Source organism: Paraburkholderia metrosideri (assembly GCF_904848625.1).
Taxonomy (GTDB): Bacteria; Pseudomonadota; Gammaproteobacteria; order Burkholderiales; family Burkholderiaceae; genus Paraburkholderia; species Paraburkholderia metrosideri.
Genome location: NZ_CAJHCP010000019.1, coordinates 1 through 55,455 on the forward strand (window position 1 = coordinate 1; position 55,455 = coordinate 55,455).

Consider the following 55,455-nt stretch of genomic DNA (forward strand, 5'->3'; position numbering starts at 1 on the left):
ACAATCACCACCGCATCAAGCTCAAGCTGAAAGGGCTGAGTCCTGTGATGTACAGAACCCAGCCCTCACGGCATTAGCCAACAACTGTCCAACTTTGCGGGGTCGGTTCAGCTGAGCGCAAACTCAGGCGGGCTTTTTTCAATACGCCGGACCCAACCAGGATCCGGCTATCAGCATTCAGCACAGCACGTTAATGTGCGCCCATGCCTTCGAGCACTTCGTCGTGCGTCTGGCGTTCTTCCAGGTAGTCCGAGCGATAACCGCTGCTCACGCCCCAGTAGTAGAACACCAGCGCGAACGCGATCACCACCAGCATGTCCCAGCCGTACGGCAGGATGCCGAAACCGCCAAACTCCTTGCTGCCGATCAGCGACAGCACCGCCATCACCGGCAGATACGCGACCAGCCACCATGCGGCCTTCAGATCGCGGCCCCAGCCGGCAAAACCCGACTTCGCCTGAAAGTAGAAGTACACCGGCAATGCGACGACCATCAGCAGAATGATTTCGCCGGTGAGCGGCCACTTTGCCCAGTACAGGATCAGCGACGCGCAAGTGAACGCGAACGGTGCAATCACCTTCATGCCGACGATATGCAGCGGACGCTCAAGGTCCGTCGCCGCGCGGCGCAGCGCCATCAAGCTGATCGGACCCGTCAGGTACGAGATCACGGTCGCCACCGAAATCACCGCCGCGAGCGAGCTCCAGCCGCGGAAGAAGAACAGGAAAATGAACGACACCAGCAGGTTGAACCACATCGCCTGACGCGGCACGCCGTAGAACGGGTGCACGTTGCCGAACATCTTCGGCATCGTGTTGTTGCGCTCCATCGCGTAGATCATGCGGGTCGTGGTCGCCATGTACGTCGTACCCGTACCGCTCGGGCTGACGAATGCGTCGACGTACAGCAGGATCGCGAGCCAGTTCAGGTTCAGCGCGATCGCGAGTTCCGCGAACGGCGAAGCGAAGTTGAAGTGGCTCCAGCCCTTCATCACGTCGGTCGGGTTCACCGCGCCGATATACGCGATCTGCAGCAGCACGTAGATCACGAGAGCCAGCAGGATCGAGCCGATCACCGCGAACGGCACGCTCTTGGCCGGATTACGCGCTTCACCCGCGAGGTTGATCGGGCTCTGAAAGCCGTTGAATGCGAACACGATGCCGCTGGTCGCAACCGCAGTGAATACCGACGACCAGCCATACGGCGCGAAACTGCTCGCTTCACCGAAGTTTTCCTTGTGGAAACCCGTCAGCATCAAGCCGAGGATCGTCGCGCCGGGAATCAGGAACTTGAAGATCGTGATCGCCGAATTGGCGCGCGCAAACAACTTCACGCCCCAGTAGTTCAGCAGGAAGTAAATGATCACAAGACCCGCGGAGAGTAATAACCCGTTAGTCGTTAATGATCCATTCACGAATAGCGCATGAGCCCATGGATATGGCCAGGTACTCATATATTGAATGGATGCTTCAGCCTCGATTGGAATCACCGAGACAATGGCAATCCAGTTGGCCCACGCGCTGATGAAACCCACCAGCGCACCATGCGAATAGCGCGCGTAACGCACCATGCCGCCTGATTCCGGGAACATCGCGCCGAGTTCGGCATAGGTCAACGCAATCGCGAGAATCACGACCGCACCGATAATCCACGCACAAATGGAAGCAGGACCTGCAATTTTTGCGGCCTTCCACGCGCCGAACAGCCAGCCCGACCCAATGATGGAGCCGAGGCCGGTCAGCATCAGCGCGAATGGCCCGATGTTCCGTTGTATAGAACTTTTCACGTATTCTCCTGTTTCAGAACCATGTCGGCACCGCGTGGCATCGCTTGTGGCGCTGGAGACGGGGTGACGCGCATGCATGCGCGACGGGTTCCATTCTAATCAGGTGCAACCGACGCGCGGCGCGTAGTTTAACGGTTGCACCGTCTCGTTGCAGCGAAACCAAGGGTTCTCCCTGAGAAAATTCTGGAGAGGCAGCAAGATTTGTAAGCAACTTTCGCGCCATTCGTCAAATATTCGTAAAGATCTCGGGAGACTGTTGACCTTCTCTCAAAATGGCCGTATAACGTCCGGGCAGGATTTCAAGCGGCGAGTGAATTGGTCTTTCGTAGGTCGCCCATCAACGGTACTCCGGTTGTCCCATTACCCCCTTCCTTGATTTTCATGCACTTTCTGGGCTTCGGCCTTATTTACCATCTTTAGGAACAAGTAATATGGAAACCGGTACCGTCAAGTGGTTCAATGACGCAAAGGGCTTTGGCTTCATCACGCCGGACGGCGGTGGCGAAGATCTGTTTGCGCATTTCTCGGAAATCCGCACGGAAGGCTTCAAGACGCTGCAAGAAAACCAAAAGGTTACGTTTGAAGTCAAGACGGGCCCGAAGGGCAAGCAAGCTGCTAACATCAAGCCGGCGTAAGCAGGCAAGCTTCCTTCTGGACGCAAAAAACCCCGCCAAGGCGGGGTTTTTTTATATCCATTGCAATTGAATCGATTTGAATGCGGTGATTATCTTCGCGATATGCGATTGATTAGTTTCGGGTTTATCCGAAGATACGGCGTGCGTGAATACCAAGTCCTGTTGCAACGCTGGCGAGTCGATCGCCGAATACCGCTTTCGCATCCGGGAACGCCGCCGCCAATGCGCCCGACAAAAACGCGAGGCCGGTTGAGCCGCCGGTGAAGTAAATAGCGTCGACGTCGCGGGCCGCGACGCCCGCTGCCTGAACCGTATCGCGCGCCGCCTGTACGATGCGCAGCGTTTCGTCCTGACCGGCCTTGATCAGTTGTGCTTCGTCGAATGCGAGGCGCAGGTCGTCTTCCACTTCGTCGAGATCGATCAAGGTCTCGCCGCCCGCCGCCACACCGATCTTCGCTTCTTCCGCATGCGCCGCCAAAGCGTGCCCAAGACGGCGCTCCACGACGCGCATCAGACGGTCGTGATGCCGGGTCTCAGTGAACAGATGACGCATTAGCGTGAGTTCGCTGACGCGCTTCGGCGCGTAGACCGTGTTGATCAGGTGCCAGGTGGCCAGATCGAAGTAAATCCGGTTCGGGATTTCGCGCCCTTCCGAATCCAGCGTTTGATAGCCGAGTTCGCGCAGGATCGTCGCCAGTTCGACGCGGCGGTCGAAGTCCGTGCCGGCAACGTGCACGCCGTGGTGCGCCAGCACGTCTTCCTTGCGCTCAACGCGCTTCATCCGCTCGGGCCCCACGCGCACCAGCGAAAAGTCCGACGTACCGCCGCCGATGTCGGCCACCAGCACGAGCCCTTCTTCCGTCAGATGCGATTCGTAATCGAACGCGGCTGCGATCGGCTCATACTGAAAGTGGATTTCCCGCAAACCGGTCGCGCGCGCAGCGGCCTCAAGCTGCTGCTGCGCCATCAGATCGGCGCGCGGGTCGTCGTCGACGAAAAACACCGGGCGGCCCAGCACCGCGCGATTGATCGCGCCGCCGGCACTCTTTTCGGCGGAGCGCTTCAGATGATCGACGAAGATCGCGATGATATCTGTGTACTTGATCGCAGTACCGTCACCGAGATCGGTGGAATTCTCGGCGAGCGGCGAGCCGAGAATGCTTTTCATCGAACGCATCAGACGGCCGTCGAAACCGTCGATGTACGCCGCCAGCGCCGCGCGCCCGAACTCGCGGGTGTCTTCGTCGGTATTGAAGAAGACGGAGGTGGGCAGCGTCGTATAGGCGCCTTCGACCGGCGCGAGCTTGAGTTGCGCGCCGTCAGGCACGGCTACGGCCGAGTTGGAAGTACCGAAGTCAATCGCGCAATAGTTCATGGCAGGAATCGCCGCTCACGGCTGGCGCGGACAGAAAGGGGAGCGGCTTTGTAACACGAAAGCTCGATCAGCATCAACCAACGCCTCCGAATAGCCGCGATAAACGCAAAAGGATCGCTCAACGGAACGAATATTGCTCTTTTGGACAGGATACGCCGCCAAATTTCTTGATTGAGGAGACTTCCAGCAATGAGCGCGCCGCCTACCGCCGTTGTCCACGAAAAAAGTGCTGCCCTGATTGAAACGGATCTGCCGTCGCGCCTCGACCGCTTGCCCTGGGGCCGCTTTCACTCGCTGATCGTCGTGGCGCTGGGCGTGACGTGGCTGCTGGACGGATTGGAGGTGACGCTGGCCGGTGCGGTGGCGAGCGCGTTGAAATCGAGCCCGGCGTTGCGCTTTACCAACGCTGACGTGGGTCTGGCGGGCAGCGCGTACATCGCGGGGGCGGTGCTCGGCGCGCTCGGTTTTGGTTGGCTGACCGACCGGTTGGGTCGGAGGAAACTCTTTTTCATCACGCTCGCGCTTTATCTGGCCGCCACGGCGGCCACCGCTTTTTCATGGAATCTGGCGAGCTTTCTGCTGTTCCGCTTTCTGACCGGTGCGGGCATCGGCGGCGAATACACGGCGATCAACTCGACCATTCAGGAGTTCACGCCAGCCCGCGTGCGCGGCTGGACCGACCTTGGGATCAACGGCACGTTCTGGGTCGGCGCGGGGCTCGGCGCAGCGGGCTCGCTGATCCTGCTCGATCCTCATTTGCTGCCTTCCGACTGGGGCTGGCGGGCATGCTTCTTCATCGGAGCAATACTGGCCCTGGCAATTCTGCCGATGCGCATCTGGGTCCCGGAGAGCCCACGCTGGCTTCTGACGCACGGCGACGAGCGCGATGCGCGTTCCATCGTCGAAGGCATTGAAGCGCGGTTTCGCGCCGAGGGCCACACGCTTTCTGACCAGCATCTCACCCGCCTGCGTTTGCGGGCTCGCGGCCACACACCGTTGAAAGAAGTTTTCCACACCCTCTTCAACGTCCACCGCCGGCGCGCGTTAGTCGGCCTGAGCCTGATGACCGCGCAGGCGTTCTTCTACAACGCGATCTTTTTCACCTACGCGCTGGTGCTCACCGATTTCTATCACGTGCCGGGCGACCACATCGGCTGGTATCTGCTGCCGTTCGCGCTCGGCAATTTCCTCGGCCCCTTGCTGCTCGGCCGCCTTTTCGATGTGATCGGACGACGCAAGATGATCGCCACGACCTACGGGCTGTCCGCGATCCTGCTGACGCTGAGCGGCTATCTGTTCGAGCAGAACCTGCTCACCGTGGTGACGCAGACCATCGCGTGGATGGTGATTTTCTTCTTCGCGTCGGCTGCGGCGAGTTCGGCGTATCTGACGGTCAGCGAATCGTTTCCGCTCGAAATCCGCGCGTTGGCGATCGCGGTGTTCTACGCGTTCGGAACGGCGCTCGGCGGTATCGTCGGACCGGCATTTTTTGGCCGCTTGATCGATACGCATCAACGCAGTGCGGTGTTTTCAGGCTATCTGGTCGGCTCGGCGCTGATGCTGGCGGCGGCGATCATCGCGGCAATCTGGGGGGTGGATGCGGAACGGAAGTCGCTGGAGAGCGTGGCGGCACCGCTATCGAGCGTCGCGGATACCGTAGACGGCGCGGAATAAAAAACGCGCGGTCGGCGCCGCGCATTTTGCCTGTTTCCAATCAGCCTTCGAAACGGCCGCTCAAAGCGCCTTCTTCCAGCCACCGCCATAAGCAATATCAGCCAGCGGCAAACGCTGACGCACCGACTTCTCACGCTCTCGCAGCACCGGATCGAGCTTGTCGACATCGCCGTAATGGCCGAGCGCGATCATTGCGATCACTTCGACGTCGCTCGGCAGATTGAAGGCCGTGCGGAACGCGTTGGGATCGAAGCCGCTCATCTGATGCGCGGCAAGACCGAGCGCGTGCGCCTGCAACACCAGCGCCATAGCCGCCGCGCCTGCGTCGTAAGGCGCGCAGCGATTCACTTCACCTTTGTTGGTGAGCGTATGCGTAGTCACGGCAATCAGCACCGGCGCGGGTGCATTCCAGCCCTGGTTGAACGGCACCAGCGTGGCGAAGGCCTGCTTGAACGAGACTTCATCGACGCTACGGTCGAATACGAGAAAACGCCACGGTTGCGCGTTATACGAAGACGGCGCCCAGCGAGCCGCTTCGAGCACGGCACGCAGATTCTCGCGGCTCACCGGCTCGCTCGAATACGCGCGCGGGCTCCAGCGGCCCGCGATCAGCTCGTGGATGGCAACTGTGGTAGGGGCGGGTTTGTTGGTCATGCGCTTCTCTCGGGTCGAAATTCATGAACACCGGGCGGCTGCCCGGGGCCACATAGCATAACCGGGCTTCGGCGCTCGTGCTCCAACTGGCGGGTAGTTTGTCGTGACACGGAGTGGAAAAGAAAACGGCCCCGTATGGGGGCCGTTGATCGTTCAAGCCGTTTAACACCGCCACGGAGCGCTCGCGGCCCGTCGTGTCACACGGCTTGCGTCTCCGGCACCTTGGCCGGCTTGTTGATCTGCAACACGATCACCGCTGCGACCAGACACAAGCCCCCCGAAATCATCGACGCCACCGTGTAAGTACCGAGGCTCGCGCGCAACATGCCGGCACCGAGCGCCGCGAACGCCGCGCCGAGCTGATGGCCCGCCACGATCCAGCCGAATACAACAGGAGCCGACTCCTTGCCGTAGACATCCGTCGCGAGACGCACGGTCGGCGGAACGGTGGCGATCCAGTCAAGACCGTAGAACACGGCAAATAGCGGCAAACCAAAGAAGTCGATACCAAAAGCGTGCGGCAGATACATCAGCGACAAACCGCGCAGCCCGTAGTACCAGAACAGCAGCACGCGGCTATTGAAGCGGTCCGACAGCCAGCCCGACAGCGTCGTGCCGAACAGATCGAAGATACCCATCGCGGCCAGCAGCGACGCGCCCTGCACTTCCGTCATCCCGTAGTCGCCGCACATCGCGATCAGATGGGTGCCGACGTAACCATTGGTGCTCGCGCCGCAGATAAAGAAACTGAAGAACAGCAGCCAGAAGTCACGCGTTTTGCTCGCCATGGCAAGCGTACCGAAGGCGATGGCAAGCGGATTCTGTTTGTTGACGGCACTGGCTTGCGGCGCATCGTGCGGCTCGCCATACGGGCGCAGTTTCATATCTGCCGGACGTTCGGGCAGCAGAAACGCGACTAGCGGAATCACCACCGCCGCCGCGAGCGCGACGACCCACACGACCTGCCGCCAGCCGTAATGCTCGGCGATGGCAGCCAGCATCGGCAGAAATACGAGTTGGCCGGTGGCTGAACTGGCCGTGAGAATGCCCATGACGAGGCCGCGTCGCGTAGTGAACCAGCGCGTCACCACGGTCGCCGACAGCGACAGCGCTGCCACCCCCGTCGAGCCGCCGACCATCACGCCCCAGATCAGCACCATCTGCCACGGATGCGTCATCAGTGACGACAGCGCGACGCCCGCCGCCATCGTGCCGAGCGCGGCCAGCAGCGTCGGACGGATACCAAAGCGCTGCATCGCCGCCGCCGCGAACGGCCCCATCAGCCCATAAAGCGCGATGTTCACGGAGATCGCGAGCGAGATCGTCGCGCGGCTCCAGCCAAACTGATGCTCGAGCGGCACCATCATCACGCTCGGCGTGGCGCGCGTGCCGGCCGCGGCCAGCAACACCAGAAACACCACCGCAACGGTCAACCACCCGTAGTGGAAACGCCCGCCAATCAGTCTCGCTGCCCAGTTCATTGATTCTCCCGTCGACGCCTGTCCCGAGGCTGCGTCGCTTGCATTATTACGGCTTTCGTAAATGACTTGTGACAGATCAGTCACAATTGTGGTTGCGATGTTAGTTACTGGTCGGTAACATGTCAAGGCGTCAATTCAATTTTCCATTCAGGTGGCCCCATGTCCGATAGCAAAACCCTCAAGCCGACCCACCCAAGACGGGTGCGTGGTGCGCAGACTGCCGGGCCCCAGGCGCAGCAGAATCTGCTGCGGGCGGCGAGCGAATTGTTCTATCGCGAAGGGGTGCGCACGGTCGGCGTCGATGCGGTGGTCGAGCGGGCCGGCGTGAACAAAATGAGTTTGTACCGCCAGTTTTCATCGAAAGACGAATTGGTGATGGCGTATCTGGAGCAAAAGGACGAGCAGTTCTTCGGTTACGTCGAGAAGAGTTTCGCCCAACACCCGGGCGACCCCGCCAGGCAGCTTCAGCAGTACTTCGACGACCTCGCGAGGCGTGCGTCGGTTGAGGATTATCGCGGCTGTCCGTTTGTGAACGTGGCGGTGGAGTTTTCCGATCCTGAACATCCGGCGCGGCAGTTCGTGTTTCGCAACAAGCAGCGCCTGATGGCGCGGCTATTCGAGTTGACGACCGCCGCGGGCGCGGACGATCCGCAAGCGCTGGCTGATGCGCTGGGGTTGATGATCGAAGGGGTGTACGCGGCCAGTCAGACCTATGGGCCCGGATGCGGTCCGATTCAGATCGCGCCGAAAGTCGCGGCGCAATTGATCGCAGCGGCCTGTGGCGAAACGCGTGGTGGAACGCGGGCAGCGGGAGTTACGTCGGTAAAATGACGTTTTTTCCCGAAGCGCTGCCCCTGCCATGCCGTTGCCTTCTGAATCCCACGATGCCGTTATCGCCGCCACCCGTCACTGGCTGACCGAGGCCGTGATCGGACTGAATCTGTGTCCGTTTGCAAAGGCCGTGCATGTGAAGGGCCAGATTCGCTACGCCGTCAGCGACGCAGTAGACATGGAAGGCGTGTTGACCGATCTCGAAGCCGAGCTTCAGACGCTGGTCGCTGCCGATCCGGACGCCGTCGACACCACGCTGTTAATCCTGCCGCGCACCCTCGGCGATTTCCTCGACTACAACGACTGTCTGTTTTTCGCCGATCGGATGATCAGGCAGCTTCGACTGGAAGGCGTCGTTCAGATCGCCAGCTTCCATCCGGCGTATCAATTCGAAGACGCCGAGCCGGACGACATTGAAAACTACACGAACCGCGCGCCCTATCCGATTCTGCATCTGCTGCGCGAAGACAGCATCGAGCGCGCGGTCGAGGCGTTCCCCGACGCGGAAGATATTTACGAACGCAATCAGGAAACGCTCCGGCGCATCGGCCTCGCCGGCTGGAACGAGTTGATGAAACGCTGACTCAGACGGCAGTCGCCTCGACAAAAAACCGCTCCCTCAACTCACCGATGCCGAGCGTCTCCATCACTTCATTGAGCCGTTCGGCCGGCCGGCGCCGCGGCAAATCCTTGTACTGCGCGATGATGAGTTCATTCTTCATCGAATGCTCCCAGCCCACCAGTTCAGTCACGCTGACCTGATACCCGTGCGCCTCGAGTTGCAAACAGCGCAGCACATTCGTGATCTGGCTACCAAACTCCCGCGTATGCAGCGGATGCCGCCAGATCTCGGTCAACGCGTTCGCCAGCGACTTCTGCTTGTTCTGCCGCAGCACGCCCGCCACTTCCGCCTGACAACAGGGCACGACCACGATGTACTTCGCCTTCTTTTCGAGCGCGAAGCGGATGGCGTCGTCGGTGGCCGTGTTGCACGCGTGCAATGCGGTCACGATGTCGATTTCCGCGGGCAAGCGAGTCGACGTGATCGACTCCGCCACCGACAGATTCAGAAACGACATCCCGCTGAATCCGAGCCGTGCGGCCAATTCTTCGGACTTCGTAACGAGGTCTTCGCGCGTTTCAATGCCGTAAATGTGCGAAGCCCCACCTGCAGCGTCCTGAAACTCCTTGAAGAAAAGATCGTAGAGGATAAAACCTAGGTATGACTTACCCGCGCCGTGATCGACGAGGGTCAGATTGCCCTGCTCGTCCTTGAGGTCTTTGAGCAACGGCTCGATGAACTGGAACAGGTGATAGACCTGTTTCAGCTTGCGGCGGCTGTCCTGGTTCATCTTGCCGTCGCGCGTGAGGATGTGGAGTTCCTTCAGGAGTTCGACGGACTGGTTTGGGCGGATTTCGTGGGTTTTGCTGGACATCATGGGGGACCGCCATCAATTGCAGTACGAACGTGCGACAGATGACGGATAAAGGGGAAAGTTGCTGTCAGTTTACCCAAAGTGCGGCGAGCTTACCGAATGAGCCGCGCAGATCATGCAAGAAATGCCGTCAACCTGGAACACTTCCTGCTCGATTGGCGATAGGCGGGCGTTTCGGGGGAGTAGCTGAAGATAGCTTGCGCAGCGGCGACGCCAGTTTGCGCAAGCCATGTCGCCGATAACAAAAGGCTAGCGGCCGTGACATGTTCACGCGAACCGGATGCATGTGGGGAGGGCGGTCCAGGAACACGGGCCGAACGTTACGTAACCAGCAGCGCGCCGAGACACCAACCGGACGCGCGCTCGGATGATAGAAGAGGCGGCAATGGATACGGTACCCAACGGAAACGTAGAACAGAAGTTTCAGGAAATGCTGGCGAAGCTCACGGCGACGCCTGCCTGGTCGGAGAAGCAGCAACTCGAACTGGAGATGGCGCGCGACATCTCCACTGAAATGCTCCGGCTGGCGGAAGTCATGCGCGATGGCAGCGTCGATATGGAAACCTGCCTGACCATGCTCAAGTACGCGAAAGTGCTCGATTTCGTCATGACGACGCTCGCATCCAGACGCGATATCAAGCCGCAAACGCTGCGGGTCATTTTCAAGCTGGCCGGGTTGAAGGTGGATGAGGCCTACCCCGGTTAGTAAGTGGCTAGCTGGCCGATGCGGATAAAGATAGAACGGCGATAACGCCGCGATTTGCAAAGGTGGCCAAGTGCCGCTGGCGTGGGTCGCGGCGTTGTCTTGTCTGGCGACCGGAGAGAGTCGGTGCCGTCTGGAGCACACGGCGTTCAGTGAAGGTCGCATCGCGTGCGCAGGTTGACGCGTTGTACTGGGCCACGGCAATCGCGGCGGAAGCCTCGGCACACGTCAAGTGACGGTTCTGCCTGCGCCGTGGGTGATGAAAGGGCGAGCCGCGCAGCCAGGCACGAATTCGAGGTCGACTCGTGGCAGCGCGCCGACCTCCCGCGGTGTTTGCCCTGCGCTGTCCGCAGTGTGAAAATAACGCCCTTCGCGCTGCCCGATCGTACGATCCCGCCAACGCGCCGCCTCTTCCGCTTACCTCGCAGGTCCGCATGTCATCCTCCTTAGATTCCGTCCGTGTCGCCGTGATAGGCGGCGGCCCCGCCGGCTTGATGGCAGCCGAGGCGCTGGCTCAACAACGCGTACAGGTCGACGTCTATGACGCGATGCCGTCTGTCGGCCGCAAATTTCTGATGGCGGGCAAAGGCGGGATGAACATCACGCATTCGGAACCGCTGGACCCTTTTCTCGGCCGCTATGGCGCGCGTCGGGCGCAGATCGCGCCGTTGCTGGACGCGTTCGGGCCGGACGCGTTGCGGGCCTGGTTGCAGGGGCTGGGCGTCGAGACGTTCGTCGGCAGCTCCGGGCGCGTTTTTCCCGCCGATATGAAGGCGGCACCGATGCTGCGGGCCTGGTTGCATCGGTTGAGAGAAACGGGGGTGCGGTTTCATATGCGGCACAAGTGGAGCGGCTGGGCGTCGCCCTCTTCCGGCGACGCCGCCACGCACGCCCTCACGTTCGAGACACCGGAAGGCGAACAAACCGTGACTTGCGATGCCGTGGTGTTCGCGCTTGGCGGTGCAAGCTGGCCGCGCCTCGGATCGGACGCCGCCTGGGTCCCGCTGATGGCCTCGCGCGACCTGCCGGTCACGCCGTTGCGCCCCGCGAACTGCGGCTTCGACGCGGACTGGAGCCCTTATCTGCGCGAGCGTTTCGCAGGCGAGCCGGTCAAGCCAGTGGCGATCACCGTCACCGACGTGGACAAAAAAGTCCACAATCGACAAGGTGAAATACTTTTGACCGAAACCGGCCTCGAAGGGAGCCTGATTTACGCGATGTCGGCGCTCATTCGGGAGCGAATTCTCGCCGACGGCGAGGTCACCATCGCGCTGGACCTGGCGCCAGGCTTGACGCTCGAGCGCGTGATCGCGGAAGTGACACGGCCACGCGGCTCACGTTCGATGTCGAGTCATCTGCACGGTCGAATCGGAATTGGCGGGGTAAAGCTGGCGTTGCTGCACGAGATTTTGTCGAAGGAGGCTTTCGCCGATGCGGACGGCCTAGCGCACGCGATCAAGGCGCTGCCGGTGAGGCTCGTGCGCGCGCGACCCATCGCCGAGGCAATCAGCACGGCGGGCGGTATTCCGTTTGAGGCGCTGGATAAAACATTGATGATCGAGCGTCTGCCCGGCGTGTTTTGCGCGGGAGAAATGCTCGATTGGGAAGCGCCAACTGGCGGCTATCTGTTGACGGCGTGTTTTGCCAGCGGGCTGGTGGCTGGAAGAGCGGCGGTCGATTATCTGACAGCGCGCGGCGCGTCGGTGTGATGCGACAGCGGGCAGCGTTGCAACGTGGCCGCGTGCTCGGCATCCGGCACACGTAAAGTGTAAAGCGACAGTTGCCGCTTCGCCACTGACTCGTCGCCTTGTCCGCGAACTCTTTTGGTCAGCTGCGCCACTTTTGCACGAAGCCGAAAACACGCGACGCTCCAATGCAAAAAGCCACCGACAAGCGCTGACGAATCAACGCCGCGCTCACCGTCGGTCGCTCACCGCATTAGCCCTTACCGCGGCTTCAACCGCCACAACGACGTCACTTCAGCCACCCGCGCTTTGTGCAGCGCATCGGTTTCATCGGTCGACTTTGGGTGTCGCGGACGAATGTCCTCACGTCCTACTACGGTAAGTCCGGCCTTCTCGATAGCGGCCAGCAACCACTCCCGTGTCCGCAAACCGAGATGCTCGGCGAAATCCGACAGGATCAGCCAGCCCTCGCCGCCTGGCGACAGATGCTCGGCGAGACCGTCCAGGAAGCCGAGCAACATGCGACTTTCCGGATCGTAGATCGCATATTCGACAGGCGACGCGGGGCGAGCCGGCACCCACGGCGGATTGCACACCACCAGCGGCGCACGCCCTTCCGGAAACAGATCCGCCTTCACGATCTCGACTTGCTGACCGTAGCCGAGACGTGTGAGGTTTTCGCGTGCGCAGGTAAGCGCTCGCGGATCCTGATCTGTCGCAACGATTTTCTTCACGCCGCGTTTGGCCAGCAGCGCCGCCAGCACGCCAGTGCCCGTGCCGATATCGAACGCCTTATTCAGCGATGGCAGCGGCGTGCGCGCGACCAGATCCACATACTCGCCCCGCACCGGCGAAAACACCCCGTAGTGCGGATGAATCCGCTCTTCAAGCGCGGGAATCTCGACGCCCTTCTTGCGCCACTCATGCGCGCCGATCAAGCCCAGCAGTTCACGCAGCGATACGACCGAGGCTTCGTCGCCGGACGGTCCATAGGTTTCGATACAGGCTTGAGCTACCTCCGGCGCACGACGCAGCGGAATGCCGTACGCGGCATCGAGCGGAATCAGGATCATGCCGAGCGTACGCGCGCGTTGCGACTGCGCCTGACGATGCAGGTTAAACGCGTCGATCGGCGTCTCGCCCAGCTTGCGTGGTTTGCGCTCCAGCCGGCGAGTGACCGCCTGCAACAGCTGACGGGCGTTCTGAAAATCGCCGTTCCACAGCAGCGCCGTGCCTTCGCAGGCGAGACGGTAGGCCGAGTCGGCCGTGGTCCGGTCATCGGCAACGATGACGCGCCTGGGCGGCGGCACGGCCGCTTCGGAACGCCAACGCGCGGAACGGGGGCCGTCGGCTTCGGGCCAGGTAATGAGTGCAGGGCTGGTCATGATGAGGTGGGATCGGTGTTGCGGAAGTGACGCAATGAGACGTTGCGTCGTCGGGGGCGTTGCCCGCCGGACGGAGTACTGGGTAGCAATGCTGACTGACGCCCGAATAGTACCTCTGTCGCGCGGATTCGCGGTGCGCTATTCGCCGCCCGGGGCGGCTAAAGGTAAGCATCAAAACACGTCGAATGTAGACAAAAAAATCCACAATCGACAAGGTGAATGAGATATGGTGATTTTCGGCCGTTATCCGGCTCACCGGTGAGTGCGAGGTTGGGCGCTTTTGCGCTGTCCTCGGGCGCGCTTTAGAAAGCCGGAAAGCGAAGCCCAGCAAGCCATACACGGGTTTCGGCGAGCGTCGCGGACGCATAAAAAAAGCGACGGGTCATCCCGCCAACGCAACATCGCGTCCAGCTCAATTCCGCCTCAGCCGACCTGAATGCCAACCCACGCGCCCAATAAAAAACGGGGTTTCTGAATGAACAGAAACCCCGTTTCGTACAACTGGTGCCGGCTGCAGGACTCGAACCCGCCACCTCATGATTACAAGTCAAGCGCTCTACCTGATGAGCTAAGCCGGCATGAGGCCGTGATTCTACTTCATTTCACGATCTTAAGGCGAGCCCTTCCGCCACCTTTTGTTCCATCGTCGTCAGGTTGCGGATTGTCGGTCGCGGATTCTGCCTTCGCAGCCGCCAGATCGGCCGACGGCGAAGTTTCGACCGCGCGCGGTGCAGCCGGTGCCGGAGCCTGATCGGCTTCGTCAGCGGGGACTGCGTCGGCGCCCGAATCCTGCGCCTCGCCGCCTGCCGACTCAACCGGGAACGCCATGCCCTGGCCGTTCTCGCGTGCGTAGATCGCGAGAATATTTGCGATCGGCACTTCGATCTTGTGCGACTTGCCGGAGAAGCGCGCGCTGAACTCGATCCACTCGTTGCCCATCTGCAACTGGCTGGTGGCCTCGAAGCTGATGTTCAACACGATTTCGTTGTCGCGCACGAACTGACGCGGTACGCGCGTCTGGTTGTCGACCCGAACGGCGATATGCGGCGTGTAGCCGTTATCCGTGCACCACTCGTAAAGCGCACGCAACAGATAAGGCTTGGTGGAAATCTCTTGCATCTACAGTCCTCTTACCGGGCGCGGGCCCGCGCAGTCCATGCGCGGCGCCCTCGCCCCAAGCCAAACTCAACGACGCATCACCTTTTCCGAAGGCGTCAGCGCTTCGATATAAGCCGGGCGGCTGAAAATGCGCTCGGCGTACTTCATCAGCGGGGCGGCGTTCTTCGACAGTTCGATGCCGTAGTGATCCAGACGCCACAGCAGCGGAGCGATCGCGACGTCGAGCATCGAGAACTCTTCGCCGAGCATGTACTTGTTCTTCAGGAAGATCGGCGCGAGCTGCGTCAGGCGATCGCGGATCGCGAGACGGGCTTTCTCGTGATTCTTCTCGGCAGCCTTGCCCTTTTCGTTTTCGAGCGTGCCGACGTGAACGAACAGTTCCTTTTCGAAGTTCAGCAGGAACAGGCGGGCGCGGGCGCGCTGAACCGGGTCGGCCGGCATCAGTTGCGGGTGCGGGAAGCGCTCGTCGATGTATTCGTTGATGATGTTCGATTCGTACAGAATCAGGTCCCGTTCGACGAGAATCGGCACCTGACCGTACGGATTCATCACAGCGATGTCTTCCGGCTTGTTAAACAGGTCGACGTCGCGGATCTCGAAGTCCATGCCCTTTTCGAACAACACCAGCCGGCAGCGCTGGGAGAACGGGCAAGTAGTGCCGGAATACAGAACCATCATATTTACGTTTCCTCAAAAAGCTGAAAGGCCAGCGCGCGGAAAAACCGTTCAGCAGGTTCTTCCTGGCGCCGGCCCCACGCCGGGTGACGGCGTGATTATTTGATATGTTTCCAGTACGCGGCGTTCAGTCGCCAGGCGAAAAAGCTCAGGATACCGAGGAACATCAGCACCCACACGCCAAGTTGCTTGCGGGTGTGCTGGGTCGGTTCGGACATCCATGACAGGTACGACACGAGGTCGGCCACAGCAGAATCATAATCTACCGGCGACATGGTCCCCGGAGTGAGCTGCTGGAAGCCGACGAATTTGTGTACCGTTTCGCCGGTTTTTTCATCGGTTTCATCGCCGAATTTCGCCGCGCGCTGCCCCTGAAGCTGCCACAACACGTGAGGCATGCTCACGTTCTCATACACAAGATTGTTCCAGCCGGTTGGCCGGGTATTGTCGCGATAAAAGCTGCGCAGATACGTGTACAGCCAGTCTTTGCCGCGCGCCCGCGCTTCCACCGACAAATCCGGCGGCGCTGCGCCGAACCACGCTTTAGCGTCTTCCGGGCGCATCGCGATCGTCATCGTGTTGCCGATCTTGTCGCTGGTGAACAGCAGGTTCGACTGAATTTCGGCCGGCGTAATGCCAAGGTCGGTCAGCCTGCTGTAGCGCATCAGGCTCGCGCTGTGACAATTCAGGCAGTAGTTTACAAACAATTGCGCGCCGTGCTGCAAAGAAGCGAAATTGTCCGCGTTATCCGGCGCGCGGTCGAGAGGGAAATTCTCGTCCGCGTAGGCCGGGGCAGCCAGCAACGCGAGCAGTGTCGCGCCTATCAGCGCGCACGTCGAAAGCAGTTTTTTCATTTCGTGTTCTCCTGGCTTGCGATTAGTGAGGCTTGAACCGCACCCGTTCGGGTGGCTGCTTGAACGTGCCAAGCCGCGTCCAGAACGGCATACCGAGGAAAAACGCGAAGTAGATCAGTGCGCAGATCTGCGCGATCAGCGTGGAAGCGGGCGACGGCGGTTTCGTGCCGAGGAAGCCCAGCGTCAGGAACGCGATCACGAAGATGCCGTAGAACACCTTATGAAAAAACGGCCGGTAGCGGATCGACTTCACCGGCGAGCGGTCGAGCCACGGCAGGAAGAACAGCGAAATCACCGCGCTGCCCATCACCACCACGCCCCAGAACTTCGACTCGGTGAACGCCATGGCCAGAATCACCAGCACGGCCAGCACCGGCAGGCCAAGCTTCCATTTGCCGCGCGCACGCACCAGCGCGAGCAGCCCAAGCAACGCAATCACAACCATCAACACGATCTTGAATGGGTCGGTGGTCGCGCGAAGCATCGCATAAAACGCCGTAAAGTACCAAACCGGCGCAATTTCTGGCGGCGTTTGCAGCGGATTCGCTGGAACGAAGTTATTCGATTCGAGGAAGTACCCGCCCATCTCCGGCGCAAAGAAAATGATCGCGGCGAAAATGAACAGGAACACCGTCACGCCCATGAAATCGTGCACCGAGTAGTACGGGTGGAACGGAATGCCGTCGAGCGGAATGCCGTCCGGGTCCTTCTTCGCCTTGATCTCGATGCCGTCCGGGTTGTTCGACCCCACTTCGTGCAGCGCGACCAGGTGAGCGACCACCAGCCCGACCAGCACCAGCGGAATCGCGATCACGTGAAACGCGAAGAAGCGGTTCAGCGTGACGTCCGAGACCACATAGTCGCCGCGAATCCACAGCGATAGATCCGGGCCGATGAACGGAATCGCCGAAAACAGGTTAACGATCACCTGCGCGCCCCAGAACGACATCTGCCCCCACGGCAGCAGATAGCCGAAGAACGCCTCGGCCATCAGGCTCAGAAAGATCAGGCAGCCGAAAATCCACACCAGTTCGCGCGGCTTGCGATACGAGCCGTACATCAGCCCGCGGAACATATGCAGATACACGACGACGAAAAACATCGACGCGCCGGTGGAGTGCATATAGCGGATCAGCCAGCCCCACGGCACCTCGCGCATGATGTACTCGACCGACGAGAACGCAAGCGTCGCGTCGGGCTTGTAGTTCATCGTGAGGAAGATGCCGGTGACGATCTGGTTGACCAGCACCAGCAACGCGAGCGAGCCGAAGAAGTACCAGAAGTTGAAGTTCTTCGGTGCGTAGTACTCGGAAACGTGTTTTTTCCACGTGGAGGTCAGCGGAAAGCGCCGGTCGATCCAGCCGACCAGCCCGGTCGTCTCTACATCGTGCTCGATCGCCATTACGCTTCTCCTTTCTCGTCCTTGCCGATCACGAGGCTGGTGGCCGACGTGAACATGAATCGCGGGATGTCGAGGTTCTGGGGCGCGGGTTTGTTCTTGAAGACGCGGCCGGCCATGTCGTAGGTCGAGCCATGGCAGGGGCATAGAAAGCCACCTGGCCAGTTGTCCGGAAGATTGGGCTGCGCACCCTCCTGGAAGCGTGGTGTCGGCGTGCAGCCCAGATGGGTGCACACAGCGACGGCGACTAGAAGATGTTTGTTCTCAGCGCGTGAACGGAACTCGTTGTTGCAGTAGTCCGGCAACGGCATCGAAAAAGGATTTTTTGTGTGGGGATCGGCTACATCGTTATCGGCTTTCTGTACATCGGCGAGCATTTGATCGGTGCGGTTGATGACCCACACCGGTTTGCCGCGCCAGGCGACGGTGACCATGTCGCCCGGCTTGAGATTACTGATATCAACTTCGACCGGGGCGCCTGCGGCCATGGCCTTTGCAGATGGTGCAAACGAACTAACAAAGGGTACGACAATGGCAACACCTCCTATGCCACTTGCTACGGTCGTCGCTACCAGCCAGTTCCGGCGGCTGCCGTCGACGCGTTCATCTTCTTTGTCTCGCATCACACGCCCCACTTCTGAGTTGGATTTTTCCTTCACGTCGCTTCTACCGCCGCTAGTTTGCGCGAATGGAGTCGCCATTTACAAGGGCCGATTGCCAAAAACCGTGCGAAGCCCTTGATAACTCAGGGTTTCTCCGTACGGAACGCAAACTTTTTTGCACCTCCTTTTAAGTGTTCTCTGCGTTATTCAGACCTTTTTGTTCTTTAATGCAATTCGCAAAACTTTCGATTCAAACGGGATTAGAGATATCGATAAAGAGGTGCTCAATATCGAACTCTTCGGACAGATGTTTGCCCACTGCCTGGACCCCGAGACGTTCGGTCGCGTGATGTCCGGCTGCCAGAAAAGCCACGCCGCTTTCCGCCGATGTGTGCATCACCGACTCCGACACTTCGCCGGTCAGATAGACGTCGGCGCCCGCATTGATTGCGGCGTCGAACATGTTTTGCGCGGCGCCGGTGCACCACCCCACCCGACGCAGTTCGCGATCTGGATCGCCGAATACGAGCGGCGTGCGGCCAAGCGTCTGTTCGATTTCCGCGGTGAAGTGCGCGAGCGTGATCGGCATCGGAAATGTGGCGAGCCAGCCGAGGTCGTTCTCGCCGAACCGTGCGTCACTGATCCAGCCCATCTTCTCGCCGATCTGCGCGTTGTTGCCGAACTCGGGATGGTCGTCGAGCGGCAGGTGATACGCGAACAGGCTCAGGTCGTTGGCGATCAGCAGTTTGAGACGCGCATGTTTGCGGCCGGTGATCTGCGGCGCTTCGTTGCGCCAGAAGTAACCATGGTGAACCAGCACGGCGTCCGCGCCCCAATCGAGCGCGGCTTCCAGGAAGGCCACTGACGCGGTCACGCCGGTCGCGAGCTTATTGATCCGGCGGCGCCCTTCGACCTGCAATCCATTGGGGCAATAGTCCTTGAAGCGCGCGGTTTCAAGAAGATTGTTCAAGTACAATTCAAGTTCGATCCGATCCATATAAACCTCTAGTCTTCAGATGCTTAGACGCTTTTGGCTGTTCTTTGCCCAAGCGGTGACTGTGCTGTTGGCGCTGATGTTCATCATTGCGACCCTCAAACCGCAGTGGCTCCAGCGTCAAGGGCAATTCGGCAAGCAACTCGCCGAACCCATCGTCGCCCTACGGGAAGTGGCGCCAGGCATCGGCAGCGGGCCAGCCCAGGCGTCCTATGCGGACGCCGCGCAAAAGGCGATGCCCGCGGTCGTCAATGTGTTCTCCAGCAAGGATGGCTCACTGCCGCCCGACCCTCGCGCGAAAGATCCTCTGTTCCGCTATTTCTTCGGCGACAAGAACAAGCGCAAGCAGGAGGAGCAACCCGCATCCAACCTCGGCTCCGGCGTAATAGTGAGTTCGGAAGGTTACATTCTAACGAACCAGCACGTCGTGGACGGCGCCGATCAGATCGAAATCGCGCTGGCCGATGGACGCACCACGAATGCCAAGGTAATCGGCATCGATCCGGAAACAGATCTGGCCGTGCTGAAGGTCAACATGACCAATCTGCCTACCATCACGCTCGGGCGCATGGATCAGACGCGGGTGGGCGACGTGGTGCTGGCTATCGGCAATCCGTTCGGCGTCGGGCAAACGGTGACCATGGGGATTGTCAGCGCACTCGGGCGCAATCACCTTGGCATCAACACGTTCGAGAACTTCATTCAGACTGACGCCGCGATCAACCCCGGCAATTCGGGGGGCGCGCTGGTCGATGTGAATGGCAATCTGCTCGGCATCAATACCGCCATCTATTCGCGCTCGGGCGGCTCGCTTGGGATTGGCTTTGCGATTCCCGTGTCGACCGCGCGGAGCGTGCTGGAGAGCATCATCACGACCGGTTCGGTCACGCGTGGCTGGATTGGTGTCGAACCGCAGGACGTGACGCCGGAGATCGCCGAGTCGTTCGGGCTGGAACAGAAGTCGGGCGCCATCGTCGCTGGCGTGCTGAAAGGCGGCCCCGCAGATCGCGCCGGCATCAAGCCGGGGGATATCCTGGTGAGCGTGAACGACCAGGAAATTACCGACACGACGCGCCTGCTGAACGTAATCGCTCAGATCAAGCCGGGTACGGCCGCGAAGGTGCATCTGGTGCGTAAAGGTCGCGGGATCGATCTGGACGTGACGATTGGCAAGCGCCCGCCCCCGCCGAAGCAGCCTTCCGACGACAACGGCGGCGGAGATCAACAGGATGATGACGGCGGTTGATGTGAGTGAGTTTGCGAGGCGGCTTTGCAGTTGCTGCTGAACGGGAGGCTTCCTTCTCGCATAACCAGGTCACGCAAGATGGAAACGACTTCGCGATTGCAGTCCGCGTAACCCTGGCAAGCGCCGCAACGCAAACCACCGACATAAGTCAAAGCAAAAAGGGCAGTCCATAACGGACTGCCCTTTTTGCTTTGTGCTTCTGGATCTAGCGCCCGGCAAAGCAGCGCTAGTCTAGTACCCCATTCAATTTGGCGGACTTGCCTCTTCAACCACCGCCGGCTGCTTGCCCACAATCAGACGGGCCGCGATGATGCCCGCTTCGTACAGCACGATCAACGGAATCGCCAGGATCAGTTGCGAGAAGACGTCTGGCGGCGTAACCACCGCAGAAATCACAAACGCGCCGACGATCACATAGGGACGAATTTCCTTCAGCTTCTTGATGGTCAGCAGATTCATGCGAACCAGCAGCACCACGACGATCGGCACCTCGAACGTCACGCCGAACGCGATGAACATGGTCAGCACGAAGCTCAGGTAATTGTCGATATCCGTCGTCATTTCCGCGCCGAGCGGCGCGTTGTAATGCGCCATCACGCGGAAGATGGTCGGGAACACCACGAAGTATGCGAACGCCATGCCGCACAGGAACAGCACGTAGCTGCTGCCCACCAGCGGCACGACCAGCTTCTTCTCATGCTGATACAGCCCCGGAGCGACGAACGCCCAGATCTGGTACAGCACGATGGGCAGTGCGATCACGAACGCGACCATCATGGTCACTTTCATCGGCACGAAGAACGAGCCGGTGACGTCGGTGACGATCATCTTGCCGTCCTTCGGCAAGTTCTGCATCAGCGGGCGCGCCAGCAACCGGAAGATATCCGGCGCCCAGTACACGAGTCCGATGAACACCACGATGACGGCAATGCCCGCGCGGATGATCCGGTCGCGCAATTCAACGAGGTGGGAGATGAAGGTCTCTTCAGTGCCTTCGGTCTGGGTCTGCTGGGGGTCGCTCACGCCGGCCCTCGGTTAGAGATTGTCGTTCTGATCATCAGAAAAACCGCGTCGGACGACGCATGGTGGCCGGCGTGTGCCGCGCAACGCGCGCAGCACCCGATTGCACGCGCGTGCGACGGGTGGTGGCTCGCTTGTACCACGTGGGCATGGCCGTCTGCTTGACGCGCCAGTTCTTGCGTTTGGGCGACGCGGCCGGCGTGCTGACAGGCCAGGACGAATTGCTCGACGAATTACCGACGTCTTCGAGCGCGCCGCCGGCAATGCTGGGCGACACCGACGAGCCGCTGTTCCACGCGTCGTTCAGTTCGGATTCGTGCTTGCGCAGATTGTCCTGAACGGAGGTATGCACATTGGTTGCAGCGGTTTCGAACTCGGTTTTCATTCGACGCAATTCGTCGAGTTCGATTTCACGCGTGACTTCAGACTTCACGTCGTTGATATACCGCTGCGCGCGGCCGAACAGCGCGCCCGCCGTGCGGGCCACGCGTGGCAGGCGCTCCGGCCCGAGAACGACCAGCGCGACGACGCCGATCAGCGCCATCTTGGTTAGACCGAGGTCCAGCATGAAGTGGAATGTCCGTCAGTAACGCGGGTAGGCCGCGGCTTAGCGGTAATCGCCGGAATTCGGCGTCTTTTCCTTCGCTTCCACGTCTACCGCGCCGTTGCGCGGCAGTTCGCGCTGTTGCGCTTCGCTTCCAGGCGTTTCAGCTTCCTTCATGCCTTCCTTGAAACCCTTGACCGCCCCGCCCAGGTCGGTACCGATATTGCGCAGCTTCTTCGTGCCGAACACGAGCGCTACGATCAACAACACGATCAGCCAATGCCAAATACTCAACGAACCCATGACTACTCTCCTTAACCCCGACACCGCATCGCGATGCGGTAAAAATCCGTGCGCCTTGCGGCGTGACCTGAAGCGCTGACGCTTCATCTATACGTTACCGCCGGCCCTTCCGATTCACTCGCCGACAACTTCAGTGATTGTGGCCGGGTGAACGCGTCGTCGTTATTACATTGCTGTAAAAACAACGGCGGCGCTATTGTCCTCGACCAGAATTCGCCGCGGGCACTTTGCCGACCGATTCGTCAGCCCATTCGCTGCCAGGGGCGCGGCCCCGCGAGAATGTGCGCGTGCAGGTGATACACCTCCTGACCGCCACCCGGGCCGGTATTGATTACCGTACGAAAGCCCGTTTCACCGCCGGTGTACGCCACGCCAAGCTGGTCGGCCAGACGCGCCGCCAAAACAAGCATTCTACCAAGCAGCGGAGCATCGCCTTCGGTGCAGTTGGACAGCGTGGCGATGTGTTGACGCGGAATCACCAGAACATGTGTTTCAGCAGCGGGACGGATGTCGCGGAAGGCAACGAACTCTTCGTCTTCGTGGACCTTGGTGGACGGAATCTCGCCAGCGGCGATCTTGCAGAAAAGGCAATTCGGATCGTGACTCATCGTATTCCTGACGCGGTATGACTGGAGCGAGAAACGCGGCGCCGCGGGCTAATGCACCAAGGTTAAGGCAGACCCCGATTAACAGCGATCAGGAGCGCCCAACCTTCAGATCCAGCCACGCGGATTCGCAAGCGGCTTGTTATCGTACAGATACAGCCAGCCTTTGATAATACGGTACAACATCCAGATGCTAACGGCCCACAGAACCGGTATACCGATCACGACGAACAACAGCACGCCGCCAATCGCATAACCGAGCAGGCATAGCCAGAAAGAGCGGATTTGCCACTGGAAGTGGGCTTCGTATGGCGTGCCGACCACATCGGGCCGCTTCACATAGTTGATGATGATCGCGATCAGAATCGTCAAACCGCCCGTCAGCCAATGAACCGCATACAGCGCGTACAGCACGTGGGTGAGCGTGCGCAGGCTGCGTTCACGCTCTGGCTCGATTGCGTTGCGATAGACCGGCGGCGGATAGCTCTCGTGCGACTGTTCCATGCTTGCGTCCTCCCGAAAATGCGATCAGATACGTTCAGAGCAATGTGGACGCCGGAGCGGCCAACTTCAAGCGGGGCGCGATCAATTGACCGGCAATTGACGCACACGCCCGCTCAATCAACGCCTGATCGATATTTAATCGCCGTTTTGCTCGCGTTCGAGGCTCTTGCGCAGCGCCTTCTCTTCGAGACCCGACAGTCCTTCGCGGCGCTCGAGTTCGGCGAGCACATCCGCCGGGCTCAGGTCGAAGTGCGACAGCATGACGAGACAATGGAACCACAGGTCCGCGACTTCGCCGACGAGTGCCTTCGGCGCCCCGCCGTGGCGCGTGTCCTTCGCGGCCAGCACGACCTCGGTGGCTTCTTCGCCGATCTTCTTCAGAATCGCGTCATCGCCCTTGTGAAACAGACGGGACACGTAGGAAACGTCCGGATCACCGCCCTTGCGGCTGTCGATAATCGCCGCGAGGCGCAGCAGCGTGTCGGCCGTGGAAGTTTGCGTGGATTGCGTCATTTGTAGATGTGTTCGGGGTCTTTCAGCACGGGATCGACGGCGACCCAGTCGCCATCATCCACCGAGCCTTCGAATTTCTGGAAAAAGCACGAGTGACGGCCTGTGTGGCATGCGATGCCCGACACCTGTTCGACCTTCAGCAGCACGACGTCTTCGTCGCAATCGAGCCGCACTTCATGCACATGCTGCACGTGGCCGGACTCTTCGCCCTTGAACCACAACCGCTGACGCGAGCGCGAGAAATACACCGCGCGGCCCAATTCAATGGTCTTGGCCAGCGCTTCGCGGTTCATCCACGCAAACATCAGCACGTCGTTCGTCGACGCTTCCTGCGCGATCACCGGCACGAGGCCGTTCGCGTCCCACTTGACCTTGTCGAGCCAATTGACTGCCGAGGGATTCACCACGTCACAACCTCACCGAAATGCCCTGATCGGCCATGAAGCGCTTGGCCTCGCCCACGGTGTGCTCGCCGTAGTGGAAGATGCTCGCGGCCAGCACGGCGTCCGCGTGACCGTTCTTGATGCCGTCGGCCAGATGCTGCAGGTTGCCGACGCCGCCCGATGCGATCACCGGAATCGGCACCGCGTCCGAGACCGCGCGCGTCAGCGCGAGGTCGAAGCCGCTCTTGGTGCCGTCGCGGTCCATGCTGGTCAGCAGGATTTCGCCCGCGCCGAGTTCGGCCATCTTGCGCGCCCACTCGACCGCTTCGAGGCCGGTAGCCTTGCGGCCGCCGTGCGTGAAGACTTCCCAGCGCGGCGGTTCGCCGTCGGCGGAAACGCGTTTTGCATCGATCGCGACGACGATGCATTGCGAGCCGTATTTGTCGGTGGCGTCTTTGACGAGCTGCGGATTCGCCACCGCCGACGAGTTCATGCTGATCTTGTCCGCGCCCGCGTTCAGCAGGCGCCGCACGTCTTCGACGGCGCGCACACCGCCGCCGACCGTCAGCGGAATGAACACTTGCGAGGCAACCGCTTCGATGATCGGCAGAATCAGATCGCGTTGATCCGAAGTCGCGGTGATGTCGAGGAAGGTGAGTTCGTCGGCGCCCTGATCGTCGTAACGGCGGGCAATTTCGACCGGGTCGCCTGCATCGCGCAGTTCGACGAAGTTGACGCCCTTGACCACGCGGCCAGCCGTGACGTCGAGACAGGGGATGATGCGTTTAGCTAGAGCCATGATCTTGCAATTCTGCCAATACCGCTGATGAGGCCGCTCGCCTGGAAGCAGGAAAGCGGCACGGTGCCGGCGCGATGAGTCGCGTCGCGCCGCGCGTGAGGTCATAACGCCCCGGCGCCGCGCCATGTCGGCACGCCGCGGCGCCGGTTCAGATCGACTGCGACGCTCGACGCGCTGAAAACGACCGGGCCGCTGCGCGGCTGCCAAGCGCAACCGCCGTCGCCAACGTGTTACGCGTCGTCCGATTCGCGCAGACGGTCGGCCAGCGTTTGCGCCGCCGTGAAGTCCAGGTCGCCCGAATAAATCGCGCGGCCACAGATCACGCCTTCAATGCCTTCGTCTTCGACTTCGCACAGCGACTCGATGTCGGTCAGATTCGACAGGCCGCCGCTTGCGATCACCGGAATCTTCACCGCACGCGCAAGACGCACCGTCGCTTCGATGTTGATGCCTTGCAGCATGCCATCGCGGCCGATGTCGGTGTAGATGATCGATTCGCAGCCGTAGTCCTCGAACTTGCGCGCGAGATCGGCGACTTCGTGGCCGGTCAGCTTGCTCCAGCCGTCGGTCGCGACCTTGCCGTCTTTCGCGTCCAGCCCGACGATGATATGGCCGCCGAACGCCGTGCAGGCGTCCTGCAGAAAGCCCGGATTCTTCACCGCTGCCGTGCCGATGATCACGTACGACAGACCGTCGTCCAGATAGCGCTCGATCGTGTTCAGGTCGCGGATTCCGCCGCCCAGTTGCACGGGGATCTCACCGCCCACTTCTTCGATGATCGCCCGGATCGCGTCTTCGTTCTTCGGCTTGCCGGCGAACGCGCCGTTCAGGTCGACGAGGTGCAAACGACGGGCGCCACGGTCGACCCAATGTCGGGCCATTGCCGCCGGTTCCTCGGAAAATATCGTCGCCTGGTCCATATCGCCTTGTTTGAGGCGGACACAGTGACCGTCTTTCAGGTCGATGGCGGGAATCAGCAGCATAGCAATCGGGTGTTGTCTGGGAATGGGTTGAAGGTCGGCGCCAGCGACTGGTGAGCCAGTCCGCCTGAACGCCGTTTCGCTAGTTTAGTACAACTCTTTCGACGCCCTTCCGGTGCGTCATTCGTGAGCATGTCGAGCGAAATCATGGTGCTACGGTTGTTGCGCATCGCAGGCGTCCCGCTTGTGGCGGGAGATTGCACGGCTACGGGATGGAGAAAGGCGCTCACGGGTTCCAGTGCACGAAGTTGCGATACACGCGCAGCCCCGCATCGGCGCTCTTTTCCGGATGGAATTGGGTGGCGAAGATGTTATCCCGCGCTACCGCCGAGGTAAAGGGCACACCGTACACCGTTTCGCCCGACGTGTGGGCCGCGTTGTCCGGCTGCACGTAATAACTGTGCACGAAATAGAAAAACGCGTTGTCGGCGACACCATCCCACAGCGGATGTGGCTGCGCCTGGCGCACGCGGTTCCAGCCCATTTGCGGGACCTTGAAGCGCGAGCCGTCGTCCTGAATCTGACCTTCCAGATCGAAGCGCAGCACCTTGCCGGGCAACAGGCCGAGACCCGGCGTATCGCCTTCGGCGCTCCAGTCGAACAGCATCTGCTCGCCAACGCAGACGCCCATCAGCGGCTTGCTGCGCGACGCTTCAATCACCGCTTCCTGCAAGCCGGATTCGGCGAGACTGCGCATGCAGTCGGGCATCGCGCCCTGCCCCGGCAACACCACGCGGTCAGCCGCGCGGATCGCTTCCGGGCGGTCGACGATTGCCACATCCGTTTCCGGCGCGGCTTTGCGCAATGCCTGAGCAACCGAACGCAGGTTGCCCATTCCGTAATCCACAATCGCTATCGAAGTTTTCATTTCAAGTTTGGCTGCAATGCCTTCAATCCATCGACGCTGAGTTTCGCTGCCAGCAACGCTGATGCCAGCCCTGGTTCAGGTCCGGCTGCGAGGCGCGAGTTTCGTGTCGAGCGACCCGTGCTGCATAGCTGCAACGATATGCATGGTCAATGCGTCGCTTAGAGGCTGCCCTTGGTCGACGGAATCTGACCTGCTGCGCGCTCGTCCATTTCGGTGGCCATGCGCAATGCACGCCCGAACGCCTTGAACACCGTTTCCAGCTGATGGTGAGCATTCAGGCCGCGCAGGTTATCGATATGCAGCGTCACGCCAGCGTGATTCACGAAGCCGCGGAAAAATTCGATGGACAGATCGACGTCGAACGTACCGATGCGTGCCCGCGTGAACGGCACATGGAATTCGAGGCCCGGACGGCCGGAGAAATCGATCACGACGCGCGACAGCGCTTCGTCGAGCGGCACGTACGAATGGCCGTAGCGGCGAATGCCCTTGCGATCGCCGATCGCTTTCGCGACGGCCATGCCCAGCGTGATGCCGGTATCTTCGACCGTATGGTGGTCGTCGATATGCAGGTCGCCATGCGCTTCGATGTCGAGGTCGAACAATCCATGCCGTGCAATCTGGTCGAGCATGTGATCCAGAAACGGCACACCGGTGGCCAGCTTCTGCTGACCGGTGCCGTCCAGATTGATCTTCACACGGATCTGCGTTTCGCTGGTGTTGCGAACGACTTCCGCAATGCGCATGGTAATTCCTCGAATCTAGCTAGAAAGCGATAGTAGTGTGGGATGGGAAAACGGCTGGCCGCGCGCACTGCCCTCCTTGGCGGAGAGCGCTGACGCGGCGGTTCGGCAAACCATTCAATGCAGCACGAGTTTCAGTCCGGCGAGCAATTGCGCATTTTCTTCGGGCGAGCCGACGGTCAAACGCACGCAATTGGCCAGCAATGGATGCATTTTACTCACGTTTTTGATTAGAACCCGTGCAGTTAGCAGGGTTTCGAACAGAACGGACGCGTCGGGCACTCGCACCAGCAGGAAGTTACCGGCACTCGGGAACACTTCGGCGCCCGGCAATCCGGCCACTGCATCCGCGAGTTTCGTGCGTTCTTCGCGCAATTGCGCGGCTTGAGCGTCGAGTACGTCGACGTGATCGAGCAGGAAATCGGCGGCGGCCTGAGTCAGCACGTTGATGTTGTACGGCGGCCGCACTTTGTCGAGTTCGGTGAGCCAGACGCGCCTGCCGACCAGATAACCCAGCCGGATACCGGCCAGGCCGAGCTTGGACACCGTGCGCATGACCACGACGTTGTCGAACTCGTCAGCGCGTGGCAGCCAGCTTTGCTGCGCGAACGGTTGATACGCCTCGTCGATCACCACCAGGCTCCCGCTCGCCGCAGCGATGATGCGCTCGATGTCGGCATCGTCGAACAGCGTGCCGGTCGGATTGTTCGGATACGCGAGGTAGATGAGCGCCGGCTCGTGTTCGGCGATGGCCGCGAGCATCGCATCGGTGTCGAGCGAAAAATCGGCTTTCAGCGGCACGCCGACGAATTCCAGGTTGGCCAGTTTCGCCGACATCTGGTACATCACGAATCCCGGCACCGGCGCAAGCACCTTGGCGCCCGGCTTCGCACACGCGACCGACAGCATGCTGATGATTTCATCCGAGCCGTTGCCGAGCAGCACGTCGCAGCCGGCCGGCACGCCCATCACGCGTTTGATCTTTTCGATCAGCGCCTCGGGACGCGGCGCGGGGTAACGGTTCAGCGCGACCCCGGCCAGATGCTCGCCGAGATGCGCGGCCAGCACAGGCGGCAGCGCAAACGGATTTTCCATCGCGTCGAGCTTGATGAAGCCCGTGGCGTCCGGAACGGGATAGCTCGTCATGGCGAGCACGTCGCCGCGGATGATGTCGTGTGGTGTCGTCATAGGTCTCTGGAACGGGGCGCGAAGAACGTGCCGCCCCGGCATCGGGACGACACACGGGCCGTTCCGGCTCGTCTGTATTGTCGTTATTGAACGGGCGGGTGCACGCAATCTGTCGCTGAAGTTCGCGGCGGACATTTTCTCGATGCCCAGCCGCCAGCCTTCTACGCCAGATTCGTCACGCCACGCCCGCTATTGGCATTAGCTGCGTTCGTTGTTGTTGTTCTGCCGCATCCGGTATTCAGCGCTGCGGGCATGCGCCGGCAAGCCTTCGCCGTAAGCGAGTTCGGCAGCGATCTCGCCGAGCGTCTGAGCGCCTTCCGCGCTGACTTCGATCACGCTGGAGCGCTTGAAGAAATCGTAGACGCCAAGCGGCGATGAAAACCGTGCGGTACGCGACGTAGGCAGCACATGATTCGGGCCTGCGCAATAGTCGCCGAGGCTCTCGCTGGTGTAGCGGCCGAGGAAGATCGCGCCGGCGTGGCGAATCAATTGCCCCCACTGATGCGGCTCCAGCGCGGAGATTTCGAGGTGTTCCGGTGCAATCTCGTTAGCAATCGCACAGGCTTCGGCCATGTCGCGCACCTTGATCAGCGCGCCCCGGTCTTCGAGCGACTGGCGGATCACGTCGCGGCGCGGCATGGTCGGCAGCAACTCGTTGATCGCGTCATGCACACGGGCGATGAACGCGTCGTCCGGACACAGCAGGATGGACTGCGCGAGTTCGTCGTGTTCGGCTTGCGAGAACAGGTCCATCGCGACCCAGCGCGGATCGGTCGTGCCGTCGCACAGCACCAGAATTTCCGACGGCCCGGCGATCATGTCGATACCGACCGTACCGAACACGCGACGCTTCGCCGACGCGACATACGCATTGCCAGGACCGCAGATCTTGTCGACCGCGGGCACGCTTTCGGTGCCGTAGGCCAGTGCCGCCACCGCCTGCGCGCCGCCGATCGTAAACACGCGATCCACGCCGCCCAGCAGCGCCGCAGCCAGCACCAGTGGATTCTTCACGCCGTCCGGCGTAGGCACGACCATGACGATTTCACGCACGCCCGCAACCCGCGCCGGAATCGCATTCATCAGCACCGACGACGGATACGCCGCCTTGCCACCCGGCACGTAAATGCCCGCACGATCGAGCGGCGTGACCTTCTGGCCGAGCACCGTGCCATCGGCCTCGGTGTACTGCCAGCTATGGCTGCCGCATTCGATCTTCTGCTTCTCGTGATAACCGCGCACCCGTGCCGCCGCCGCTTCGAGCGCCGCACGACGCTTCGGCTCCAGGCTTTCGAGCGCCGCTTCCAGTTCCGACATCGGCAATTCGAGCGCGCCGACGCTCTTCGCGTCGAGCCGGTCGAAGCGGTTCGTGTACTCGAGCACCGCCGCGTCGCCGCGCGCCTTCACGTCGGTCAGAATCTGCGCGACCGAGCGCTCAATTGCTTCGTCTTCGCTCGCCTCGAACGCGAGCACCGCGTGCAGCGACTTGTGAAAGTCGGGAGCGGTGGAATCGAGCTTGCGAATCTTGATAGACATACGTTATCCGTTTCGGTAAGGCGCGCGTGATAGCGAATAAAGGAGCAGCGTGATCACGAGTGGGCCGCGCTCACGCTATCAGCCCGCCGCTCAGCCAGCTTTCGACGCGCGTTCAAACGCGTCGAGAATCGGCCGCAATGCAGCGCGCTTGAGCTTCAGCGCGGCCTGGTTCACAACGAGGCGCGACGAAATCTGCATGATCTCCTCCACCTCGACAAGATTGTTGGCGCGCAAGGTATTGCCCGAGCTGACCAGGTCGACAATCGCGTCGGCGAGGCCGACCAGCGGCGCCAGTTCCATCGAACCGTACAGCTTGATCAGGTCGACGTGAACGCCCTTGGCGGCAAAATGCTCACGTGCGGTTTCAACGTACTTGGTTGCCACGCGCAGGCGCGCGCCCTGGCGCACCGCATTCGCGTAATCGAAACCCGCCGCGACCGCGACCGACATCCGGCAACGCGCGATATCCAGGTCGACCGGCTGATACAGGCCGCTACCGCCATGTTCGAGCAGCACGTCCTTGCCTGCCACGCCGAAGTCGGCGGCGCCGTATTCAACGTAGGTCGGCACGTCCGTCGCTCGCACGATGATCACGCGCACGTTGGCGTCGGTGGTCGGCAGAATCAGCTTGCGCGAGGTTTCCGGATCTTCGGTCACTTCGATACCGGCTGCGGCGAGCAGCGGCAACGTTTCTTCGAAGATACGCCCTTTCGACAAAGCCAGCGTGAGCGGTGCGTTCACCGCCGGCGACGACGACGTTTGCGGCATCGAACTCATGCCTGGCTCCCGGACACGCGGCGCACTTTCGCGCCGATGGCGTTGAGCTTGGTTTCCATCCGGTCGTAACCGCGATCCAGGTGATAGATGCGGTCGATCAGCGTCTCGCCTTCAGCCCGCAACGCGGCAATCACGAGACTCGCGGACGCGCGCAGGTCGGTCGCCATTACCTTCGCGCCCGACAGCTTCTCGACGCCGTTCACGAGCGCGGTGTTGCCGTCGATCGTGATGCTCGCGCCCAGGCGGTTCAATTCCTGCACGTGCATGAAGCGGTTTTCGAAGATCGTTTCGACGACCTGCGAGGTGCCATCCGCGATCGTGTTCAGCGCCATGAACTGCGCCTGCATGTCGGTCGGGAACGCTGGGTATTCGGACGTGCGGAACGTCACGGCGCTCGGCCGCTTGTCCATGCGCACACGCATCCAGTCGTCGCCTTCGTCGATCGTGACGCCGGCTTCGCGCAGCTTTTCGGTCACCGCTTCGAGAATCAGCGGACGTACCTTGCGCAACGTGACATCGCCACCGGCGGCGGCCACCGCGCACAGGAACGTGCCGGCCTCGATGCGATCCGGAATCACCGTGTGCTTCGCGCCGTGCAACTTGTCGACGCCCTGAATCACCAGGCGATCCGTGCCGATGCCTTCGATCTTCGCGCCCATCGACACCAGCAGATGCGCGAGGTCGCCGACTTCCGGCTCACGCGCCGCGTTCTCGATGACCGTCTCGCCGTCGGCGAGCACCGCTGCCATCAGCAGGTTTTCGGTACCTGTCACGGTGATCATGTCGGTGACGATGCGCGCGCCCTTCAAGCGCTTCGCGCGTGCTTCGATGAAGCCGTGCTCGATCGTGATCTCGGCGCCCATCGCCTGCAGGCCCTTGATGTGCTGATCCACCGGACGCGCGCCAATGGCGCAGCCGCCCGGCAGCGACACCCGCGCGTGACCGAAGCGCGCGACCAGCGGGCCGAGCACGAGGATCGACGCACGCATGGTCTTCACCATTTCGTACGGCGCGACGACGTTATCGACCTTCGACGCATCGAGTGCCACGCGCCCTTCGCCGCTCTCGATCCGCACGCCCATCTGGCCGAGCAGCTTGAGCATCGTGCGAACGTCCTGCAGGTCGGGCACGTTGTCCAGATGCACCGGCTCTGCGGACAGCAGACCCGCGCACAGGATCGGCAGCGCTGCGTTCTTCGCACCCGAGACGACGACTTCACCCGACAGCGGGTAGCCACCTTCAATGACGAGTTTATCCATGCCTGTCAGTTCCTGATCTGCCCGGCCATCAGCCTGGGCTGCATTGACTGTTGTGTTCGACGCGCCGCTACCGGCGTCGCGTCCTTCTTGAGTAATTCGCACTAAATATCCAGATTACGCGTTCTGCCATTCGGCGGGCGTCAGCGTCTTCATGCTGAGCGCGTGGATTTCTTCACGCATGCGGTCGCCGAGCGCCGCATACACGAGTTGATGACGCTGGATCGGACGCTTGCCTTCGAAGCTCGGCGACACGATGGTCGCGAAGAAATGCTGGCCATCGCCTTCAACCTGAAGATGCTCGCAAGCGAGCCCAGCGGCGATGTATTGCTTGACCTGTTCGGGAGTCGGCAACATGAGAGAAGCTCCTGATCAGTGGCGCAGTTTGTAGCCGGTCGCGAGCATGCGCATCGCGATGGCGGCCAGCACCACAAAGAAACCGGCGACGATCGCAAGGCTCACGAGCGGATTGATATCCGACATCCCGAAGAAACCGTAGCGAAAGCCATCGATCATGTAGAAAAAAGGATTCAGCCGCGACACTTCGCGCCAGACCGGCGGCAGTGTGTGCGTCGAGTAGAACACGCCCGACAGGAACGTGAGCGGCATGATCAGAAAGTTCTGAAACGCGGCAAGCTGATCGAACTTCTCGGCCCAGATGCCGGCGATCAAACCGAGCGTGCCGAGAATCGCCGCGCCGAAGATCGCAAACAGAATGATGTAGAGCGGCGCGGTGAAGCTAAGCGGCACGAACCAGATTGTCACGATGAACACGCCGAAACCGACCGCGAGACCCCGCGCCACCGCAGCGAGCACATAAGCGGCGAACATCTCGTAGTGCGACAGCGGCGGCAGCAGCACGAACACGAGATTGCCGGTGATCTTCGACTGGATCAGCGACGACGAACTATTGGCGAACGCGTTCTGCAACACGCTCATCATCACGAGACCAGGAATCAGGAAGCTCGTGTATTCGACGCCCGGGTAGACCTGCACATGACCGCGCAATGCGTGACCGAAGATGGTCAGATAGAGCAGCGCGGTGATGACCGGCGCGAGCACGGTCTGGAATGCCACCTTCCAGAAACGCAGGAGTTCCTTGTAAAACAGCGTACGGAAACCGCTCATGCAAGCCCCTCGATCACTTCCGGACCGTTCATCACCTGAACGAACACATCTTCGAGGTCGGCTTTGCGGACCTCGATTTCTTCGAATGTACAACCCGCTGCGCGGCACTGCGCGAGAATCGTTTCGACTTCGTCGTAGCTCGACAGACGCAGCAGATGCTGGCGGCCATTGCCGTTACCCGTGCCGCTTTCCACTTCGAGCGGACGCAGTTCGGCGGGCAACACGCCCTGCGCGAAACGCAGGAACAGTTGCATGCCCGCAAAGCGTTGCAGCAGCGTGCTGGTGCGCTCGAGCGCGACCACCTCACCGCGCCGCAGCATCGCAATGCGATCACACAGCGATTCGGCTTCTTCCAGATAGTGCGTGGTCAGCACGATAGTGTGACCTTCGCGATTCAGCCGCGAGATGAATTTCCACAGCGTTTGACGCAGTTCAACGTCGACACCGGCGGTCGGTTCGTCGAGCACGATCACCGGCGGCCGATGCACCAGCGCCTGCGCAACCAGCACGCGGCGCTTCATGCCGCCCGACAGCGCGCGCATGTTGGCGTCGGCTTTGTCGGTGAGATCGAGATTGGCCATGATCTCGTCGATCCACGCGTCGTTGTTGCGCAGCCCGTAGTAGCCGGACTGAATGCGCAACGTTTCGCGGACGGTAAAGAACGGATCGAACACGAGCTCCTGCGGCACCACGCCGAGCGAGCGGCGCGCGTCGCGGAAATCGGTCACCACGTCGTGGCCACGTACCGCGATGCTGCCTTCGTCGGCACGCGCGAGGCCGGCAAGGATGCTGATAAGCGTCGTCTTGCCCGCGCCGTTCGGACCGAGCAGTCCGAAGAACTCGCCTTCTTCGACCGTGAGGCTGACGCCCTTGAGCGCCTGCAAATCCTTGTAGCGCTTCTTGACGTTACGAATTTCTATGGCTGACATGACTATGGGCCGCGTGGGGCGCGGCGCCTAAAGGAGCCCTGAGGGGGCGCAAAAGTGCTGGGGGAAACGAAATTGGGGCCGGTTAGATGCCCCAAAAAACGTTTGATTATAGGGCAAAAATCAGTGGCCCCGCCCCGCTTGGGGGATTGGGCATGACGCTATGAGAGCGTCAATGTCGGGACGAGGAGAGAAGCGTATCGACGCCGTAAGCTTGCGCAAGACTGGCGAGACCAGCCGGCAGATTCACAATCTCAAACTTGATGCCGCGTGCCTGCGCGGCACGCTCCCACGCGAGAAGCACGGCCAGCGCGGACGAATCGAATTGCGCAAGCGGCGCGCAATCCACACCGTTCGCGCCTGCCGCGATACGTTGCAAACCCGCCGCGAGCGCGGCGTTCGCGCTCTCGTGGGTCAGCGTCGCGCCGCTTTCGAAGCGGTTCGCGACCGGGCTCAACACTTCGCTCACGACTGCTTGCCCGCGGCGAGTTGCTGGTTACGCTGCGTAAGGAACGCAATCAGCCCGTCCACGCCCTTCTGCTGGATCTGCTCGTTGAACTGTTGCTGATACGCCTGGATCAGCCACGCGCCGAGCACGTTGATGTCATACACGCGCCAGCCTTGCGGCGTCTTGTACAGACGGTAGTCGAGTTCGATCGGCGAGCCATTGTTCATCACGACCGAGCGCACCACCGTGTCGGTGTCGTCCGGATTCATGCGGAACGGTTTGTACTGGATCTCCTGGTCGCGCACCTGCGCGAGCGCGCCCGAGTACGTACGGATCAACAGCATCTTGAACTGCTCGACGACCTGGTCCTGCTGCTGGGGAGTGGCGGAGCGCCAGTTGCGACCCATTGCCAGTTGTGTGGTGCGGCGGAAGTCGGTGTACGGAAGGATCTTTTCGTTAACCAGCTTCGTGATGTGCGAGATATCGCCCTGCTGGATCGACTTGTCGCTGCGCACGGCGTCGATCACCTGCTGGGTGACCGTCTTGATCATGCCGTCGGGCGAATTGCTGTCGACAGTTTGCGCCGAAGCACCGGCACTGACGAACGAGAACAACGCAGCAAACAGCGGAATCAGGAAGAATTTTTTCATATCGAGCCTTGCCTTAAAAATAGTGCAACAGTTTGAGCCGACCTTACCACGCGAGTTCGACAGCAATCCATGCGCAAACTGCGAGAGTCGTATCGATCTGTTACGGCTGCACGTTCAATGCAATTTGAATGACGGAAAGTTGAAACGCGACGCGGGCGGGACCAGCTGGTTAGCCGGAATCTGCGTGGTTTCAGGACCGCCGTTCATGTCGAGCGGCGGCGTTTCCGCGCTGCCGGACGCGGCCTCAGGCGCTGCCGCATTGCTGCCTGGTCCAGCAGTAGCGGCCGCTCCCGACGCCGGGGCCGGCTTTGCAGCAGCACCCGCCGTGCCCGCCGCCGCAGCGGCCGGGGCGCCGGCCGCGCCGCCTTCTCCGTCGTCGTACTTCGGCAAAGGCGCTTCCTCGTCGTAGTTCGGCAGCGCCTGCGATTGCGAGTTCCGGCTGCCGTTAGCCAGCAGATATTGGCGGCGTTGCAGATACGCGTTGCGCACGAACGAATATTTGTCGAGCGCCGCGCCTTCGAGCACGTCGCTCGCGCTCAGCAGATTCGCGCGCGTGTTGACGATGTTCAGCCCGTAGAGCGCCCAGCTCAGCCCGTCCGGATGGATGTAGCTCAGCGGGTTCACATAGTAGTTGCCGATCGAACCCACGGCATCGCGCACGGTGCTCGGCCCGAACAGCGGCAGCACGAGGTACGGACCCGCCGGCACGCCGTAATGCCCGAGCGTCAGACCAAGGTCGTTGTCATGCTTGGGCAGTTTGGCGAGCGTCGCTACGTCGAACAGGCCGCCGACACCGAACACCGTGTTGATGACCACCCGCATGATGTCTTCCACCCCGTCGGTGATCTTCAACTGCAGCAGGTTGTTTGCTGCGATGTAGACGTCGCCGATGTTCGAGAAGAAGTTCGTCACGCTGTCGCGCACCGGCTGCGGCGTGATCCACACGTAGCCCTTGGCGACCGGCTTCAACGCGTATTGGTCGACCTTGTCGTTGACCGTAAAGATGGTGCGGTTAAAGCCTTCGAACGGATCACCCTTGGTCGGCGTCTGCACGGTGGCACAACCGGCCAGCAGCGTCGCCGCTACCGCTACCTTGCCCAGCCGAAAGGCGCGCGCGCCCCCGATACGTGTGGTCAGCATTCTTATTCTCCTTATTGGCCGGCAGCGCCGGAAGCAGGTAGGCCCGGCGCCGGCGCAGCCGGCGCGGGCGCCGACGCGCCCGGCTTCGACGCGCCTGAATCCGCAGCCTTGCTATACAGAAACTGTCCAATCAGATTTTCCAGCACGATGGCCGATTGCGTCATCGAGATCGTGTCGCCAGCCTTCAGCATTTCTGTGTCACCACCGGGTTCGAGGCCGATGTATTGCTCGCCGAGCAGACCCGAAGTCAGGATCTTCGCCGACGTGTCTTTCGGAAACTGATATTGCTTGTCGAGATCGATCGTGACAACTGCCTGATACGCATTGCTGTCAAAGCCGATCGACTCGACCCGGCCAACCGTCACGCCCGCACTCTTCACCGGCGCGCGCGCCTTGAGGCCGCCGATATTGTCGAACTTGAGTTTGACCGGATACGTTGCCTGGAAAGACAACGAGCTCATGTTGCCGGCCTTCAGCGCGAGAAACAGCAACGCCACGAAACCCAACACCACGAACAGGCCGACCCAGAAGTCGAGAGCAGTCTTTTTCATCGTCATCCCAAAGTGAATCCGCCACGCCGTCGACGCTTCCCGCCGCGCGGCCCGCAATCAGGCCGCCGGACGAAAAACGTGCAGCGCAGTCTTAGCTGAACATCAATGCGGTCAGCAGAAAATCGAGCCCGAGCACCGCGAGCGACGCATACACGACGGTTTTCGTCGTGGCACGCGACACGCCTTCCGGTGTCGGCCTGGCCTCGTAGCCTTGATACAGCGCGACGAACGTCACCGCGAGGCCGAACACCACGCTCTTGATGACCCCCGCGCCGACATCGCGCCAGACATCGACGCCGCCCTGCATTTGCGACCAGAACGCGCCTGCGTCCACGCCGATCAGCAGCACGCCCACCACATAACCGCCAAACACGCCGACCGCGCTGAAAATCGCGGCGAGGATCGGCATGGCGATAATGCCGGCCCACAGGCGCGGCGCGATCACGACCTTGACGGGGTCGACGGCCATCATTTCCATGGCCGTGAGTTGCTCGCCCGCCTTCATCAAGCCAATTTCCGCCGTCAGCGACGTGCCGGCGCGGCCGGCGAACAGCAACGCGGTCACGACCGGTCCGAGTTCACGCACCAGCGACAGCGCGACCAGCAGTCCCAGCGCCTGTTCGGAGCCGTAGCGGTTCAGCGTGTAATAGCCTTGCAAGCCGAGCACGAAGCCGACGAACAGCCCCGACACGGCGATGATCACCAGCGAATAATTACCGACGAAGTGGATCTGCTTCGTGACAAGACGCGGACGGCGCAGCAACGGGAAAAATTCCAGCACCAGCCGGAAGAAAAACCGCGTCGCGTAGCCGGCCGTGCCCAGCCCGCCGATCACCGAGCGACCGATCGCACTGATCATGGCTGACCTCCGCCGATGCCGAAGTCCGCCGCCAGCGGCGTCTTGCTCGGGTAGTGGAATTTGAACGGGCCGTCCGGCGCGCCGTCGATGAACTGTCGCACCGTTGGATCGGTGGACGCGCGCAGTTCGGCGGGGGTGCCCTCGGCGTGAACGCCGCCGTTGGCGAGAAAGTAGACGTAATCGGCGATCGCGAACGATTCTGGCACGTCGTGTGTGACGAGGATCGACGTGGCGCCAAGTGCCTGATTCAGCGCGCGAATCAGGTTCGCGGTAATACCGAGCGAGATAGGATCGAGACCGGCGAAGGGCTCGTCGTACATCATCAGCTCGGGGTCGAGCGCGATGGCTCGCGCCAGCGCGACCCGCCGCGCCATGCCGCCCGAAATTTCCGACGGCAACAGGTCACGCGCGCCGCGCAGACCGACCGCGTTGAGCTTCATCAACACGAGATCGCGCAGCAAATCTTCGGGAAGATCGGTGTGCTCGCGCAGTGCAAAGGCGACGTTTTCGAACACCGACATGTCGGTGAACAGCGCGCCAAACTGGAACAGCATGCCCATCTTGCGGCGCAGCGCGTACAGGCCGTCACGCGTTTGCTGGCCGATGTCCTGGCCCTGGAACAGGATCTGGCCGCGCTGTGCGCGCACCAGACCGCCGATCAGGCGCAGCACCGTGGTCTTGCCGCACCCCGAGCCGCCCATGACCGCGACGACCTGGCCGCGCTTGAAGCGCAAATTCAGGTTCGACAGGACGAGCCGGTCGCCGTAACCGAAGTCGACGTCACGCAGCTCGAGTAAGGTCTCGGGGGAGGAAGACACGAAACTGACAGTCCTTTTACACGGAAGGCCGAATTATAGGGCCATCATGCAAAAGCTGCCGTGAAGGGCCCTGTCCCTTTACGAAGTCTGACGATTATTGCGTAAACCCTTGTTGCAGTGCAGAAACCGCCGCGGCCGGATCGGCGGCTTCGGTTACGGCGCGCACCACTGCCGCGCAACCCACACCCGTGGCCAGCACTTCCGGCAACACCTGCAGGTCGATTCCTCCGATCGCCACCAGCGGAACGACGCCGTCGAGCAGGCGCACGTAACGAGCCAGCCGCCTGAGTCCCTGTGGCGCTGTCGGCATAACCTTTGTCGTGGTTGGGAAGACTGCGCCCAGCGCGATGTAGCTTGGCCGGAAGTGCAGCGCCTTCAGGATTTCGTAGAAACCGTGCGTCGACAGACCGAGCCGGATACCGGCGTCGGCCAGCGCCGACAGGTCGGCGGTATGCACGTCTTCCTGTCCCAGATGCACGCCATAGGCACGCGCTTCGAGCGCCGCCTGCCAGTGATCGTTGATGAAAACCTGCGCATCGTGCGCGCGGCCGGCAGCCACGGAGCGGGCGATTTCGCGCTTCAGTTCGTCAGCGGGTTCGGCGGCTTTATGGCGCAACTGCACCGTCTTCACCCCGAAGCCGACCACGCGCTCGACCCACTCGGCAGTCGGCAGTACCGGATACAAGCCGAGCCGGTCGGGACAGCGTGGGAATGCTTGCGCCGGCGCAGCCGGCAAGCCGGTAAGACGCGGAAAGCGCGCGAGATCGGTCGGGAACGCGTCGTCCGCACGGGTTTCATCGCCGTCGCGCCAGGCCAGCGCCAGAACCAGCGCGTCATGCGGATCGAAACCGCAGTCCAGAAACGCGGCCAGTGCAGGGATCCAGTCTTCCGCCAGATGGCCTTCGAGACGATACGTCTCGCCGCCCAGATGCAGCGCGGCGTTGCCCTGCGTGGCTTCAATCACGCCCGCGCCCTGCACCTGCCAGCGCGCGACCTGCTCGCCGTGCTGCTGCGCATCGGCGATCACGATCAGGTCACCGCCGTTCGGCGCCTCCGGCGCGCTCAGGCAGATGCGCCACGGCGCGTGGGTCGGCGGCCAGTCGCCCAGACGGGCGCGGATGCGCTCGGTGGCTTCAACGAGTTCGTCAGCGGGCGGCCAGAACAGGTCGCGATCTTTCAATGCCAGTGTTTGCGTCATGCGGCGCTCCCGTCTTGGTGCCAGAACGGCATGCCGACCACCGGCGTGCTCGCGTGCGCGCTTTCGCGCTCGGCCATCGGCCCCGCCAGATACGCCTGGCGGCCCGCCTCGACACCCAGCGCAAAGGCTCGCGCCATCGCATCGGGGTGGGTGGCCTGCGACACGGCCGTGTTCAGCAACACGCCGTCGAAGCCCCACTCCATCACCTGAGCCGCATGCGACGGCACGCCGAGTCCGGCGTCGACGATCAGCGGCACATCGGGCAAGCGTTCGCGCAACACGCGCAAGCCGTACGGATTGATCACGCCCTTGCCGGTGCCGATCGGTGCACCCCATGGCATCAGCGCCTCGCAGCCCGCATCTAGCAGACGGCGCCCGATCACCAGGTCTTCGGTGCAGTACGGCAGCACTTTGAAGCCGTCCTTGACCAGTTGCGCAGCCGCTTCGATCAGCCCGATCGGGTCGGGTTGCAACGTGTAGTCGTCGCCGATCAGTTCGAGCTTGATCCAGTCAGTTTCGAAGATTTCGCGCGCCATGTGCGCGGTCGTCACCGCTTCGCCGACGGTCAGACAGCCAGCGGTGTTCGGCAGTAGCGGCACGCCGTGGCGCTTGAGCAGGTCGAAGAAGCCGGCTTCGGCGCCGCCCTCGTTCATCTGCCGGCGCAGTGCGACGGTCACCATGCCGGGGCGCGCGGCGTCGATCGAATCGGACAGCGATTGCAGCGACGGATAGCGCGACGTACCGAGCAGCACACGGCTTTCAAAGGTCTGGCCGTAGAGCGTGAGCGCGTCGGCGGGCTGGGGGGAAGTCATTTGCATAGTCTTTGTCTCCGGCAAAACGTGGGCGCTCAACCGCCGGCCACGGGTTGCACGACATCGAGCCGGTCGCCCGGTTGCAGCGCGCGCGCCGCATGCTGGGTACGCGCGACGAAATCGCCATTCAGCGCGACCGCGAACGGCGGGCGCGCGCCGAACGCGGCGAGCGCATCGGCGACAGTCGCGCCCTCGGGCAGCGACAACGGCTTCTGATTGATATGAATGTCCATGGTGTTCGAATACGGTTCAATCGATGACGGAAGGGGCACGGTGCATTGCGCAGAACGTTAATGACGCGCAACGCTCATGCCGGCTCCCGCGTGGAATCCAGTTGAAAAAGTTCGCTCCAGCGCGCCGCGTGGCGCCAATCGGCGAACGCGTCGGCATCGCCAACGCGCCCGTCGAGCAAGGCCGACGCGAAACGGACAGCCTCGTCGGCGACTTCGGGCACGATCATGTAGCCGTGCCGGTACAGGCCGTTCACGCGCAGCGTCTGCGCGCCGTCCCACAGCAACGCCGGACGGTGGTCCGGCAAAGTCGGGCGGCACTGCGAATTCAATTCGAGAATGCGAGCCTCGCCAAAGCCCGGATGCACCGAAAACGCCGCGCTCAGCAGTTCGAGCGCCGAGCGTACGCTGACCGGCGACATATCTTCGCCTTCGACTTCGGTTGCGCCGATCACGTAGAGATCGTTCTCTTTCGGCGCGATATACAGCGGATAACGTGGATGCAGCAGCCGCACAGGCCGCGTCAGCTTGATGCCGGGTGCGTGCACACGCGCGACTTCGCCGCGAATGCCGCGCAGCGTGGGCAGCGCGGGTTTCGCGCCGAGACCCCGGCAGTCGACCGTGATGCGCGCGGGCGGCAGCGCGTTGTCGTCGACCGGGGTGTTCCAGTGGGTGTCGACTCCGCGCTGGGCGAGCCCCGCAGCCAAAGCGGCGAGCACCTGACGGTTGTCCAGTTGACCTTCGCGCGGCAGCAGCCAACCCTGATTGAAGCGGCCGGCCAGAGCGGGCTCCGCCGCGCCGACTTGCGCGCCCGCCAGCGTCACGAAACCGCCGTCGAGCAACTCGGCCGGCGCATTCGAGCGCACCCGGCGTTCGAACAACGGCGCTTCGGTGCGATCGGCGTGGTGCCAGACCACCAGCGTGCCGTTGCGCTGAAAGAACACCGGCTCGGGTAATTCGGCGAGCACTTGCGGCCAGGTATCGAGAGAACTCGCGCCCAACCGGGTGATCAGCAACTCGGCGCTGGCGGCTTCGGCGAGCGGCGCAAGCATCGCGGCGGCGACCCACGCGGCGGCCTGCGTACCGGCGGCGTCGCCACGCTCATACAGCGCCACGCGATGCCCCTGCCCCGCCAGTCGCCAGGCGACCAGCCGGCCGCAAAGGCCGCCGCCGAGCACGGCGAAATCGGGTTGAGTGGATGCAGGACGGTTCATCATGCGCGCTCCGTCCGGTTGCTGGCGGCAAGGCTGAAGCACGGCGCGTCAACGGCGACGCGGCGAAGAGCAAAACACATATCTGACGAGTAGGCGGTCATCGAGTCCTTTCCGTACGGCAAAAAACGCACGTACCCAGGACGAAACCGGCGGGTGAAGCCGGCCGGACAACACGCGCGCACTGTATGTACGGACGCCGCCCGGCGGGGAATGGAAGATTGGCTGCTTCCGGAAACTTCCCGCGCCGGTATTACCCGGATCGGGTGCAAAGGGTCTCTCTCAGCCTCGCCGCTACGGCATGAAAATCACGCCGCCTGGGGGCGAAGCACCCCTGTTTCGTCGAAGGTCATTAGACCATAAAACGCGCGGAGCCCGCAAACCAGCGGCTCGCCGCGTCGACCGGATTTGATCCGGCCCGCTATTTCTTTGCGTGAATGTGGCGAGGGGCGGCGCTCTGGCACAATGCGTGAACGCACGCCGTCGACACGCGGCGCGAACGGCCTGTCGAGCCGGTCACGCCAGGGCGGCATGAGGCGAAACCCTTAAGCGAAAATTAATTTTCGCTTAAGGGCTTCACGCCAGAATCGCACGCTCACCCGGACGCGCGTTCGTCGAGTACGACGCCCGGGCATGCACCGGGAACCCACCCCGAGCAGCCCCAGAACCGGGCCTGCTCGCAAGGGAAACCCCGGCGCGAGCCAACCATTCAGGTGAGCCCAACCGGGCCTGCCTGAATGGGCCAACCCAAATGGGCCAGCACTTCATCAGGACGCTCATGACACCGACCACCACTGCCAGCCCCGCGCTGCCGCCCGACGAAAAAGTCTCCGCCTGGAGCCTGATCAAACCTTACTGGGTCTCCGAAGAACGAAAAACGGCGTGGGGTTTGCTCATCGCGATCATCGTGATGAATCTGCTGGTCGTGTGGATCAACGTCCGGCTGAACCGCTGGAGCGCCGACTTCTACAACGCGCTGCAATCGAAGAACGTGCATGACTTCCCGCACCTGCTGCTGGTGTTCTCGGGACTCGCGTTCGGCTTCATCATTCTCGCGGTATATGGACGTTATCTGCGTCAGATGCTCGGCTTCCGCTGGCGTCAGTGGCTCACCACCCGTTACCTGAACGAGTGGCTGAAAGACAGCGCGTTCTACCGGATCGAACGCGACCGCCTCACCGACAACCCCGACCAGCGGATCAGCGACGACCTCCAGTCGTTCGCGACCAGCACGCTGTCGCTGACGCTCGATCTGCTGTCCACGGTCGTCACGCTGGTGTCGTTCATCACGATCCTGTGGTCGCTGGCGGGCGCGCTGTCCATCTCGCTCGGCGGCATGCCGCTGCAGATTCCCGGTTATATGGTGTGGGCCGCCGCGCTCTATGCGGTGGTCGGCTCGCTGATCATCCAGAAGGTCGGCCATCCGCTCGTGCCGATCAATTACCAGGCGCAGAAAGTCGAGGCCGACTTCCGTTTCGGCCTGATCCGGCTGCGCGAGAACGCCGAGCAGATCGCGTTCTACAACGGCATGGAGACCGAGAAGACGAACGCGCACACGCTGTTCGGCCGGATCCGCGACAACTGGTGGCAGGTGATGAAGTACACGAAGCGTCTCACCTTCGTGCTGAGCTTCTATGGCCAGATCGCGATCATCTTCCCGATCGTGGTCGCCGCGCCCCGCTACTTTGCCGGCGCCTTCTCGTTCGGCGTGCTGATGCAGATTTCCAGCGCGTTCGGCACCGTCAGCGATTCGTTTTCATGGTTCATCAACAGTTACGGCAGTTTGGTCGAATGGCGCGCTACCGTGAACCGGTTGCGCGAATTCAAGCGCGTCGTGCATGCGCCGCGTCTGAAGGAATCGGTGTCGCCGGCCACCGAGCATGGTGGCATCAACCTGCATTTCGTCGATGACGACGGGCTCTCCACCGACGGCCTCAAGCTCGCGCTGCCGAACGGCACCCCGCTGTCGCGAATCCGCGATATCGCGATCAAGCCGGGCTCGCGCTGGCTGGTGCGCGGTCCCTCCGGTGCGGGCAAGAGCACGTTGATGCGCGCGCTCGCCGGTTTGTGGCCGTTCGGCGACGGCGCGATCGACGCGCCGGTCAACGCCCGCATGATGTTCATCCCGCAGGTCAGCTACATGCCGATCGGCACACTGAAGGCGGCGCTGGCCTATCCGTCCGCGGCAGACACTTATACCGACGACGAATGCCGCGAAGCGCTCGTTACCTGCCATCTGTCGGAATACGCGGACCGCCTGCAGGAATCGGGGCACTGGACGCGCATTCTGTCGCCGGGCGAGCAACAACGTCTGGCCGGCGCGCGGGTGCTGCTGCACAAGCCCGACTATCTGTTCCTCGACGAAGCAACCAGCGCGCTCGACGCGGAAAACGAAGCGCGTCTTTATCGCCTGTTCACGGAGCGCTTGCCGAAGGCGGCAATTGTCAGCGTCGCGCATCGCGAGTCGCTGGCTGCATTCCACGAAGAAACGCTCGACGTCGAGCGCGCCGGCGAACCTGTCGCGGCATGAGCGACGCCGGCCGCGAGCGGGGCGATGTGGCCGGCGCGACAGCCGATCGCGTCGTGCTGATCACCGGCGCAGGGTCCGGGATTGGCGCGGCGCTGGCGCGTCGCATCGCGGCGCCGCGGCAGTCTTTGATGCTGCACTCGCGTGGGGCCGACGAGGCAGCCCGCAATCGTCTCACGCAGGTTGCCGCCGAATGCAGCGCTAGCGGTGCAACTTGCGCAACGGTGTTCGGCGATCTCGCCGAGCGGGGCGCGGCGCAACAGGTGGTCCATCAGACTTTGGTGAAGTTCGGCGCACTCGATCAACTGGTCGCCAACGCAGGGCATGCGCAGCGTCAGACACTCGATTCGCTCGATCCCGATTCATTGCGCGCCGCTTTCGACGCAATGCCCGCTGCGTTCGGCTCGCTCGTCAACCAGGCGACGCCCGCGCTAAAAGCGTCAAGGTGTGGCCGCGTGATCGCGCTGAGTTCGTTCGTCGCGCATCGCTATCGCGCCGACACCCCGTTCGCCGCGACGGCGGCGGCAAAAGCAGCCCTCGAATCGCTGGCTAAAACCGCAGCCGCAGAACTGGCGCCGCACGGCGTCACGGTCAATTGCGTTGCGCCCGGCTATACCCGTAAAGATCGCGGTCCAACTGCCGATAATGCTTCGGTATGGGATCGCGCCGCCGAAGCGACACCGCTCGGCCGTGTCGCAGAACCTGCCGATATCGCCGCGCTGATCGCGTTTCTTCTGTCGGACGAAGCTCGACACATCACGGGGCAGGTGATTCATATCGACGGCGGTCTCACGCTCGGCTAAGCGAATCCCGCTGGCTAGCTCTGGCGAACCGCCCGCTCTACCCGGCAAACCTCCATCACCTGGCTCGCCCGCGCATCCCCGCCGTCCTCCGGCAATATCCCGAAAGACCGCGAAATACCCCGAAATACCCCACAACAATTCGAAAGCATTTGCGAAGCGGGCGGGCTGTTCCGCGCTTTGAAAATGCCGTCCGGCAGCGACGATAGTCGTGCGGGCCGTCTCACGTCCGCCCACATGTCATTCACTGCTACAGGACTCTCTGCACATGTCATCCGATCGCCGCTCCTCTGCTTTGACCCAGCGCCTTGCGCTGGCTTTCGGCTCAGCCCTGCTGCTCACGTGTGCCGCGCACGCAGCGCAAGCCGCCCAAGCCACCGAGCCTGCCGATGTTTGTCCCGCGCTCAAACACATCGTCGACGCCACCGATTTCAAGCACTTGCAAACGCAACCGGACGCGCAATTGCCCGGCGTCGCGAGCGGCGATGACTGCAATTCCAGCAAGCACGCGTATGACTGCCACTGGCGCGCGCACTGGCAAGCCGACGGCGTGATCAACGATCCGCTCGAAGAAATCGGCGCCGACATCGCCGCGTGTTTCCCGAACGTCGTGCACGACATCAACACGCCGACGCGTCAGCATTTCATCGTGAAGACAGACGACCGCCGGGTCAGCGTCACGGCGAGCGTTCAAGGACAAAACGAATTGCGCCTGCGCGTGGTTCGCTAATACCGCCGCTGAAGCCGTCGCTAACCCAAGGGCCGAAACGCAGTCCTGAACGCTGCCACCCATTGTTGTCCGCTGCGATCCCGCCTCTCCTCTGACCGCCACCAGGCACCGCCTCATGACCTTCATGCCGAGCATGCACGCTTACGCTTTCACGCGAGCCCCACGGACTGCATGGGTCATGTTGCGGCGGCCCTGCGCATGGCTGGCCGTCGCCAGCACCTTGGCAGTCGGTCTGAACGGCTGCGCATGGACGCTGATCTCGGCGGCCGACGCAACCGGCTCGGTGATTCAGGCGGGCTACGCCATTGCGGCAAACTATTCGTCGCCGACTTTCGTCAACGGTCAGCCGGCCGATCTGCACCACGTGTGCATCGAAGTGAACCCGTCGGTGTCAGTCGGGGATTTCGTGCCGTCGCTGCAAATGGCGTTAGAACGTCGCGGGATTCATTCGGATGTCTACAACCCCGGCACCTCGCCGGCCGGCTGTGAGGCGCGTCTCGTCTACAACGCCGCGATCGACTACGGTCGCCGCTCGTTCAGCGACGAATCGATCCAGTATCTGTCGATCATCGACCTGACGCTGATTCAGGACGGTCGCATCCTGGTCACCGCGCGCTATCAGACCGGTGGCCTCAACACCGACCGCTTCTCGTCCGCCTCGACCAAACTTACCGGTCTGATCGACCGGATGGTGATCGACAAAAACGAACTCAAGCCAGCCCCCATGCAAACCATTCAGACGTCGCAGGTCAATTGAGCTTGCCGTTTTCTTGCTTTGTCTTACACGGGAAAGGATTCGAAAGCGTGATGCGCTTTGCGCCACGCGCGAGGATCACTAAGATGACCTGAATGAACCAATCCATCCTGGTCGTCGACGACGACCCCGTCGTACGTGAGCTCGTCAGCGAATATCTGCAGGGACGCGGCTTCAAGGTCACCACGCTCGAACACGGCGTGGCGCTTCAGCGCGCGTTGCAGGAAGAGCGTCCCGCGCTGATCGTGCTCGACATCATGATGCCGGAACTCGACGGCATCAGTGCGCTGCGCGCGTTGCGCGTCGCCGGCGACGATATTCCCGTGATTCTATTGACCGCGCGTGCCGATCCGATCGACCGCGTGATCGGCCTCGAACTCGGCGCCGACGATTATCTCGGCAAGCCGTTCGAACCGAGCGAACTGGTCGCGCGAATCCGCACCGTACTGCGCCGGCGCGGCACGATTGCGCCGAGCGCTCCGGAGCAACGGGCGCCCTATCGCTTCGGTCATTTCGAAGTGAATTTCCCGGCGCGCGAACTGCGTCGCGACGGCGAACGCATTTCGCTGCGGTCCAGCGAATTCGCCATGCTCAAAGTGTTCGTCACTCACGCGATGACCGTGCTCACACGCGCTCAGTTGCTGGAGAAATTGCACGGCAATAGCGAGGCGCATCGCAATCGCAGTCTGGATGTGTCGATCTGGCGTTTGCGTCGGCTGATCGAAGTGGACCCGTCCGAGCCGCGCTATGTGCAAACAGTGTGGGGACGCGGTTATGTGTTCGTGCCGGATGGCGAGATCGGTGCGGCAGAACGAAGTGGGACGTTAGGCTGAAACGTGTTTGGAGCCTGAGCGCACCTGGTGCGTTACATGGTGCCGGACGAAGCGCGAACCGCACCGTAAGCACAGCGCAGAGTACAACACGCACCGCCCCACCACAATTCGACGCGGGCATTGCTTCATTGACCGAAGCAACGCCCGCTTTTTCATGCGCGTCAGAAAGTCAGCACGCTCATGAACATTCTTTGCAGCCAGCCCATCGTGGTGGAGTCGGACACCATCCCCACACCGGCCTGTTCGATGCGCGCGTTCGCGACCTTGCTGGACTCGACGTAGTTGCCCGATTCGATATCCTTCGGATTGACGATCCCCGATAGCCGCAGACGGTCGCGGTTGCCGCTCTGCGAAATCACCTTCTCGCCCGACACCACCAGGTTGCCGGTCGGCATCGTGCCGATCACGGTCACAGCGAGGGTGCCGGTCATCGCATTGGTATCGGTGATGTTGCCCTGGCCTGCATACGTGGTCGCCGCCGAACCGATGTTGAACAGCTTCGCGAGCCGCGCGGCGGCATTGGTCGACTGATCGGCGGCAGCGGCGGTAATGCTGCTCGAACGGCTCGCCGCCGCCGTCGCACTGTTGTTGCCGTTATAGGATTCCGACAGCACGATCGTCAGCACGTCGCCGATACGTTGCGCGCGCGGCGTTTCGTAGAGCAGCAACGTCGAGCCGGCCTGATAGATCGCGCCTTGGGTGTTGACGTTCAGCGAGGTGGACGCGAGCGGCGGCGACATCGGCGTATCGACGATGGAATCCGAATGGCTCGCGCAGGCCGCGAGCCAAAACGTGGCGCCGAGCGCGACCGTAAGACGTAGCGCAGTCATACATGCTCCTTGGCCCGATAGGCCGGGTTCGTCCGGATAAGGTTCATCAACCGGCCTCGGCGCCGCTTGCCTGCCATTGCCGCACGACCGACTTCACCCAGGTATCCGAGCCTTTCAGCAGGTACGTGAGCGTGCCGTTGCGGCTGCCCGGCAGGAAGCACAATGTGATCGAGCTCATCGCGTTTTCCCAGATATAGGTCGGCAGCACACCGGTCGACGCGTTCTGCGTCGCGAGGCGTGGCGGCCCATATCGTTCCGCGAGCGCGTCGCGCAGATCTTCGGCGGTGATCTCGTCGATTAGAAAAGAAATCTCATACAGACGCAGCGCGCTTTGCCCGTCGATCCGCGCAAAGCGCAGCACGTGTTCAAGTGCAGGCGCACCGTCGACCACGGCCTGCGAGGCCGTCCAGCGATCTTCTGCCCGATGGGCCCAGCGGCACGCCACGGTCAGGCTGTCATGCGACTTCAGGCGCATGCCGAGCGCGCCCGCCTGCACATCCGTCTCGCACACGGGCACGCTGCCGGGTGGCGTCGCCCGCACCGTCGAGCCGGTGCGGAATTCGTCAAGCGTGATACCGAGCGCGACGCCGCGAAAATCGAACGGCACGTCTTTCGACATCCCGCCCGCCGCTTTGGCCTGACGCGCGACGGGTTGTGCCGGCGCGGCCGTCGAGAAGAGACCGGTAAGCAGCGCCAGCGCGCAGGCAGTCCGTATGAGAGTCATGGTTAGTCAATCGCAGACGCGCATGCGTTGAACGGCGTAGCCGCGGCGTGTCCCACGACCGGAATGATGTCCGCCGCGGCGGCGGTCAGCCGGCACGGCAGTGCAGCGACGCCGCAGCCGCCAAGCGGCAGCAGCGTCGCGCCGAGCGTCAACCACGCAACGACACGTATCAGGCGTTCAGGTGTTCTCGAGGTCGACACAGGGGCCTCGTTAGATCAGGCAGTCGTATTGACGTTATGCCCGACGAGCCCGGTGGGCAACGACGGTTGCGCCGGGGTCGCCGTTTGACCTGGCGTCGTGGCAACGGGGTTGTTCGACGCTGCCGGCCTGGTCGTCGGCTTCGGTGCCATGGAAGGAAGGGCAGTTGAATTGAGAGTGCTGCTAATGGTCATAAGGAACCTCGCATTGGCGCTGGATTTTGATTTCACGCCGCGTGCCGTCAACCCAGCCTGCCAGGCTGATCTTCGGCGTGCGGCGCAATGAACTGCACGACGAATCATCCCTCCGCGCCCTTGCAAGTCATGCACGAAGTAAAGCGCGCTTTCCGGTAGTTATTACGACGCATTGCCAGACATTGCTTCCGGTTCCAAAGTCACGCCAAATGTTTCATTGCAGGAAGGCGCAGCAGCGACGCGCAGTGGCGAGAGCATCCACGCGGCCCCGTGCGAGCGGCTTGAAATATGCGGCGAACCCCGCCACGGCGGGCCCCGCACGCCAGTGGGCGAGGCTCACGCGGGGCATCGTAAGCATTGGTAAGAAAACAGAGAGGCGCGTGTCACACCGACCAGTCTAGAATTTCGGGATGAATCCACAGGTCCTTATCGTCGACGACGATCCGGTCGTACGCGATCTGCTATGCAAGTTTTTGCAATCGAACGGCTTCGACGCGTCCGTGCTGCACGACGGCACTCATCTCCAGCGCCGGCTCGAGCGTGAACGGCCGTCGGTCGTCGTGCTCGACATCATGATGCCCAACACCGACGGCCTGCGCGCGCTTACCGCGCTGCGCGCCGCCGGCGACGACATCCCGGTCATTTTCGTCACCGCGCGCGGCACGGTAGCCGATCGCATCGTCGGGCTTTCGCTCGGTGCGGACGACTATCTGACCAAGCCGTTCGATCCGCGCGAACTGCTGGCGCGCATCCACACGGTGCTGCGCCGCCGGGGTCCGTCCACGACCAGCGCGCCGGAAGCCCGCAAGCGCTACAAGTTCGGCCCGTTCGAACTCGACTTCGCGACGCGCTCGCTCACACGCGACGACACCAAGCTGCCGTTGCGCGACAGTGAATTCGCGCTCCTGAAGATCTTCGTCAACAATCCGTACAAGGTGTTGTCGCGCGTGCTGATTCACGATCTTGTGCATCGCGATAACCTCGCCTTCCGCGACCGCAGCCTCGACGTGCCGATCTGGCGCCTGCGCCGCGTGATCGAAGACGATCCGTCCAACCCCTGCTACGTGCAGACGGTACGCGGCAAAGGCTATGTGTTCGTCCCCGACGCCGACGGCGCGCCTTTCGCCGACGAGGCCCCGCCCAGCGCATGAAAAACCCGCTGAACACGCTGTTCGGCAGAATGGCGTTGCTGTCGGCGGCGGTGTTGTTTGCGATTCAGGCCGGCTGGTTTGTGCTGGTGGTGATGCAGCCGCCGCGCCATGAAATCGACGGCTTCGCGCGCGGCATTCTGCTGGTGCTGCAAGCGATCAACGGCGAGCCGATGAAAGGCGCCGCGCTCGCGCCCGCCATGCGCGTGCATCTCGTGCCCACCTGGAACATGCCGGCGAGCGTGCATCTTCAAACGCCGACACAACGTCCGCTGATCGAACTGAGCCGGCATCTGCGCGAGAACCTGCCGATCGGCACGCAGATCGAAGTCGACGACGTGCGCCCGCCCCATCTCTGGGTGCTGTTCCCCGGTAAATCAAATTGGGTGGTCGTGCCGGTCGACGTGCCGCCGCGTCCGCGTTTTCTCGTCGAAGGCGCGTCGATGCTGCTTGCCGCGCTGATCCTGTCGCTCTTCGCGGTCTGGCAGATGCAACGTCCGCTCTCGCGGGTTGCCGATGCGGCCCGTGCGTTCGGCTCGGGCGGCCGTCCTGAGCCGGTGACGGTGCAAGGTCCGCGCGAATTGCGCGATCTGATCGGCTCGTTTAACGACATGATGCGTCGGCTGAACGAGGCCGGCGACGACCAGGCCGTGATGCTGGCGGGCGTCGCGCACGATCTGAAAGCACCGCTCACGCGCCTTAAATTGCGCGCGAGCGTGCTGGTGGCGGAGAACGAGCGAGCGGGTCTGATCCGCGACGTCGACTCGCTGACCAACATCGTCCAGCAGTTTCTCGAATTCGCCGGCCAATCCGCCGATGCAGGTCCGCCCGTCGAAGTCGACGAATTCCTGCGGGAACAGTTTTCGTCCGGCGATTCGTCCAGCGATTCTTCCAGTGAAGGCGGGGACGCCCCGCTATTCGCACTCGATCTGCGCGCCGGTCCTTCGTTCAAACTGCCGCGCACGCTGCTCGACCGCCTCATGACGAATCTCGTCGACAACGCGCTCGAACACGGCGCGCCGCCAGTGGATATCACCACCGCGCGCAGTGACCGGCATTGGGTAATCAGCGTGCGCGACCGCGGCCCCGGCATTCCCGACGACCGTATCGCCGCAGCGATGAAGCCGTTCGTGCGGCTCGACGCTGCGCGCGGCGGCGAAGGCCATTGTGGCCTCGGACTCGCGATCGTCGCGCGGCTCGCGCACGATCGCGGCGGGCGTTGTCATGTGCTCAACCATGCGCAAGGCGGCCTGGACGTACGGATCGAATTGCCGGTCACACCGGCGCAGGCATGACAGAAGAAAAGAAGGAAGCGACGGGAAACAAGGTCCGCTTACGTGACCTTACGGTTCGGTCCATGACGAGGGACACGGCCTTATAGTCAACACCGGCAACCTCGATGCCGCCCTTCTCAGTCCGCCCCGCTTTTCAGGGCGGACATTTTTTTGCACGGGTTCCAGGTATCCGGGTTCGGGCGTTCAGCCCTTGCTGTCACGCAGCCTCCCGCACGGCACCCGATGCCGCGCCTTACGCGCCCCCCTCTCACCACGCTTCAGGATTTTCAGCGTACGAGCCGGTTACGCAACGTATCGACCGTCATTTGAGACATGCCGAGACCCTGGGTCAGATAGTTCGCCATCGTGCCGTAGCTAGCCTGCACCTGATCGAACCCGGCCTGCAGATAACTCTCCTGAACATCCAGCAGCGGCGCCTCCACCGTGGCAATCGCGTCGCCATCCTGTGCGCGCAGCGTGGCGGTTTGCTGCTGGATCGACTGAGCCAGATAAACGTTACTCAGAAGATAGTCCTGCGTGATGACGTCGAGCGGCACGTTGGCAATGCTCAATAGCAGTGCCGCGACCCAGCCGGTGCGGTCCTTACCGGCGCTCGAATGAAAAAGTTGCGCACCGGGACCGTCGGCCAGACGTGTGAGAAGCGCGCCGTAGGCGGCACGCTGGGCGCCGCCGAGCACGTACGAGCGCGCCTGCATTTCCATGAACGCGCTGGCGGCGTCGGCCGTTGCAAAGGTCGGCTCGACGAAATCGCTGGTGCCCAACACGTTGTACGCCTGCGATGTCGCGCCGGACGGCAGCACATCGGCAGTGCGCGCGATTTCGCCCGGCGTACGCAGATCGTAGACCGACGCGACGCCGAGTTTGTCGAACGTGGCCAGATCGGTCGTGCTGAACGTCAACACGTTCGCGCGATAGAACGCACCACGACGCATCTGTTTGCCGTCGACCGTCAGATAGCCCACCGAAGCGCCGGCCAGATCGCGAAAATTACTCACCGACGCGAGGCGCGGCGTTTCCGGCTGATCGGTATCGAGATTGCCGCCGCCGCACGCAGACAGCATCGCGCTGCCGAGCCCGGAGAAGAGCAACGCACTGGCGGAGCCCTTGAGAAAGCTCCGGCGCGCTGGGGAGATGTCTTTCAGCGTACCCGGATTGGTCCGCAGACTCGTGCTCGCGGCACGGAGGGACAGCGAGCAGGTTTTCGCGGTTGCGGGCATTGGGCGTGGCTGACGCGGACAGAGGAATGGGATGGCCGCTTCGGGGCTGAGCGCGCAGTTTAACGGCGGATAAGCCCTTTTGCGTTACCTGGTAGTAGTTGGTAAGAAAACGTATGGGAGACTCGCGCGCGCCTGCGGCGGGTTGGTCCGTACGCATGCGTTGCTGGCCAGCCGTCGAGCCGGTTTCCACGGTATTTCCTTTACCTTATCTGCTATTACCGGCCCGTTACCGCCTGATAACCGTCTAACGAGTGCCCAGGTAACCACTGAGGCCGGCGCCATTTTTGACTTGACGCGCCTTACAACGCCGCATCCCCGTAAAATACAAATACCCTTCAATAAAGCCTTGGCACGCAAAAAAGACCTGGAGACCACAACAAAACATGCTCTCTCTCCAATGGTTCACCGAGCTGACCTCGCGCGAGCGCCGCACGCTTTACGCTGGCTTCGGCGGCTACGCGATCGACGCCTTCGACTTCATGATCTACTCGTTCCTCATTCCGACGCTGATCGCGACGTGGGGCATGACCAAAAGCGAGGCCGGCATGATCGCCACCAGTTCGCTGATTTCATCGGCAATTGGCGGCTGGCTTGCGGGCATTCTCGCGGACCGCTATGGCCGCATCCGCGTGCTTCAATGGACGATCGCCACCTTCGCGGTCTTCACCTTCCTGTCCGGCTTCACTCAGTCGTTCTGGCAACTGCTTGCCACGCGCACGCTGCAAGGCATCGGCTTTGGCGGCGAGTGGTCGGTGGTGACGATCATGATGGCCGAGACGATCCGCTCGCCGCAGCATCGCGCGAAAGCCGTGGGTACCGTGCAGAGTAGCTGGTCGTTTGGCTGGGCGGCGGCGGCGATCGTCTACTGGGCCTCGTTTGCGTTGCTGCCTGAACAGTACGCGTGGCGCGCGTGCTTCTGGATCGGCCTGCTGCCTGCGGCGTGGATCATCTACATTCGCCGCAACGTGAGCGATCCGGAAATCTTTCTTGAAACGCGCCGCGCCCGCGAAAACGGTTTCGACACGTCGCACTTCCTGCAGATCTTCTCAGGCGCCTACCTCAAAATTACGTTGCTCGGTAGCGCGTTATGTACCGGCATGCTCGGCGGCTATTACGCGATCACCACCTGGCTGCCCACTTACCTTAAAACCGTGCGCCATCTATCGGTGTTCAACACCAGTGGTTATCTGATCGTGCTGATCGTCGGCTCGTTCACCGGTTATATCGTCGGTGCGATTCTGTGCGACCAGATTGGCCGGCGCGCGTCGTTTGTGCTGTTTGCGATTGGCTCGTTCGTGCTCGGCATGGTCTACACGATGCTGCCCATTACCGACGGCATGATGCTCGCGCTCGGCTTCCCGCTCGGCATCGTCGTACAGGGGATTTTTGCAGGTGTCGGCGCATATCTGTCGGAGCTTTATCCGAATGCCATTCGCGGCTCGGGACAAGGCTTCTGCTACAACCTGGGGCGCGGACTCGGCTCGTTCTTTCCGATACTGGTCGGTACACTGTCGCAAACCATGACGCTCGTGAAGGCGATGGGCATCGTGGCCGGCTCGGGCTATCTGCTCGTGATCGTTGCCGCACTGTGCCTGCCGGAAACGAAGGGCAAAGTACTCGGTGCGACTGGCTCAGTCGCCTGAACTCGCAGCACTTATCCATGAAAACGATTGTTCTCGGC

General features: G+C 62.0%; 61 protein-coding genes, 1 tRNA gene and 1 riboswitch (1 of these 63 only partly in view). Of the genes, 17 read left to right on the top strand and 45 right to left on the bottom strand.

Going from position 1 to position 55,455, the window contains the following annotated elements:
• Positions 1-77 (top strand): IS3 family transposase (locus tag LMG28727_RS34875; protein WP_407945889.1); only part of this gene is annotated, 77 nt, incomplete at its 5' end.
• Positions 78-190: 113 nt separating this feature from the next.
• Here LMG28727_RS34875 and LMG28727_RS30625 read toward each other — a convergent pair.
• Positions 191-1,786 (bottom strand): APC family permease, encoded by a 1,596-nt coding sequence (locus LMG28727_RS30625; protein WP_201646082.1) that lies wholly within the window; start codon positions 1,784-1,786, stop codon positions 191-193.
• Between the two features lie 431 nt (positions 1,787-2,217).
• Here LMG28727_RS30625 and LMG28727_RS30630 point away from each other — a divergent pair, with 431 nt between their 5' ends.
• Positions 2,218-2,421 carry a cold-shock protein gene (locus tag LMG28727_RS30630; RefSeq protein WP_060858913.1) on the top strand — a complete coding sequence of 68 codons (204 nt, stop codon included), beginning with the start codon at positions 2,218-2,220 and terminating at the stop codon, positions 2,419-2,421.
• Between the two features lie 124 nt (positions 2,422-2,545).
• On the opposite strand, the gene LMG28727_RS30635 is transcribed toward LMG28727_RS30630, so the two are convergent.
• Positions 2,546-3,796, bottom strand: coding sequence for an Hsp70 family protein (locus tag LMG28727_RS30635; RefSeq protein ID WP_201646083.1), 1,251 nt, complete (start codon positions 3,794-3,796; stop codon positions 2,546-2,548).
• Between the two features lie 189 nt (positions 3,797-3,985).
• Between LMG28727_RS30635 and LMG28727_RS30640 the strand changes: the two genes are divergently transcribed.
• The gene (locus LMG28727_RS30640; protein WP_201646084.1) at positions 3,986-5,470 is read left to right on the top strand and encodes an MFS transporter; all 1,485 of its coding nucleotides are present in this window, start codon (positions 3,986-3,988) and stop codon (positions 5,468-5,470) included.
• Positions 5,471-5,530: 60 nt separating this feature from the next.
• Here the strand turns inward: LMG28727_RS30640 and LMG28727_RS30645 are convergent, their stop codons facing one another.
• Both LMG28727_RS30645 and LMG28727_RS30650 read right to left on the bottom strand, forming a co-directional pair.
• Positions 5,531-6,124 (bottom strand): nitroreductase family protein, encoded by a 594-nt coding sequence (locus LMG28727_RS30645; RefSeq protein ID WP_201646085.1) that lies wholly within the window; start codon positions 6,122-6,124, stop codon positions 5,531-5,533.
• A 197-nt stretch (positions 6,125-6,321) separates the two neighbouring features.
• A complete protein-coding gene (locus LMG28727_RS30650; protein WP_201646086.1) occupies positions 6,322-7,605 on the bottom strand; it encodes an MFS transporter in 1,284 nt (427 codons plus the stop codon).
• Positions 7,606-7,764: 159 nt separating this feature from the next.
• Between LMG28727_RS30650 and LMG28727_RS30655 the strand changes: the two genes are divergently transcribed.
• Both LMG28727_RS30655 and LMG28727_RS30660 read left to right on the top strand, forming a co-directional pair.
• A complete protein-coding gene (locus LMG28727_RS30655; protein WP_201646087.1) occupies positions 7,765-8,436 on the top strand; it encodes a TetR/AcrR family transcriptional regulator in 672 nt (223 codons plus the stop codon).
• Positions 8,437-8,464: 28 nt separating this feature from the next.
• The gene (locus LMG28727_RS30660) at positions 8,465-9,019 is read left to right on the top strand and encodes a DUF1415 domain-containing protein (RefSeq protein WP_201646088.1); all 555 of its coding nucleotides are present in this window, start codon (positions 8,465-8,467) and stop codon (positions 9,017-9,019) included.
• A 1-nt stretch (position 9,020) separates the two neighbouring features.
• Here the strand turns inward: LMG28727_RS30660 and LMG28727_RS30665 are convergent, their stop codons facing one another.
• On the bottom strand, positions 9,021-9,872 hold the full coding sequence (locus LMG28727_RS30665; protein ID WP_201646159.1) for a class I SAM-dependent methyltransferase: 852 nt from the start codon (positions 9,870-9,872) through the stop codon (positions 9,021-9,023).
• Positions 9,873-10,257: 385 nt separating this feature from the next.
• Here LMG28727_RS30665 and LMG28727_RS30670 point away from each other — a divergent pair, with 385 nt between their 5' ends.
• Both LMG28727_RS30670 and LMG28727_RS30675 read left to right on the top strand, forming a co-directional pair.
• Complete coding sequence (locus tag LMG28727_RS30670; RefSeq protein ID WP_042329129.1) at positions 10,258-10,578, top strand: type II toxin-antitoxin system HicA family toxin; 321 nt, start codon at positions 10,258-10,260, stop codon at positions 10,576-10,578.
• A gap of 431 nt (positions 10,579-11,009) precedes the next feature.
• Positions 11,010-12,284 carry a TIGR03862 family flavoprotein gene (locus tag LMG28727_RS30675; RefSeq protein WP_201646089.1) on the top strand — a complete coding sequence of 425 codons (1,275 nt, stop codon included), beginning with the start codon at positions 11,010-11,012 and terminating at the stop codon, positions 12,282-12,284.
• Between the two features lie 236 nt (positions 12,285-12,520).
• Here the strand turns inward: LMG28727_RS30675 and LMG28727_RS30680 are convergent, their stop codons facing one another.
• The 8 genes from LMG28727_RS30680 to LMG28727_RS30715 form a co-directional block, all read right to left on the bottom strand.
• Positions 12,521-13,645, bottom strand: a complete 1,125-nt coding sequence (locus LMG28727_RS30680; RefSeq protein WP_201646090.1) for a methyltransferase — start codon at positions 13,643-13,645, stop codon at positions 12,521-12,523.
• Positions 13,646-14,147: 502 nt separating this feature from the next.
• A tRNA-Thr gene (locus LMG28727_RS30685) sits at positions 14,148-14,223 on the bottom strand.
• A 19-nt stretch (positions 14,224-14,242) separates the two neighbouring features.
• Positions 14,243-14,764, bottom strand: a complete 522-nt coding sequence (locus LMG28727_RS30690; protein ID WP_201646091.1) for a ClpXP protease specificity-enhancing factor — start codon at positions 14,762-14,764, stop codon at positions 14,243-14,245.
• A gap of 66 nt (positions 14,765-14,830) precedes the next feature.
• Positions 14,831-15,442 (bottom strand): glutathione S-transferase N-terminal domain-containing protein, encoded by a 612-nt coding sequence (locus LMG28727_RS30695; protein ID WP_006052302.1) that lies wholly within the window; start codon positions 15,440-15,442, stop codon positions 14,831-14,833.
• Between the two features lie 95 nt (positions 15,443-15,537).
• A complete protein-coding gene (locus tag LMG28727_RS30700; protein WP_201646092.1) occupies positions 15,538-16,293 on the bottom strand; it encodes a cytochrome c1 in 756 nt (251 codons plus the stop codon).
• Positions 16,294-16,315: 22 nt separating this feature from the next.
• Positions 16,316-17,695: a cytochrome b gene (locus LMG28727_RS30705; RefSeq protein ID WP_201646093.1), complete on the bottom strand. Its 1,380-nt coding sequence runs from the start codon at positions 17,693-17,695 to the stop codon at positions 16,316-16,318.
• The gene (gene petA, locus LMG28727_RS30710) at positions 17,695-18,315 is read right to left on the bottom strand and encodes a ubiquinol-cytochrome c reductase iron-sulfur subunit (protein ID WP_236592505.1); all 621 of its coding nucleotides are present in this window, start codon (positions 18,313-18,315) and stop codon (positions 17,695-17,697) included. Before petA ends, LMG28727_RS30705 begins: the two co-directional genes overlap by 1 nt.
• A gap of 229 nt (positions 18,316-18,544) precedes the next feature.
• Entirely contained in the window at positions 18,545-19,291 is a 747-nt protein-coding gene (locus LMG28727_RS30715; protein WP_201646095.1) for a Nif3-like dinuclear metal center hexameric protein, read from the bottom strand.
• A gap of 19 nt (positions 19,292-19,310) precedes the next feature.
• Here LMG28727_RS30715 and LMG28727_RS30720 point away from each other — a divergent pair, with 19 nt between their 5' ends.
• Positions 19,311-20,534, top strand: coding sequence for a Do family serine endopeptidase (locus LMG28727_RS30720; protein ID WP_201646096.1), 1,224 nt, complete (start codon positions 19,311-19,313; stop codon positions 20,532-20,534).
• A 243-nt stretch (positions 20,535-20,777) separates the two neighbouring features.
• Here LMG28727_RS30720 and tatC read toward each other — a convergent pair whose 3' ends face one another.
• The 28 genes from tatC to LMG28727_RS30860 form a co-directional block, all read right to left on the bottom strand.
• Entirely contained in the window at positions 20,778-21,557 is a 780-nt protein-coding gene (gene tatC, locus LMG28727_RS30725) for a twin-arginine translocase subunit TatC (protein ID WP_201646097.1), read from the bottom strand.
• 34 nt (positions 21,558-21,591) lie between these two features.
• Entirely contained in the window at positions 21,592-22,122 is a 531-nt protein-coding gene (gene tatB, locus LMG28727_RS30730) for a Sec-independent protein translocase protein TatB (RefSeq protein ID WP_201646098.1), read from the bottom strand.
• Between the two features lie 39 nt (positions 22,123-22,161).
• A complete protein-coding gene (gene tatA, locus LMG28727_RS30735; RefSeq protein ID WP_074766038.1) occupies positions 22,162-22,401 on the bottom strand; it encodes a Sec-independent protein translocase subunit TatA in 240 nt (79 codons plus the stop codon).
• A gap of 242 nt (positions 22,402-22,643) precedes the next feature.
• Complete coding sequence (locus LMG28727_RS30740; RefSeq protein ID WP_201646099.1) at positions 22,644-23,009, bottom strand: histidine triad nucleotide-binding protein; 366 nt, start codon at positions 23,007-23,009, stop codon at positions 22,644-22,646.
• A gap of 105 nt (positions 23,010-23,114) precedes the next feature.
• Entirely contained in the window at positions 23,115-23,510 is a 396-nt protein-coding gene (locus LMG28727_RS30745) for a DUF4870 family protein (RefSeq protein WP_201646100.1), read from the bottom strand.
• A gap of 135 nt (positions 23,511-23,645) precedes the next feature.
• Complete coding sequence (locus LMG28727_RS30750) at positions 23,646-24,023, bottom strand: phosphoribosyl-ATP diphosphatase (protein ID WP_201646101.1); 378 nt, start codon at positions 24,021-24,023, stop codon at positions 23,646-23,648.
• Positions 24,020-24,430, bottom strand: a complete 411-nt coding sequence (gene hisI, locus LMG28727_RS30755; protein ID WP_201646102.1) for a phosphoribosyl-AMP cyclohydrolase — start codon at positions 24,428-24,430, stop codon at positions 24,020-24,022. The genes LMG28727_RS30750 and hisI overlap by 4 nt, the downstream gene beginning before the upstream one ends.
• Position 24,431: 1 nt before the next feature.
• Entirely contained in the window at positions 24,432-25,205 is a 774-nt protein-coding gene (gene hisF, locus LMG28727_RS30760) for an imidazole glycerol phosphate synthase subunit HisF (protein WP_012434503.1), read from the bottom strand.
• 230 nt (positions 25,206-25,435) lie between these two features.
• Positions 25,436-26,188, bottom strand: coding sequence for a 1-(5-phosphoribosyl)-5-[(5-phosphoribosylamino)methylideneamino]imidazole-4-carboxamide isomerase (gene hisA, locus LMG28727_RS30765; protein WP_120289260.1), 753 nt, complete (start codon positions 26,186-26,188; stop codon positions 25,436-25,438).
• Positions 26,189-26,411: 223 nt separating this feature from the next.
• The gene (gene hisH / locus LMG28727_RS30770; RefSeq protein WP_201646103.1) at positions 26,412-27,053 is read right to left on the bottom strand and encodes an imidazole glycerol phosphate synthase subunit HisH; all 642 of its coding nucleotides are present in this window, start codon (positions 27,051-27,053) and stop codon (positions 26,412-26,414) included.
• Positions 27,054-27,211: 158 nt separating this feature from the next.
• Complete coding sequence (gene hisB / locus LMG28727_RS30775) at positions 27,212-27,799, bottom strand: imidazoleglycerol-phosphate dehydratase HisB (protein WP_201646104.1); 588 nt, start codon at positions 27,797-27,799, stop codon at positions 27,212-27,214.
• Between the two features lie 114 nt (positions 27,800-27,913).
• Positions 27,914-28,984 (bottom strand): histidinol-phosphate transaminase, encoded by a 1,071-nt coding sequence (gene hisC / locus LMG28727_RS30780; protein ID WP_201646105.1) that lies wholly within the window; start codon positions 28,982-28,984, stop codon positions 27,914-27,916.
• A gap of 198 nt (positions 28,985-29,182) precedes the next feature.
• Entirely contained in the window at positions 29,183-30,520 is a 1,338-nt protein-coding gene (gene hisD, locus LMG28727_RS30785) for a histidinol dehydrogenase (protein WP_201646106.1), read from the bottom strand.
• Between the two features lie 90 nt (positions 30,521-30,610).
• The gene (gene hisG, locus LMG28727_RS30790) at positions 30,611-31,297 is read right to left on the bottom strand and encodes an ATP phosphoribosyltransferase (RefSeq protein ID WP_201646107.1); all 687 of its coding nucleotides are present in this window, start codon (positions 31,295-31,297) and stop codon (positions 30,611-30,613) included.
• Positions 31,294-32,556, bottom strand: coding sequence for a UDP-N-acetylglucosamine 1-carboxyvinyltransferase (gene murA, locus LMG28727_RS30795; RefSeq protein ID WP_201646108.1), 1,263 nt, complete (start codon positions 32,554-32,556; stop codon positions 31,294-31,296). Before murA ends, hisG begins: the two co-directional genes overlap by 4 nt.
• A 114-nt stretch (positions 32,557-32,670) precedes the next feature.
• On the bottom strand, positions 32,671-32,910 hold the full coding sequence (locus LMG28727_RS30800) for a BolA family protein (protein WP_074766058.1): 240 nt from the start codon (positions 32,908-32,910) through the stop codon (positions 32,671-32,673).
• 15 nt (positions 32,911-32,925) lie between these two features.
• Positions 32,926-33,681 carry an ABC transporter permease gene (locus LMG28727_RS30805; protein WP_201646109.1) on the bottom strand — a complete coding sequence of 252 codons (756 nt, stop codon included), beginning with the start codon at positions 33,679-33,681 and terminating at the stop codon, positions 32,926-32,928.
• On the bottom strand, positions 33,678-34,610 hold the full coding sequence (locus LMG28727_RS30810) for an ABC transporter ATP-binding protein (protein ID WP_201646110.1): 933 nt from the start codon (positions 34,608-34,610) through the stop codon (positions 33,678-33,680). Before LMG28727_RS30810 ends, LMG28727_RS30805 begins: the two co-directional genes overlap by 4 nt.
• A 169-nt stretch (positions 34,611-34,779) precedes the next feature.
• Entirely contained in the window at positions 34,780-35,076 is a 297-nt protein-coding gene (locus tag LMG28727_RS30815) for an STAS domain-containing protein (RefSeq protein WP_201646111.1), read from the bottom strand.
• Positions 35,073-35,705, bottom strand: coding sequence for an MlaC/ttg2D family ABC transporter substrate-binding protein (locus LMG28727_RS30820; RefSeq protein ID WP_201646112.1), 633 nt, complete (start codon positions 35,703-35,705; stop codon positions 35,073-35,075). The genes LMG28727_RS30815 and LMG28727_RS30820 overlap by 4 nt, the downstream gene beginning before the upstream one ends.
• Before the next feature lie 114 nt (positions 35,706-35,819).
• Positions 35,820-36,845, bottom strand: coding sequence for an MlaA family lipoprotein (locus LMG28727_RS30825; RefSeq protein WP_201646113.1), 1,026 nt, complete (start codon positions 36,843-36,845; stop codon positions 35,820-35,822).
• A gap of 11 nt (positions 36,846-36,856) precedes the next feature.
• Positions 36,857-37,396, bottom strand: a complete 540-nt coding sequence (gene mlaD, locus LMG28727_RS30830) for an outer membrane lipid asymmetry maintenance protein MlaD (protein WP_201646114.1) — start codon at positions 37,394-37,396, stop codon at positions 36,857-36,859.
• Positions 37,397-37,487: 91 nt separating this feature from the next.
• Positions 37,488-38,255, bottom strand: coding sequence for a lipid asymmetry maintenance ABC transporter permease subunit MlaE (gene mlaE / locus LMG28727_RS30835; RefSeq protein WP_201646115.1), 768 nt, complete (start codon positions 38,253-38,255; stop codon positions 37,488-37,490).
• Entirely contained in the window at positions 38,252-39,073 is an 822-nt protein-coding gene (locus LMG28727_RS30840) for an ABC transporter ATP-binding protein (RefSeq protein WP_201646116.1), read from the bottom strand. Before LMG28727_RS30840 ends, mlaE begins: the two co-directional genes overlap by 4 nt.
• 94 nt (positions 39,074-39,167) lie before the next feature.
• Positions 39,168-40,271, bottom strand: a complete 1,104-nt coding sequence (gene thiE, locus LMG28727_RS30845; RefSeq protein ID WP_201646117.1) for a thiamine phosphate synthase — start codon at positions 40,269-40,271, stop codon at positions 39,168-39,170.
• Positions 40,268-41,083, bottom strand: coding sequence for a thiazole synthase (locus tag LMG28727_RS30850; RefSeq protein WP_201646118.1), 816 nt, complete (start codon positions 41,081-41,083; stop codon positions 40,268-40,270). Before LMG28727_RS30850 ends, thiE begins: the two co-directional genes overlap by 4 nt.
• Positions 41,084-41,118: 35 nt before the next feature.
• Positions 41,119-41,316 carry a sulfur carrier protein ThiS gene (gene thiS, locus LMG28727_RS30855; RefSeq protein WP_074766076.1) on the bottom strand — a complete coding sequence of 66 codons (198 nt, stop codon included), beginning with the start codon at positions 41,314-41,316 and terminating at the stop codon, positions 41,119-41,121.
• Between the two features lie 74 nt (positions 41,317-41,390).
• Complete coding sequence (locus LMG28727_RS30860; RefSeq protein ID WP_201646160.1) at positions 41,391-42,527, bottom strand: FAD-dependent oxidoreductase; 1,137 nt, start codon at positions 42,525-42,527, stop codon at positions 41,391-41,393.
• Positions 42,528-42,746: 219 nt separating this feature from the next.
• A riboswitch (TPP riboswitch) is annotated at positions 42,747-42,870 on the bottom strand.
• A 432-nt stretch (positions 42,871-43,302) separates the two neighbouring features.
• Between LMG28727_RS30860 and LMG28727_RS30865 the strand changes: the two genes are divergently transcribed.
• From LMG28727_RS30865 to LMG28727_RS30885, 5 genes are all read left to right on the top strand, one after another.
• Positions 43,303-45,054 (top strand): ABC transporter ATP-binding protein/permease, encoded by a 1,752-nt coding sequence (locus LMG28727_RS30865; RefSeq protein ID WP_201646119.1) that lies wholly within the window; start codon positions 43,303-43,305, stop codon positions 45,052-45,054.
• Positions 45,051-45,854, top strand: coding sequence for an SDR family NAD(P)-dependent oxidoreductase (locus LMG28727_RS30870; protein ID WP_201646120.1), 804 nt, complete (start codon positions 45,051-45,053; stop codon positions 45,852-45,854). The genes LMG28727_RS30865 and LMG28727_RS30870 overlap by 4 nt, the downstream gene beginning before the upstream one ends.
• 265 nt (positions 45,855-46,119) lie before the next feature.
• Positions 46,120-46,581, top strand: coding sequence for a hypothetical protein (locus LMG28727_RS30875; protein ID WP_201646121.1), 462 nt, complete (start codon positions 46,120-46,122; stop codon positions 46,579-46,581).
• Positions 46,582-46,696: 115 nt separating this feature from the next.
• Positions 46,697-47,338 (top strand): hypothetical protein, encoded by a 642-nt coding sequence (locus tag LMG28727_RS30880; RefSeq protein WP_201646122.1) that lies wholly within the window; start codon positions 46,697-46,699, stop codon positions 47,336-47,338.
• Between the two features lie 92 nt (positions 47,339-47,430).
• Positions 47,431-48,168, top strand: coding sequence for a response regulator (locus LMG28727_RS30885; protein WP_201646123.1), 738 nt, complete (start codon positions 47,431-47,433; stop codon positions 48,166-48,168).
• 161 nt (positions 48,169-48,329) lie between these two features.
• Here the strand turns inward: LMG28727_RS30885 and LMG28727_RS30890 are convergent, their stop codons facing one another.
• The 3 genes from LMG28727_RS30890 to LMG28727_RS30900 are packed head-to-tail and all read right to left on the bottom strand — an operon-like array spanning position 48,330 to position 49,922.
• Entirely contained in the window at positions 48,330-48,998 is a 669-nt protein-coding gene (locus LMG28727_RS30890; RefSeq protein WP_201646124.1) for a flagellar basal body L-ring protein FlgH, read from the bottom strand.
• A gap of 46 nt (positions 48,999-49,044) precedes the next feature.
• Positions 49,045-49,722: a hypothetical protein gene (locus tag LMG28727_RS30895; protein WP_201646125.1), complete on the bottom strand. Its 678-nt coding sequence runs from the start codon at positions 49,720-49,722 to the stop codon at positions 49,045-49,047.
• A gap of 2 nt (positions 49,723-49,724) precedes the next feature.
• Complete coding sequence (locus LMG28727_RS30900; RefSeq protein WP_201646126.1) at positions 49,725-49,922, bottom strand: DUF6726 family protein; 198 nt, start codon at positions 49,920-49,922, stop codon at positions 49,725-49,727.
• A 602-nt stretch (positions 49,923-50,524) separates the two neighbouring features.
• On the opposite strand from LMG28727_RS30900, the gene LMG28727_RS30905 reads away from it, so the two are divergent.
• Positions 50,525-51,265 carry a response regulator gene (locus tag LMG28727_RS30905; protein WP_201646127.1) on the top strand — a complete coding sequence of 247 codons (741 nt, stop codon included), beginning with the start codon at positions 50,525-50,527 and terminating at the stop codon, positions 51,263-51,265.
• Positions 51,262-52,557: an ATP-binding protein gene (locus LMG28727_RS30910; RefSeq protein ID WP_201646128.1), complete on the top strand. Its 1,296-nt coding sequence runs from the start codon at positions 51,262-51,264 to the stop codon at positions 52,555-52,557. Before LMG28727_RS30905 ends, LMG28727_RS30910 begins: the two co-directional genes overlap by 4 nt.
• Positions 52,558-52,823: 266 nt before the next feature.
• Here the strand turns inward: LMG28727_RS30910 and LMG28727_RS30915 are convergent, their stop codons facing one another.
• Positions 52,824-53,774 carry a tyrosine-protein phosphatase gene (locus tag LMG28727_RS30915; RefSeq protein ID WP_201646129.1) on the bottom strand — a complete coding sequence of 317 codons (951 nt, stop codon included), beginning with the start codon at positions 53,772-53,774 and terminating at the stop codon, positions 52,824-52,826.
• Positions 53,775-54,157: 383 nt separating this feature from the next.
• Here LMG28727_RS30915 and LMG28727_RS30920 point away from each other — a divergent pair, with 383 nt between their 5' ends.
• Together LMG28727_RS30920 and LMG28727_RS30925 are read left to right on the top strand one after the other, a co-directional pair.
• A complete protein-coding gene (locus tag LMG28727_RS30920; RefSeq protein ID WP_201646130.1) occupies positions 54,158-55,417 on the top strand; it encodes an MFS transporter in 1,260 nt (419 codons plus the stop codon).
• A 17-nt stretch (positions 55,418-55,434) separates the two neighbouring features.
• On the top strand, positions 55,435-55,455 hold the start of the coding sequence (locus tag LMG28727_RS30925) for a D-amino acid dehydrogenase (protein WP_201646131.1). The gene runs 1,245 nt beyond the window's last position; 21 of the gene's 1,266 nt are visible here — the first part of the coding sequence; its start codon is at positions 55,435-55,437; its stop codon lies beyond the right edge, outside the window.

Bases quoted from the DNA above. Each gene is read 5' to 3' on its own strand.
- LMG28727_RS30660 (WP_201646088.1), top strand. From the start codon at position 8,465: ATGCCGTTGCCTTCTGAATCCCACGATGCCGTTATCGCCGCCACCCGT.
- LMG28727_RS30700 (WP_201646092.1), bottom strand. From the start codon at position 16,293: ATGAAAAAACTGCTTTCGACGTGCGCGCTGATAGGCGCGACACTGCTC.
- mlaE (WP_201646115.1), bottom strand. From the start codon at position 38,255: ATGATCAGTGCGATCGGTCGCTCGGTGATCGGCGGGCTGGGCACGGCC.
- LMG28727_RS30695 (WP_006052302.1), bottom strand. From the start codon at position 15,442: ATGATGGTTCTGTATTCCGGCACTACTTGCCCGTTCTCCCAGCGCTGC.
- thiS (WP_074766076.1), bottom strand. From the start codon at position 41,316: ATGGACATTCATATCAATCAGAAGCCGTTGTCGCTGCCCGAGGGCGCG.
- LMG28727_RS30890 (WP_201646124.1), bottom strand. From the start codon at position 48,998: ATGACTGCGCTACGTCTTACGGTCGCGCTCGGCGCCACGTTTTGGCTC.
- LMG28727_RS30640 (WP_201646084.1), top strand. From the start codon at position 3,986: ATGAGCGCGCCGCCTACCGCCGTTGTCCACGAAAAAAGTGCTGCCCTG.
- murA (WP_201646108.1), bottom strand. From the start codon at position 32,556: ATGGATAAACTCGTCATTGAAGGTGGCTACCCGCTGTCGGGTGAAGTC.
- tatB (WP_201646098.1), bottom strand. From the start codon at position 22,122: ATGCTGGACCTCGGTCTAACCAAGATGGCGCTGATCGGCGTCGTCGCG.
- LMG28727_RS30920 (WP_201646130.1), top strand. From the start codon at position 54,158: ATGCTCTCTCTCCAATGGTTCACCGAGCTGACCTCGCGCGAGCGCCGC.
- LMG28727_RS30675 (WP_201646089.1), top strand. From the start codon at position 11,010: ATGTCATCCTCCTTAGATTCCGTCCGTGTCGCCGTGATAGGCGGCGGC.
- LMG28727_RS30895 (WP_201646125.1), bottom strand. From the start codon at position 49,722: ATGACTCTCATACGGACTGCCTGCGCGCTGGCGCTGCTTACCGGTCTC.
- LMG28727_RS30875 (WP_201646121.1), top strand. From the start codon at position 46,120: ATGTCATCCGATCGCCGCTCCTCTGCTTTGACCCAGCGCCTTGCGCTG.
- hisD (WP_201646106.1), bottom strand. From the start codon at position 30,520: ATGTCTATCAAGATTCGCAAGCTCGATTCCACCGCTCCCGACTTTCAC.
- hisH (WP_201646103.1), bottom strand. From the start codon at position 27,053: ATGAAAACTTCGATAGCGATTGTGGATTACGGAATGGGCAACCTGCGT.
- LMG28727_RS30655 (WP_201646087.1), top strand. From the start codon at position 7,765: ATGTCCGATAGCAAAACCCTCAAGCCGACCCACCCAAGACGGGTGCGT.
- LMG28727_RS30705 (WP_201646093.1), bottom strand. From the start codon at position 17,695: ATGGCGATCGAGCACGATGTAGAGACGACCGGGCTGGTCGGCTGGATC.
- LMG28727_RS30750 (WP_201646101.1), bottom strand. From the start codon at position 24,023: ATGACGCAATCCACGCAAACTTCCACGGCCGACACGCTGCTGCGCCTC.
- hisA (WP_120289260.1), bottom strand. From the start codon at position 26,188: ATGCTGCTGATTCCCGCCATCGACCTGAAAGACGGTCACTGTGTCCGC.
- LMG28727_RS30825 (WP_201646113.1), bottom strand. From the start codon at position 36,845: ATGCTGACCACACGTATCGGGGGCGCGCGCGCCTTTCGGCTGGGCAAG.
- LMG28727_RS30885 (WP_201646123.1), top strand. From the start codon at position 47,431: ATGAACCAATCCATCCTGGTCGTCGACGACGACCCCGTCGTACGTGAG.
- hisB (WP_201646104.1), bottom strand. From the start codon at position 27,799: ATGCGCATTGCGGAAGTCGTTCGCAACACCAGCGAAACGCAGATCCGT.
- LMG28727_RS30860 (WP_201646160.1), bottom strand. From the start codon at position 42,527: ATGAACCGTCCTGCATCCACTCAACCCGATTTCGCCGTGCTCGGCGGC.
- LMG28727_RS30680 (WP_201646090.1), bottom strand. From the start codon at position 13,645: ATGACCAGCCCTGCACTCATTACCTGGCCCGAAGCCGACGGCCCCCGT.
- LMG28727_RS30880 (WP_201646122.1), top strand. From the start codon at position 46,697: ATGACCTTCATGCCGAGCATGCACGCTTACGCTTTCACGCGAGCCCCA.
- LMG28727_RS30915 (WP_201646129.1), bottom strand. From the start codon at position 53,774: ATGCCCGCAACCGCGAAAACCTGCTCGCTGTCCCTCCGTGCCGCGAGC.
- LMG28727_RS30820 (WP_201646112.1), bottom strand. From the start codon at position 35,705: ATGAAAAAATTCTTCCTGATTCCGCTGTTTGCTGCGTTGTTCTCGTTC.
- LMG28727_RS30740 (WP_201646099.1), bottom strand. From the start codon at position 23,009: ATGAGTCACGATCCGAATTGCCTTTTCTGCAAGATCGCCGCTGGCGAG.
- petA (WP_236592505.1), bottom strand. From the start codon at position 18,315: ATGCGAGACAAAGAAGATGAACGCGTCGACGGCAGCCGCCGGAACTGG.
- LMG28727_RS30635 (WP_201646083.1), bottom strand. From the start codon at position 3,796: ATGAACTATTGCGCGATTGACTTCGGTACTTCCAACTCGGCCGTAGCC.
- LMG28727_RS30645 (WP_201646085.1), bottom strand. From the start codon at position 6,124: ATGACCAACAAACCCGCCCCTACCACAGTTGCCATCCACGAGCTGATC.
- thiE (WP_201646117.1), bottom strand. From the start codon at position 40,271: ATGACGCAAACACTGGCATTGAAAGATCGCGACCTGTTCTGGCCGCCC.
- LMG28727_RS30715 (WP_201646095.1), bottom strand. From the start codon at position 19,291: ATGGATCGGATCGAACTTGAATTGTACTTGAACAATCTTCTTGAAACC.
- hisF (WP_012434503.1), bottom strand. From the start codon at position 25,205: ATGGCTCTAGCTAAACGCATCATCCCCTGTCTCGACGTCACGGCTGGC.
- LMG28727_RS30670 (WP_042329129.1), top strand. From the start codon at position 10,258: ATGGATACGGTACCCAACGGAAACGTAGAACAGAAGTTTCAGGAAATG.
- hisC (WP_201646105.1), bottom strand. From the start codon at position 28,984: ATGACGACACCACACGACATCATCCGCGGCGACGTGCTCGCCATGACG.
- LMG28727_RS30665 (WP_201646159.1), bottom strand. From the start codon at position 9,872: ATGTCCAGCAAAACCCACGAAATCCGCCCAAACCAGTCCGTCGAACTC.
- hisG (WP_201646107.1), bottom strand. From the start codon at position 31,297: ATGAGTTCGATGCCGCAAACGTCGTCGTCGCCGGCGGTGAACGCACCG.
- tatA (WP_074766038.1), bottom strand. From the start codon at position 22,401: ATGGGTTCGTTGAGTATTTGGCATTGGCTGATCGTGTTGTTGATCGTA.
- mlaD (WP_201646114.1), bottom strand. From the start codon at position 37,396: ATGAAAAAGACTGCTCTCGACTTCTGGGTCGGCCTGTTCGTGGTGTTG.
- LMG28727_RS30870 (WP_201646120.1), top strand. From the start codon at position 45,051: ATGAGCGACGCCGGCCGCGAGCGGGGCGATGTGGCCGGCGCGACAGCC.
- LMG28727_RS30745 (WP_201646100.1), bottom strand. From the start codon at position 23,510: ATGGAACAGTCGCACGAGAGCTATCCGCCGCCGGTCTATCGCAACGCA.
- LMG28727_RS30690 (WP_201646091.1), bottom strand. From the start codon at position 14,764: ATGCAAGAGATTTCCACCAAGCCTTATCTGTTGCGTGCGCTTTACGAG.
- LMG28727_RS30905 (WP_201646127.1), top strand. From the start codon at position 50,525: ATGAATCCACAGGTCCTTATCGTCGACGACGATCCGGTCGTACGCGAT.
- LMG28727_RS30800 (WP_074766058.1), bottom strand. From the start codon at position 32,910: ATGTTGCCGACTCCCGAACAGGTCAAGCAATACATCGCCGCTGGGCTC.
- LMG28727_RS30805 (WP_201646109.1), bottom strand. From the start codon at position 33,681: ATGAGCGGTTTCCGTACGCTGTTTTACAAGGAACTCCTGCGTTTCTGG.
- LMG28727_RS30910 (WP_201646128.1), top strand. From the start codon at position 51,262: ATGAAAAACCCGCTGAACACGCTGTTCGGCAGAATGGCGTTGCTGTCG.
- LMG28727_RS30850 (WP_201646118.1), bottom strand. From the start codon at position 41,083: ATGACTTCCCCCCAGCCCGCCGACGCGCTCACGCTCTACGGCCAGACC.
- LMG28727_RS30865 (WP_201646119.1), top strand. From the start codon at position 43,303: ATGACACCGACCACCACTGCCAGCCCCGCGCTGCCGCCCGACGAAAAA.
- LMG28727_RS30720 (WP_201646096.1), top strand. From the start codon at position 19,311: ATGCTTAGACGCTTTTGGCTGTTCTTTGCCCAAGCGGTGACTGTGCTG.
- LMG28727_RS30650 (WP_201646086.1), bottom strand. From the start codon at position 7,605: ATGAACTGGGCAGCGAGACTGATTGGCGGGCGTTTCCACTACGGGTGG.
- LMG28727_RS30630 (WP_060858913.1), top strand. From the start codon at position 2,218: ATGGAAACCGGTACCGTCAAGTGGTTCAATGACGCAAAGGGCTTTGGC.
- LMG28727_RS30810 (WP_201646110.1), bottom strand. From the start codon at position 34,610: ATGTCAGCCATAGAAATTCGTAACGTCAAGAAGCGCTACAAGGATTTG.